The following is a 57671-nucleotide window of genomic DNA, read 5'->3' as shown; positions in this document are numbered from 1 at the left end:
GAAGCAAATGACAGGGAACCGGGCTATTGAACGCTTTAGCATTTAACCACCAGCAGGGCTATGGAAATAGTGTGGTCCGCTCCTCTCGCGATAGCGAGTACGCTGTATTCTCGCGCGTAACCCGAATGCTGCGGCAATCCATCGTCAGCGGCGATGCCAGGGCCCGGATAGAGGCGGTGGATAAGAATAACCAACTATGGACGATACTTGCCGCTGATCTTGCATCTGAAGGCAACGCCTTGCCCGATGAATTGCGTGCCAATCTTTTGTCATTGGCGGATTTTTCGTTGCGTCACGGTCATGCCGTGCTGGCCCGTAAGGCCACAGTAGATGCGCTGATCGACGTCAACATGTCCATCATGAAGGGATTGAGGGGCAAGGTTGGTCAATGAGCGGGCTTATTCTCAAACTTGGACCGAATGAACGTATTCTGATTAACGGTGCCGTTATCCAGAACGGTGATCGCCGGACAAAATTCTCGATCAAGACGCCGAATGCGCATGTGCTGCGCTTGAAGGATGCCATTCACCCTGACATGGCGAATACGCCGGTTTCTCGCACCTGCTATATCGCGCAGCTCATTCTCTCCGGCGACGCTGAACCCAATAAAGGCCGGCATCAACTTCTGGTTGCCATTGAACAACTAAGCCAGGTCTTCGAAGATACTGATAGCCGCAATATCCTGTCGCTGGCCACTGATCACGCGATTGCGGGAAATGCCTATCAGGCCTTGCGTCAACTAAAAAAGCTACTTCCCCGTGAGGCTCGCCTCTTCGCTGCGGGAGAACAAGGATGACACCGATATCAGTTGGACTTGGCGGAATTGCGGGATGGAAAGTCCTGCAGCGCATGGAAGGACGCCAAAAGGAAATCCTGGCCAGAAGTCCAGCCATACAGCGTCAGACCGGCCATTTCCGTGATCGCCTGGAAATCACAGGCACAGCCGAGGAACTTGTAGGTGACTATCGGATGTTAAGCGTCGCCTTGGGCGCCTTCGGTTTGCATGACGACATCGGCAACAAGGCATTTATTAAGAAGGTTTTGGAATCCGATCTGGATGATCGCAAGTCTCTTGCAAATCGCCTTTCCGACAAACGCTATTTCCGGCTTGCCGAAGCTTTTGGTTTCCATGACCGCAAGACGCAAACCGAACATCTGAACCGCGAGCAAAAACAGGCCCCTGAGTCGGATCTTGCTGATCGGATCTCCAATGCCTTTCTGGACAGGGAGTTCGAACGTCGCGTCGGGCTTGGCGATGAATTCTTGCGTCTCGCCTTGAACGCGCAGCGCGAGATAGGATCGTTTGGCTCTCGCGATTCGAGCGATAAGACCCTGTGGTACGAGGTTCTAGGCAGCCCTCCCCTGCGGAAGGTATTTGAAGCGGCCTTTGGTTATGGAGTCCAATTCGGCAAGCTACCCGTCGATCGTCAGGTGACGGAGGTGATGAAAGGAGCAGAACGGCTGTTTGGCAGCAGTTCCTTCAAAACCATTGCTGAACCCGAAAATACCGATAAGCTCATCCGGAACTTCCTGGTCAGGTCCGAGATAGCGACGACCGCAAGCCAAAACCGTTTCAGCGCCGCACTGGCTTTGTTGTCGTAAGAACGCGAGATTGGCCAGACAATCCTGTGTCTGGACGGATCAGACCTTGCGTCCGAGCCACGCATGGATATAACCCCGAGCGATTTGCGCAAATCCATGAAAAGCCCGGAGGCACGACCATGCCAAAAAGAACCGATATCAAATCGATCCTGATCATCGGCGCCGGACCCATCGTCATCGGGCAGGCTTGCGAGTTTGATTATTCTGGCGCACAGGCCTGCAAGGCACTGCGCGAGGAAGGTTACCGGGTCGTTCTGGTCAACTCGAACCCCGCCACGATCATGACCGATCCGGAGATGGCGGACGCAACCTATATCGAACCTATCACTCCGGAGATCGTCGAAAAGATCATCGCCAAAGAACGGCCTGACGCACTCTTGCCGACCATGGGCGGTCAAACCGGGCTGAATACCGCTTTGGCGCTGGCCGACTCGGGAGCGCTGAACCGCTACGGTGTAGAGCTGATCGGCGCGCAACGATCGGCGATCGAGATGGCAGAGGACCGCAAACTGTTCCGCGAGGCGATGGATCGGATCGGGCTGGAAAACCCCCGTGCGACGATCATTGCCGCGCCCAAGCTGGCAAGCGGAAAACACGACATATCCGCAGGTGTTGCGTCGGCGATGGAGGCGTTGGAAGAGATCGGTCTGCCCGCCATCATTCGCCCTGCCTATACCCTGGGCGGGACGGGCGGCGGCGTGGCCTATAACCGCGACGATTATGAGCGGATCGTGCGTTCGGGTCTTGATGCATCGCCCGTCGCGCAGGTTCTGATCGACGAAAGCCTGCTAGGTTGGAAAGAATACGAGATGGAAGTTGTGCGCGACCGCAACGACAACGCCATCATCGTCTGCTCGATCGAGAATGTCGATCCGATGGGCGTCCATACCGGCGATTCCATCACCGTCGCCCCGGCTCTGACCCTGACCGATCGCGAATATCAGCGGATGCGGAATGGCAGTATTGCGGTGCTGCGCGAGATCGGAGTCGAGACCGGCGGCTCGAACGTGCAATGGGCCGTCAATCCAGAGGATGGGCGCATGGTGGTGATCGAGATGAACCCGCGGGTCAGCCGTTCATCCGCGCTGGCTTCCAAGGCCACGGGATTCCCAATCGCCAAGATCGCCGCGAAATTGGCCGTCGGCTACACGCTGGATGAGCTGGACAACGACATCACCAAGGTGACTCCGGCCAGTTTCGAGCCGTCCATCGACTATGTCGTGACGAAGATACCGCGTTTTGCCTTTGAGAAATTCCCCGGCTCCAAGCCAGAACTGACGACCGCGATGAAATCGGTCGGAGAAGTGATGGCGATTGGCCGCAGCTTCCATGAATCGCTTCAAAAGGCGCTGACCTCGATGGAGAACGGCCTGACCGGCCTGGACGAGATCACCATTGAAGGTGCAGCCGAACAGGGCAAACCCGCCATCATTGCGGCTCTGTCTAAACAGACACCTGACCGGTTGCGTGTCATTGCCGAGGCGATGCGTTTTGGCCTGACCGATGACGAGATACAGCGCATCACCCATTTCGATCCCTGGTTCCTGTCGCGTCTGCGCGAGATCGTGGATGCGGAAACGCGCATTCGCGAATTCGGTCTGCCCGAGGAGGCGGAAGATCTTCGCAACCTCAAGATGATGGGCTTCACCGATGCCCGTCTCGCCATCCTGACCGGTCGGGACGAGGCCGATATCCGCCATGCCCGGACATCGCTGGATATTCGCCCGGCCTTCAAACGCATCGATACATGCGCGGCGGAATTCGAGGCGCAGACTCCCTATATGTATTCCAGCTATGAAACTCCTGCGATGGGCGAGGTGGAATGCGAATCCCGACCGACTGACGCAAAGAAGGTGGTCATTCTCGGTGGCGGTCCGAACCGTATCGGCCAAGGGATCGAGTTTGACTATTGCTGCTGTCACGCCTGTTTCGCCCTGACCGGCGCAGGTTACGAGACGATCATGGTCAATTGTAACCCCGAGACGGTCAGCACCGATTACGATACTTCGGACCGGCTCTATTTCGAACCGCTGACGCTGGAGCATGTCCTTGAAATCCTGCGTGTCGAGCAGGAGAACGGCACCCTGCATGGCGTCATCGTCCAGTTCGGCGGTCAAACCCCGCTGAAACTTGCCAATGCGCTGGAGGACGAAGGAATCCCGATCCTTGGTACCACTCCCGACGCGATCGACCTGGCTGAGGACCGGGAACGTTTCCAGCGACTTCTGAACGATCTGAATCTCAAGCAACCCATAAATGGCATCGCTCGCAGTGATGCCGAAGCCATCGCGATTGCCCAAAAGATCGGTTTCCCGCTGGTGATCCGTCCCTCCTATGTTCTCGGAGGCCGCGCGATGGAGATCGTGCGGGACATGGACCACCTGAAGCGCTACATCACCGAAGCCGTCACCGTTTCAGGCAGGAATCCGGTTCTGCTGGACAGCTATCTGACCGGCGCGATCGAGGTCGATGTGGATGCCCTCAGCGATGGCGAGAATGTTCATGTTGCTGGCATCATGGAGCATATCGAGGAGGCTGGCGTGCATTCGGGCGATTCGGCCTGCTCGTTGCCGCCGCACACGCTGGACGCCGCGACGATTGCCGAACTCAAGCGCCAAACTGTCGCCATGGCCCGCGCTCTTCATGTCGTCGGATTGATGAATGTGCAATTCGCACTGAAAGATGGCGAGATCTATGTGCTGGAAGTGAATCCGCGCGCGTCCCGTACCGTCCCCTTCGTGGCGAAGGCAACGGACAGCGCCATTGCCTCCATTGCCGCCCGTCTGATGGCCGGAGAGCCTATATCGAATTTCGCCACCCGCGATCCCTATCCTGAAGGTGTCGGCCCCGAGGACGATTTGCCTTTTGCCGATCCCCTGACATTGGCCGATCCGAACACACCCTGGTTCTCGGTCAAGGAGGCGGTGATGCCGTTCGCACGCTTCCCCGGTGTGGACACATTGCTCGGCCCCGAGATGCGCTCCACGGGCGAGGTGATGGGTTGGGACCGCAACTTCCCGCGCGCGTTTCTCAAGGCGCAACTTGGGGCGGGCACCAACTTGCCGCATGAAGGGCGCGTCTTCATCTCGATCAAGGATGCCGACAAGACCGAAGCGATGGCGGCTGCCGCCCGTGATCTGGTCGAGATGGGCTTTCAAATCGTCGCGACCAGCGGCACAGAGGATTTCCTTGCCGCCAATGGCGTGAAGGCGCAGGGCGTGAACAAGGTTTATGAGGGCCGGCCGAACATTGTGGACAGGCTGAAGAATGGTGAGATCACCATGGTCCTGAATACGACAGAGGGTGCACAAGCCATTGCGGATTCACGCGAAATTCGTGCCGTCGCCCTTTATGACAAGATCCCTTATTTCACGACAGCGGCAGGCAGCATCGCTGCAGTCGCGGCCATCAAGTCGCGCGAAGAGGGGGAGGTCGGGGTTCGGAGCTTGCAGGCCTGAAGTCCCGGGTTTTCCGAACCAAGGGGCGACAAGCATCGCCCCTTCTTCTTTGTCCAAATATCTCGGGGGTCGCTGGTTCGAGAACCAGCCGGCGACGGGGGCAGTGTCCCCGGCCACAGCAGGGACGCGATCAGGCCGCCTCGCTTCAGCTCCGCGCGGTCTCGCGCGAGGCTTGGCGTGGGACGAGAGCACGCATGATGGCGGACATTTCCAGAGAGCCGACCGCCTCGCCATCCCGCACGACCCGATATCGCCGGTCCAATGCGCCCTCGGCCATGGCGATGACGCTTTCGAGATTGTCATTGTGGTCGATCTCTCCCGAGACCTCGCCCTCAGGGGGGCTTTCTTCCATGATGGACCGCACTCGCAGCACGCGCGCGCGGTTAATGTCACTCACGAAATCCTCGATATAGGGATCGGCCGGCTTCAGCAGGATATGCTGCGGCTCGTCCTGCTGGATCACTGCTCCATCCTTGAGAATTACAAGGTGGTCTGCCAGCTTCAGCGCCTCGTCCAGGTCATGGGTGATGAAGACGATGGTCTTGTGCAGTTCCGCCTGTAATTCGATCAGCAGGTCCTGCATATCGGTGCGGATCAGCGGATCGAGTGCCGAGAACGCTTCATCCATCAGCATGATCCCGGAATTCGAGGTTAGCGCGCGCGCGATCCCCACCCGTTGCTGCATCCCGCCCGAAAGCTGATGCGGATAATGTCCGCCATACCCCTCAAGCCCGACACGATCCAGCCAGTGACTGGCGTCGGCCTCGAACTCGCGGCGGGTAATGCCGCGTGTGGCCAGCGCCATGCCCGCATTCTCCAGCACCGTGCGATGCGGCAGCAGGGCGAATTTCTGGAACACCATCGACATGGTCTCGCGCCGCAGCCTGCGCAGCTTGGCTTCATCCCATGTCAGGATATTCTCGCCATCTACCAGAACCTCGCCGGCGGTCGGCTCGATCAACCGGTTGAGGTGGCGGATCAAGGTGGACTTGCCCGAACCTGACAGCCCCATGATGACGGTGATCCTGCCCTCGTGAATATCGACATTGATATCGCTGAGTCCGAGCACATGGTTGTGTTTGTCCAGCAGTTCTGGCTTGCCCATTCCTGCCTGCACATCGATCAGCGCCGCCTGAGGCGAGTCACCGAAGATTTTGTAGAGGTTTCGGATGGAAATCTTGACCTGATCGTTCATATCCGACCCTCCTTACCGTTTTGCCTGGCTGGCATCGATACGGGCCAGTGACGCCTTGGTCACACGGTCCAGCATGATTGCCAGCAGCACGATGCCAAAGCCCGCTACAAGGCCGACGCCCAGTTCGAGGCTGCGGATACCACGCAGAACCAGCACGCCAAGCCCGGGGGCCGAAACGAGTGATGCAATGACCACCATGGCGAGGCTCATCATGATGGTCTGGTTCACGCCCGCCATGATATTGGGCAGCGCCAGCGGGATCTGAACGCCGAACAGCTTTTGATGGTTGGTCATGCCAAAAGCGTCGGCGGCCTCGATCACGTCCTTGTCGACGAGCCGTATTCCCAGGTCGGTCAGCCGGATCACAGGCACGATCGCGTAGAGGATAATCGCAATACCGTAGAGCTTTGGCTCGGTCACAGAGAACAGGAAGATCAGCGGGATCAGGTAGACGAAAGGCGGCAGTGTCTGCAGCATATCGAGGATCGGGATGACGATACGTTGCAACTTGTTGCTGCGCGACATGGCGATGCCGATGGGCACGCCGAAAAGGACGCAGATGAAGGCGCAGACAAAGATGATCGCCAGCGTCTGCATCGCCGCATTATAGTGATCCACAAAGGCCAGCAACGCTAGCGAGATTGCCACGAAGATCACGACACGCCATGACTTGCTGACCAGCCAGGTGACTGCCAGCAACAGCGGAATCATGATCCACCAGGGCGTATTGGTCATCAGGTCAAGGCTTTCCCGCAGCATCCAGCTTAGTGGCTGCGTTACCGGATCGATCACCACCCGCAGCGCGTCACGCATCGACAGGAAGCCTCGCTCCAGCCCCAGAGTCAGGTCGCGCGATTCCGGAATGGCTCCGCAGGCGTTGTGCAGCGCATCGAGCGACGGGAAAGGCAAATCCCAAAGCGAAGCGCTATCACCTCCGCCACCTGATTCTCCTCTGCTACGGGCCAGCAATTCGGCCATCGACATCGGGCCTTCGCCGCTCCCGCCGCCATCGCACCATTCCCGCAGTCCCAGACTGTCGAATACGCCATCATATGTTGCCATGAAACTCCCGGGCCGCCTGCCCGTCCACCTTGACAGATTGCAAAGGACGGCGCCGACCCCCGACGCCGTCCTCCCTTCTCATCGGATGATTCCGATCAGTCTTGTTCAACCAGCGTCGAAAGTTTTTCGCGCGCGGCATCAGACAACCAGTCCTGCCACTCGTCGGGGTTTTCGGTGATGTAATGCACCGCGACTTCCTCGGCAGAGGCCGAGTTCTCGTCCTGCCAGGCCAGCAGACCGCTCATGGTTTCTGTCTTGAAACTCATGTTGCGGAAGAACTCGGTGATTTCCGGGTTGCTTTCCACGAATTCCGTGGTGGCCGAGGTCAGGATCGGCGCGGCCGGGAAATCCGAGACCTGCGGATCGGGCGTATCCGGATTCTGCAGCGGCTCGAACTTCGCTTCGTCATATTCGCCCAACTTCACGCGGGTCATGTCGTATTTGCCCATCGGCACGGTCGGACCCCAGTAATAGCCGAACCATGGCTCGCCATCGGTAGAAGCGGCACCCATCGACGAGGCCAGCGTTTCGCCGGAACCGTGGTTGAACACTTCGATGCCGGACTCTTCCAGATTCAATGCGCGTACGAGATTGTCGCTCACCACCCGGCAGCCCCAGCCATCGGGACAGTTATTAAAGCGCCCGCCGACCAGGTCGGGATTTTCCATGATCCCTTCGATGGTGGTCAGTTCGGGATGTTCCTCGGCCATGGCGGTGGTGACCCACCATCCTTCGATCCCGCCGGGGTCCAGAACGCTGGTCAGGCGCTCCATCTTGCCTTCGTCTTCCAGCTTCGTATAGGCGTCGCCGGCCGAGTTGAGCCACAGGTTGGTGACGACGTCGGGTTCGCCATTCTCCGCGACCGAGGTGATCGCGGGGATGGTATCGGATTTCACCAACGAAACGTTGCAGTCATAGCCCTGTTCCAGCATGAACTTGGCGACTTCCGTGGTCACCTCGGCGGCGGCCCAGTTCATTTGCGCGATGGAAACATCGCCGCACTGGCTATCGCCTTCCTGCGCATTCGCGGGGAGTGAGAAAAAGCATCCGGCCGCGGCAATCGCGGCGATCGAGGTCATTCTGAGCATGATCTATCCTTCAGCTTGTCATGATACTGATGGCCGGACGCAGCGATGTGCCGCTGTCCGGTCGGTGAAAACGGTAGGAGGAGGATACCACAAAACCCGGCGCGGCCGTTTGCCGCGTCAAAGCGCCTTGAAGCACTTGAGAGCTGTTATGATCTCTCTCGGCCATTATTTGCCGATTAGCACGGGGTAGACTGAAAGGCAACCTGACCGAGGCAGGCGACGGCGATCTTTGACCGACATGCGGTAATGCAAGGCATTGAGAGTGCTTCGCAAATTTTAATCCGAAACAGATCCTGACCTCCTCGCAGGGCTATGCTATCGCTCGGGCCAGGAGGGTCCATGATCGAGACAATGCCAAGGGATACCGGGCGGGACGCCCGCGAGGGAATGCTGGCCATGATTGCGGCGATGGGGCTGCTGCCGGTGGGTGACGCCATTGCCAAGCTGCTGACCGGGATTGCCTCGCCCTTCGAGGTGAGCGTCTGGCGCATCGCGATGCAGGCGTTGTTCTTCCTACCCGTCGCGATCCTGTGGCGGCACCGTCTCAGGGGCGCGCTGCTGTCATGGCCGGCGTTGATCTCGGGTGCCCTCTTCGCGGTGACGATGATTTGCCTGGTCAGCGCTTTTCAAAAGATGCCTATAGCGACGGCCATCGCGATCTTCTTCATCGAACCCTTGCTGCTGACCCTGCTAGCGTGGCCATTTCTGGGCGAGCGGCCAGGACCTCGCCGCTTCGTGGCAGTTGGCGTGGGTTTGATCGGTGCGCTGATCGTGATCCGCCCGAATTTTGCGATCTTCGGACCCGTAGCGCTGTTTCCGGTAGGCGCGGCCATCGCCTATGCGTTGAACATGATCCTGCTACGCCATGCAACTCGCGATCATTCGGCTTTGACACTTCAAATTGGGGCGACGTTTTGCGCGGCGATCGGGCTGTGCGTCCTTTATGCGGGCAGCATGATGCTGGGTCAGAAGGCCACATCGTTGACCGAGGCCCCCCGCTGGATATTCCCGGCCCTGATCTGCGCGGGCGGGCTGCTGGCGCTGACCTTCCTTCTGATTACCCATGCCTTCAGCAAGGTCGAGGCCAGCTTGCTGGCACCTTTCCAATATCTCGAGATCGTTGGCGCGACCATCGTGGGGCTGGTCGTCTTCGGCGATTTTCCCGATGCGCTGACATGGTTGGGAACCGCGATCATTCTTGGTTCGGGTATCTATGTCTTTCACCGAGAGCGACAGGCCGGGAGCTAGCCAAGAAACAAGAAACCGGCGCGACTCTGGACTGGTCGCACCGGTTCACTTGGACTTCATATCACGAATGTCACTGGCGACGGGTCGAAACCCGACCGCCCATTCTATTCCGCAGCGGTGTCAGCTTCGGCGAGCTTGTCGTCGATGATCTTCTTCAGCTCGTCCCAAGGCTGGTTCTGCACTTTCTCACCGCCGATGATGAAGGTCGGTGTGGCCTCGATCTCATCGGCAGTGGTGTTCTGCTGGAAGGTCGCGATCAGGCTTTCGGCCTTGGCGCTGTCATCCCAGCAAGCGGTCATCTGCTCTTCGTCCATTCCTGCCTTCAGACCGATCTTGCGCAGGTTCGCGGCAATCTGTTCGCCCGAGTCGCCTTCAAGCCATTTCTTTTGTTCGTCGAACAACATGTCCGAGACGGCATAGTATTTGTCGTCGCCTCCGCAGCGGGCGAGAATCCCGGCCCACAACCCGACAGCATCGAAATAGACATCCCGCTGGATAAAGCGAACCTTGCCCGTATCAACATATTCGGATTTCAGCTTTGGCCAGTTCTGATCGTGAAAATTCGCGCAATGGCCACAGGTGAAGCTGGCATATTCGACGATGGTCAGTGGTGCATCTTCGGCTCCAAGCGCGATATCGGGAACGGTTTGCGCTTCGCTGGCTTCGGTTTCCCCGGTCGCCGTGGCGTCCTGGGCCAGAGCAGGTGAGGCCAGCGATAGCGCCAGCGCGGCAGCAACAGAACGGATGAACATCAAGAGTCCTTTCGGTTTTTTCGGGAAGAGAGGTTCAGTGCCAGCCGGGCCATTGCCTCGGCCAGATGAGGATCCTCAAACTGCGCGGCAACCTTATGGGCCCGGGCTTCTGCCTGCGGGTCCGGGGGTGTTGCGATGCGTGGTGGTGCAGGGGTGAATTGCGCCTGCCCTTCGGCAAAGCCGGTCGCGGCCGTTTGAGTCAGCACGATCTTCTGTATCGCGTTATAGCCGTAGCAGGCGTTGACACGTTCGCGAAGTTGCGGAAGCTGCATTTCGACCATGGGCGCGGCAGGCCCCGAGGTCAACAGGGTCAAGGTGGCACCGAACCCGCCCCGGCTGTGGCTGATCCGGATCGGGCGGGTTGCCCGTGCCAATTGCTCGCCAGCGATCTCTGGCCAATGGGTCAGCAGGCGGGTGACGGCAAAGCCCCGGCCTTCCGCGGCTTTCTGGACGCGCTGCGCCAGCAGGCTAGAGGCCGCTTCAAAGCCTCTTTTGCGACGGTTTGTCCGTTTTTGTTGGCGCTGCGGTGTCTGGGCCATGCCTGCCTGATCGGTTATCACATACACATCCTTAACCAGCAGGAGCCCCAGATGAAAGCGCGCCGAAAGGATGGAGTTCTGAAAATTGCGTGACAGCAAGGTGATCGGACAGCAGATTCTGAAATGGTATGACCGGCATGCGCGGTCCCTGCCATGGCGTATTCCTCCGGGTGGCGATACGGCCGATCCCTACCGCGTCTGGTTGTCCGAGGTGATGCTGCAGCAAACCACGGTCGCTGCCGTGAAATCCTATTTCGAGCGTTTCACCAGCCTTTGGCCTACCGTCGATGACCTGGCCGCGGCAGAGGACGCACATGTGATGGCCGAATGGGCCGGGCTGGGCTATTACGCTCGTGCCCGCAATCTTCTGGCTTGTGCACGCATCGTGTCGGATGCGGGCGGTTTTCCGACGACCCGAGAGGGGTTGCAGGCATTGCCGGGCATCGGCCCTTATACCTCGGCCGCTATCGCTGCGATCGCCTATGATGCAGATGAAACGGTTGTCGACGGCAATGTCGAGCGGGTCGTAGCCCGGCTATTTGCGGTTGAAACGCCGTTGCCCGCAGCAAAGCCCGAGTTGATCGCACTGGCTGAAAGACTGACTCCGCAAGAACGGCCGGGGGATTACGCTCAGGCAATGATGGACCTTGGCGCGACGATTTGTGTTCCACGTAATCCGGTTTGTGGGGTTTGCCCTCTGATCGACGAATGCGAAGCGCGCCGGCGGGGGATCGCGGCAGATCTTCCACGCAAGGCTCCGAAAACCGCTAAACCGAACCGGAGCGGTATCGTGTGGGTGGCCCGGCAAGGGGAAAGCCTGCTGCTGGAAGAGCGTCCGGTCAAAGGTCTGCTGGGCGGCATGCTGGCCTTCCCCTCTGCCGGATGGGATGGACGCGACTTGCCGCCGCCCGGCAAAGCCGATTGGCGAGAGATCGGTGAGGTGCGGCATGTGTTCACGCATTTCAACCTGTCGTTGCGTGTGCTGCTTGGTGATCTGGACGGCCGCCCGGAGCGCGGGCATTTCGTTTCCCTGCGGCAAATTGACCGAAACGGGTTGCCGGGGTTGATGCGCAAGGTCTGGGATGTGGCGCGCGCGGAAATCGTGGCGTAATATCGCGACCATGAGCAGCAAATCACCAAATACCCTGCCCGCAGCGGCTCCATTCTGGATGTCGGTTGTCATGCCGCCCCTGGTCGCGCTGGCTGCCGTGAAGGGTGGGCTGTGGTGGATGCTTCTGCCCGCATATGCGTGGTATCTGACCACGGCGCTGGATGGTGTTCTGGGGCTGAACGAGGATAATCCCGACACGGAAACCGGCCTCGCACAGTTATTCTGGCACCGTGCGGTCACGATCGTCTGGTTCCCGCTGCAATTCGCGACGATTTTCGGTGTGATCTGGTATGTGACGTCCTCTGGGCATCTGTCAGGGCTGGAAACGCTTGGCCTGTTCTTTGGCATCGGGGTGCTGTCGGGTTCGGTCGGCATCGTCTATGCGCATGAGCTCTTGCACCAGAAAACCGTGCTGGAGAGATGGCTGGGCGATCTGCTCTTGGGGTCGGTCCTCTATTCGCATTTCCGGACAGAGCATCTCCTGGTTCATCATTCATGGGTCGCGACGCCCCGTGACGCGGTTTCTGCCCGCTACAACGAAGGCTTCTTTCGCTTCTTCTGGCGGGTGTTGCGCGATGGCCCAAAGAGTGCCTGGCGGGCCGAAACGCGTTTTCTGGCGCGTGGCGGAAAGGGACCGTTTGATCGGCGCAACCCGTTCTGGCGCTATGCGGCAATACAGGCGGCGATGCTGATGCTGGCATTGCTGTTAGGCGGCTGGCAGGGGTTGCTGCTGTTCATGTTCCAGGCCTTCATCGCCGTCTGGCAACTCGAATTGACGAATTATGTGGAACATTATGGGCTGACCCGGCGCTATCTGGGCGATGGCCGGTATGAGCGAATCCTGCCCCGGCACAGTTGGAACGCGTCGCATACGGGCTCGAACTGGCTGCTGATCAACCTGCAGCGCCACTCGGATCATCATTACAAACCGGATCGGCGGTTTCCGCTGTTACAGACATATGGCGAGGATGAGGCACCCCAGCTGCCTCTGGGATACCCGGCGATGACCTTCGTGGCCATGGTTCCGCCTTGGTGGCGGCGGCGGATGAACCCGCGAGTGCGCGCGTGGCGGCGGCAATTCTATCCCGATATCGAGGATTGGGGGCCGTATAACCGGGGCGAGCTTCCGATGCCGCGCAACGCGCTCTGAACCCGGCAGGCGCCCGAGGACTTTTGATGGAATGTGAAACTGACATCTCAGCAAAGCCTGATCCCCGAGTGTTTTGGGCCGGAGTGGATGGGGTGCTGCTGCGTTTTGCCCTGACGCCAGAGTCCGGGGCAATGACGGCCACACAGCTTTTGGCCGCCGATTTGGAGCACCGAACCCCCTCCGGGACAGTCGAGATTGCACCGGGGCTTGTATCCGTGTTGCTGCGTTTCGACCCGGCGAGAACGCAGCGGGATGTCTTGGCCAAGGAGATGTTGGCGCGTGCGCGGCAAATCATGCAGGGACCGCTCGATATTCCTGACTCCGCGCGGCGCTGGACCATTCCGGTGGCATTTGGTGATGCAGACGGTCCGCAGCTTTCCGAGGTGGCGCAGGCGGTGGGTTGCAGCCCCGATGCAGCCATTCGCCAGATTTGCGAGACGGAATTACGGGTTCTGGTAATCGGCTTTGCCCCTGGTCAACCCTATATCGGCCTTTTGCCAGAGGCATGGGATCTACCGCGCCAATCCGAGTTGACGCCGACGGTTCCGGCGGGCGCTGTCGTTGTCGCCGTGCGGCAGATCGTGATGTTCGGCGCGGCCTCCGCGACCGGCTGGCGGCAGGTCGGACGCAGCGCCTTTCGCAGCTTTCGCCCCGAACGCGATACGCCGATGCCGTTGCGGGCGGGCGATGCGATCCGCTTTGCACGCGTTTCCGTGTCCGAGATCGAAGCGCTGGAGCAGAAGGCCGATGGTCTCGGCGGTGCGCAGCTCGAGGTGCTGCGATGACCTCTTTGCTCTTGCGTCGCGCTGACGGGATCTTGACGGTTCAGGACATGGGGCGTTCGGGGCATCTGGCCAAGGGCCTGTCGCGCGGCGGTGCCGTGGACCGGCAGGCGTTGATCGAGGCCGCGGTCCTGCTAGGGGCTGATGAGCCGCTATCGGGAATCGAAATGGCGGGCGCGGGCGGCCTGTTCGAGGTCGAGCAGCCAATGCGTATCGCCTTGACCGGTGCGCCGATGGTGGCGACGTTGGACGGGGTGCCACTGCGCTGGCATGCGTCGCATTCGGTGAAACCGGGACAGATTCTGCATATCGGTGGAGTGCAGGCAGGAAGCTATGGTTACCTGACTCCAGGCGGCGGAATGGCAAGCGATGAATGGCTGGGCAGCCAGGCTGCGCATCTGAGTATCGGTATTTTCTCGCCTCTGGCGCCAGGCGCTCTGCTGACCGGCCCCGATCCCTGCCCGGATGCGCCGCCACGGGTGATCGATCCGGTCGCGAGGTTCAATGGCGGCAAGGTCAGGGTGATCGATGGGCCGCAAACCGGACTGTTCGCCGATGACGTGCTTGGCGCCTTCTTCGAAACCGAATTCACCCGCTCTGATCGTGGAAACCGGCAGGGCGTAAGGTTCGATGCCGATCGCGGATTTGCGTCGGAACATGCCGCGGGTCTTGCCTCGGACTTGATCGGGCCGGGTGATCTGCAGATGACCGGCGACGGTGTACCTTTCGTCTTGCTGGCCGAATGCCAGACCATCGGCGGATATCCTCGTCTCGGTACGATCATTCCCATTGACTTGCCAATCGCGGCACAGGCTGCTCCCGGCACGAAGTTGCGGTTCCAGAGGATAGCGCTGGACGAGGCCGACAGGCTTTGGCAGACCGAGAGGCAGCAAGTGCGGACCGCTGTAGCCCGCTGTCGTCCGCTGGTCCGCGACCCGGCAATGATAACCGACCTGTTGGGTTTTCAACTGATCGGCGGTGTCACTGCGGGGGACGAATTGGAGGAACGATGATGCGCGTCGACCTGAACTCGGATATGGGCGAAAGCTTCGGGCCGTGGAAGATGGGCGAAGATGCCGCCCTGCTGGATATCGTGACTTCGGCCAATATCGCTTGCGGTTTTCATGCCGGAGACCCGGATGTAATGGCCCGGACCATGACCCGTGCCCACGCGAAGGACGTGGGTATCGGAGCGCATCCGGGTTTTGCCGATCTGCAGGGCTTCGGTCGCCGCCGCATTCGGCTTGGCGCTGAGGAGCTCGCCAATATGGTCGCCTATCAACTGGGGGCGGCGCAGGGTATCGCCCGCGCGGCAGGGGCCGAGATTCGGCACCTCAAGCTGCATGGCGCGTTGTCGAACATGGCGACCGATGAGCCCGACATCGCACGGACATGTTACGAGGCGGCATTGAAGGTCGATCCGGACTTGATCCTCGTGGTGTTGGCGGGCACCGGGATGGAGGCCGCTGCGCGCGATCTCGGAGCGGCATATGCGGGCGAAATCTTTGCTGACCGCGCCTATAACGACGATGCTTCACTGGTCGACCGTAGCCAACCCGGTGCGGTGTTGCATGACCCTGCAGATGCAGGGCAGCGCATGGTGCAGATGGTTCGAGAAAGTGCGATCATCACCGGTAGTGGAAAGCGGATCTCCTGCCGCATCGATACGATTTGTGTGCATGGTGATTCGTCCGAAGCCGTGGCGATGGCGGCAGGGGTGCGGCATGCATTGGTTGAAGGTGGAATCGATGTCAGGCGCTTTGGTTGAACCACGGTCTGCGCCCGGCGGACGGGATCATCACGGCTTTTGTTCTTGCACAGTCTGAATACATGGGAAAATCGCCTGACCCTGGCGCAGATCACCAGAATGTTGGGCGTTATTCCGCCGCCCCTCTTGGTATTGCCGCCGAGATCTGCCAAATGCCACCCCGTATAAGAAATGAGTTCATAGCCATGACAACCCAGCCTGCCACTGACACTGAAATCAGCCCGGCCACGCTGACCCATTTGCAGCGTCTCGAAGCTGAAAGTATTCATATTATGCGCGAGGTTGTGGCCAATGCCGACAACCCCGTCATGCTGTATTCCGTTGGAAAAGATTCTGCCTGCATGCTGCATCTGGCGAAGAAGGCCTTTTATCCGGCCCCGCCGCCCTTTCCGCTCCTGCATGTCGATACGACATGGAAGTTCCGCGCCATGTATGATCTGCGCAATCGTGCCGCCGAAGATGCAGGCATGAAGCTGATCGTGCATCACAATCCCGAAGCCGTAGAGAAGGGAATTAACCCGTTCGATCATGGCAGCCTTCACACCGACATGTGGAAGACCGACGGTCTGAAACAGGCACTGACGAAGTATAACTTCGACGTGGCCTTTGGCGGTGCCCGCCGTGACGAAGAGAAATCGCGCGCCAAGGAGCGCATCTTCTCGTTCCGTTCGGCCAATCACCGTTGGGATCCCAAGAACCAGCGCCCTGAATTGTGGCGGCAATATAACACCCGCAAGGCCAAGGGAGAATCGATCCGCGTCTTCCCGCTGTCGAACTGGACCGAACTGGATATCTGGCAATACATTCATCTCGAGAATATCGAGATCGTGCCGCTGTATTTCTCGGAACCTCGCCCGGTGGTGGAGCGTGACGGGCTGTTGATCATGGTCGATGACGACCGCTTCCCGCTGCGCGAGGGCGAAGAACCGCAGATGAAATCGGTGCGTTTCCGCACGCTCGGCTGCTATCCTCTGACGGGCGCGGTCGAGTCCGAGGCAAGCACCCTGCCCGAGGTCATTCAGGAAATGCTGCTGACCACCACTTCGGAACGGCAGGGGCGCGCGATTGATCATGATCAATCCGCCTCGATGGAGAAGAAGAAGCAGGAGGGGTATTTCTGATGACCCTTGATACCAAAGACCCCGTTTATGTCACGGACTCGCTGATTGCCGAGGACATTGACGCCTATCTGTTGAAGCATCAGCACAAGACCATGCTGCGCTTCATCACCTGCGGTTCGGTGGATGACGGCAAATCGACGCTGATCGGGCGGTTGCTCTATGACAGCAAGATGATCTTCGAGGATCAGCTTGCCAGCCTTGAAAGCGATTCCAAGAATGTCGGCACGCAGTCGGGCGAGATCGATTTCGCGCTTCTGGTCGACGGTCTCGCAGCCGAGCGCGAGCAGGGCATTACCATTGATGTCGCCTATCGCTTCTTCGCGACGGACAAGCGGAAATTCATCGTCGCCGACACGCCGGGGCATGAACAGTATACCCGTAACATGGTCACCGGCGCCTCGACCGCCGATCTGGCCGTTATCCTGATCGATGCGCGTCAGGGTGTGCTGACCCAAACTCGGCGGCACAGCTACCTGGTGAACCAGCTTGGCATCCGCAACGTGGTGCTGGCGGTGAACAAGATGGACCTGGTCGATTACTCGGCCGAGCGGTTCTATGAAATCGTCAGCGATTATTCGCATTTCGCCAAGCAGATCGGTATGGAAAGCTTCCAGCCGATCCCGATCTCGGGGCTGAAAGGCGACAATATCGTCAGCAAGAGCCCGAACATGGAATGGTTCCAGGGCCCGACCTTGCTGGGCCATCTGGAAGACGCCCCGATCAGCGAAGCGCGGTTGCAGGATCATCCTTTCCGCATGGCGGTGCAGTGGGTAAATCGTCCGAATCTCGACTTCCGCGGTTTTGCCGGACAGATCGGCGCGGGCGTAGTGCGTCCGGGCGATCCGATCCGGGTTCTGCCTTCGGGCAAGACCACCAAGGTCAAGTCCATCGTGTCCTTCGATGGAAATCTCGACCAGGGGGTTGCCGGACAATCCATCACGCTGACCTTCGAGGACGAGATCGACTGTTCGCGCGGCGATGTGATCGTCAAGTCGGACGAGCCCTGCGAGGTTGCCGACCAGTTCGAAGCCACGCTGGTCTGGATGTCCGAAGAGGAAATGCTGCCGGGCCGTCCCTATATCCTGAAGATCGGCACCCAAAGTGTCACTGCGACGGTCACCGAGCCGAAATACGAGGTGAACGTCAACACGATGGAACAACTGGCCTCCAAGACCCTGGGGCTGAATGCCATCGGCGTGGTCAATATCTCGACCGACCGGGCGATTCCGTTCGAGGCCTATGATCAGAACCCCGATCTGGGCGGCTTCATCCTGATCGACCGGCTGACCAATGCGACGGTCGCGGCGGGCATGATCCGTTTCGCCCTGCGCCGCAGCCAGAACATCCACTGGCAGGCTGTCGATGTGGACCGCGACGCCCACGCCGCCCTCAAGAACCAGAAGGCTGCCGTGGTCTGGTTCACGGGTCTGTCTGGTTCGGGCAAATCAACCATCGCCAATATCGTCGAGAAGAAGCTGCATGCCCTTGGCAAGCACACCTTCCTTCTGGATGGCGACAATGTTCGTCACGGGCTAAACCGCGACCTGGGCTTTACCGATGCCGACCGGGTGGAAAACATCCGCCGCGTCGGCGAGGTGGCGCGCCTGATGACCGATGCCGGGCTGATCGTGCTGACGGCCTTCATCTCGCCCTTCCGGTCCGAGCGTCGGATGGTGCGCGATCTGATGGCCGATGGTGAGTTCCTCGAGGTATATGTCGATACCCCGCTGGAGGTGGCCGAAGAGCGTGACGTCAAGGGGCTGTACAAGAAGGCGCGTTCGGGCGAGTTGAAGAACTTCACCGGCATCGACAGCCCCTATGAAGAGCCCGAAACCGCCGAGTTGATCGTGAACACGGTTGAACTGACTGCCGAAGAGGCTGCCGAGAAGGTGGTCGAACGCATTCTCAGGGCATCGCGCTGATCTGATTGTGAGATCGACGCCGGCCTCGGAAAATCCGGGGCCGGCGTCTTTACTCTCGGCTTAGTCGAGCTCTACCTTGGTCCTGACACCGGACCAGCCGTCCACGAGGCACCGAGCCTCGATCTCGACTGCCGTGACATCTTCCGGAATATCGACACCGCTCAAGGAGCGTGTGAATGGCTGTTCGGCCACATGCGGATGGGCAAGGATTCGCAGGCCAAGCTCGTTTCCATCCATGTCCAGAACCCGCCAGGCATCGGCATAATGCTCCCACCCGGTATCGGGGTGGGATACGGTGACGTTGAAATGCCAGCTATCACCCTGCCTTTCAGCCTGAACGTTTTCGATGATCGGCGCATCGGCAAGGACCGGCAATGGCAAGAGGCAGAATATCAAAGCGGCAACATGTTTCATGCCTGAAACCTACCCGACCCGCAGAATATTCTAAGTCACGTCTATGTGTCTGGTCAGGCTCATGCCCTCGGCATCACGCGAGTTCCAGCTGCGACACAGCACGCCCCACGGCTTGCACAAACAATTGTCGTGCCGTGGTCTCAGTCTGCTCGGCACGAGCCATCAATCCGACCGGTCCCTCGGTTGAACTGGTGGCGACCGGCAGGCGGACCAGCTGCCTCTGCTCTATCTCGCGTGCCACCACTCCGGCAGAGATGAACCAGATCGCGTCGCTACCCGGCAGATAGGCGCGCCCAAATGCGCCCGATACTGTTTCGATCCGCCTTGCGGGCATGGGAATGCCTTCGGCAATCAGCAACCGCTCGACAAGAGGCCGGATCGCTGCCCAGGGTGCGGGATAGATCACCGGCCAATCGACAATCCGGCGCAGATCTGGATCGGAAAGGATCGGGTGACCCGGACGCACCACGATCGCGACCTCTTCGAGATAAAGCTGGGTGAAACTGAGACCACGCATGGTTTCAGGCGCGCCCAGCCTGCCGATCACCAGATCCAGATCGCCGGAACGCAGCAAGCCGGTCAGATGCTCATGCGAGCCATCTGCGATGGTCAGCCGTATTTCCGGCGCCAGTGCGGCAAGCTGTGTCACCGCCTCTGGCATCAGCCGTGCCGCTACCGATGGCAACGCGCCGACCCGCAGCTGCATCGCACCCTCGCGCCCGGCCTCGTCGATTCCCGCCAGCCCCTGTTCCAGCGCCGACAGGCTGCTCTGCGCGAAGCCGTGAAAGAACTCTCCCTGCGGTGTCAGCGCCACGCCACTTCGATTGCGGGTCAGCAATTCGGCGCCGATGATGTCCTCCAGTTCGGACAGTGTCCGGGAAATGGCGGGTTGGGTCAGGAACAATCGTTCTGCCGCGCGTTTCAAACTCCCCTGCCTGACGATCTCGGTCAGGGCCTGCAAATGGCGGATCTTGATGCGGCGGTCCATAATTTCCCAATTTGGTAACTATATCGACAATTATCTCATTTTACTTGGTGATTTCCATATGTGATCCTCTGGTCGACAGGAGGACATCATGCGCACACAGGTTGCCATCATCGGTGGCGGGCCGTCTGGCCTGTTGCTGGGTCAGCTTTTGCATCGCCGAGGGATCGATGCGGTAGTACTGGAGCGCAAGACCCGTGACTATGTGCTGGGCCGGATTCGGGCAGGGGTGCTGGAAACCGGTTTCGTGCGGCTGATGGAAGAAGCGGGGGTCGCTGACCGGCTGCATCGCGAGGGCCATGTCCATGACGGCACCCAAATCGCCGTTGCTGGCGAGATGTTCCATATTGATTTCAAGCGTCTGACGGGCACGCCGGTGATCGTCTACGGCCAGACCGAAGTGACGCATGACCTTTATGACGCACGCGAGGCGGCAGGTGCGAACACGGAGTTCGAGGTGGATCATGTCGCGATCCACGACGCAGAAAGCGACCGGCCATTCGTCACCTATCAGCAGAACGGCCAGGAGCATCGCATCGACTGCGATTTCGTGGCGGGCTGCGATGGCTTCCACGGCATCAGCCGCCAGGCCATCCCGCTGAGGGTGCGGCGGGAATACGAGAAGACCTATCCATTCGGCTGGCTCGGAGTTCTGTCCCGCACGCCACCGGTGCATCACGAACTGATCTATGCCAATTCCGAGCGCGGTTTCGCACTCTGCTCGATGCGCAATGAAAACCTGTCGCGCTATTACGTCCAATGCGCCTTGTCGGATCACCCCGAGGACTGGACCGATGCCGCCTTCTGGCAGGAGCTCAAGCGCCGCATACCCGCAGATGTGGCCGAGCACCTGATCACCGGATCGAGCATCGAGAAATCCATCGCTCCTTTGCGTTCCTTCGTGACCGAACCGATGCGATGGGGCCGGCTTTTCCTGTGCGGGGACGCAGCCCATATCGTACCGCCCACCGGTGCCAAGGGGCTGAACACGGCGGCCAGCGATGTCCACTACCTGTATAACGGTTTGCGCCAGTTCTACGAAGAGGGCGACAGCGAAGGCATCGACCGCTACTCTGAGCGGGCGCTGCTGCGGGTCTGGAAGGCCGAGCGCTTCAGCTGGTGGTTCAGCGGGTTGCTGCACCGATACCCGGATCAAAGCCGCTTCGATCTCAAGATGCAGCAGGCCGATATCGCCTTCCTGCGCGACAACGAGGCGCAGCAACGGGCTTTCGCGGAAAACTATGTGGGGTTGCCTTACTGATGCTGACAGCGAATGTGAACGGAGTGGATCTGCATTACGCCGATCACGGACCCAAGCACGGCCCGGCGCTGGTATTCGCCAACTCGCTCGGAACGGATTTCCGGCTATGGGATGTACTGCTGCCCCATTTGCCGGAAGGATTGCGACTGGTGCGATACGACAAGCGCGGACATGGCCTGTCCGGGGAAACACCCGGCCCCTATAGCATCGACCAACTTGCCGATGACGCGGCCGGGTTGATCCGGCATCTGGGCCTGTCGGATGCGGTGTTCGTCGGCCTCTCCATCGGCGGGCTGATCGGGCAGTCTCTCGCCATGCGTCACGGCGAATTGCTTCGGGCGCTGGTCATATCGAACAGTGCGGCAAAAATCGGCGATAGTGCCATGTGGCAGGATCGTATCGCCGCAATTCGCCAAAATGGCCTGCCAAGCATCGGCCCGGCGACGATGGAACGCTGGTTCTCGCCTGATTTCCGGGCCTCGGGGGCAGCGGCGCCCTGGAAGCGGATGCTCGAACGCCAGCCGGTCGGCGGATATATTGCCTGTTGCGAAGCGATTGCCGCCGCGGATCTGCGCGAGGCGGCGGCGCGTCTCGACCTGCCCACCCACCTTATCGCGGGGGATCTGGACGGCGCGACCCCGCCCGATCTTGTCAAATCCACCGCCAATCTGATTGCCGGGGCGCGGATGGACGTGATTTCGGGCGCGGGCCACCTGCCCTGCGTCGAGGCGCCCGCCACCTATGCCGATATCCTGACCCGTTTTCTCAAGGAGGTCGGCCATGTCTGACCGTTACGCCGAAGGTATGCAGGCCCGCCGCGAAGTGCTGGGGGATGCCCATGTTGACCGCGCCGAGGCGAACAAGACCGAATTCGACCGGCCTTTCCAGGACCTGATCACCAATTCTGCTTGGGGAACGGTCTGGGCAAGCGACGGGATCAGCCGCCGGGAGCGCTCGATGCTGACCCTGGCGCTTCTGGCGGCGACCGGGAATTTCGAGGAGATCCCGATGCATATACGCGCCACCGCCCGCACCGGCGCGTCCCGGCGAGATGTGCTGGAGGCGTTTCAGCATGTCGCCATCTATGCCGGTGTGCCGCGCGCCAACCATGCGCTGAAACTGGCAAAGCAGACCTATGCCGAAATGGACATGCAAGAGGAGGCCAGCCGATGAAGCCAGCCGAATATTACCAGCGCGACCGGACTCTGCATCCCCCTGCGCTGACCCCGGATTACAAGACGACGACAGCGCGCAGCCCGCGTTATTCGCTGATTTCATTGCAGAACTCCGTCAGCGAGATCACCGGTCCGACATTCGGCCATAGCGATATCGACCCGCTCGACAACGATCTGGTCCGCAACTACGCCAAGGATGCCGACCCGGTGGGAGAGCGGATCATCCTGCATGGCCGGGTGCTGGACGAGAATGCCCGCCCGGTCCCCAACACGCTGGTAGAGATCTGGCAGGCCAATGCCTCGGGGCGGTATCGCCACAAGAAGGACAGCTATCTCGGTGCGCTCGATCCGAATTTTGGCGGCTGCGGGCGGGTATTGACCGACGAGAACGGTTATTATTTCTTCCGCACTATCAAGCCGGGCGCCTACCCTTGGCGGAACTGGGTCAATAGCTGGCGGCCTGCGCATATTCATGTTTCGGTTTTCGGTTCGGCATTCGTGCAGCGGCTGATTACCCAGCTTTATTTCGAAGGCGACCCGCTGATTCCGCATTGCCCAATCGTCAAGACCATCCCGGACCCCGACGCGATCGAACAGTTGATCGCCAGATTAGACCTGAACGCCACGATCCCGCTCGACGCTATCGCCTATAAGTTCGATATCGTGCTGAGGGGCCGCCGCTCGACGCTGTTCGAGAACCGGCTGGAGGGGAACTGAACATGCCGCAGAAGCTGGATTACCTGCGCGAGACCGCCTCACAGACCGCTGGCCCCTATGTCCATATTGGCCTTGCACCGGGGGCTGCGGGTTTCGACATCTACGGGCAGGAACTGGGCCGGGACATTGCCGGCCCGAATGCCAGGGGCGAGCGTATCCGGGTCGAGGGGCTGGTGATCGACGGCATGGGCTCGCCGGTCAAGGATGCGCTGGTCGAGGTCTGGCAGGCCAATGCCGACGGGCACTACGCCCATCCCGAAGGCGGCGGCCCGGTCGAGGAGGGCTTTCGCGGTTGGGGTCGCGTGATCACCGATTTCGAGACCGGTGAATGGGGCTTTGACACCGTCAAGCCGGGCGCCGTGATGGGCCGCAACGGTCGCATGATGGCACCGCATATCAACCTGTGGATCGTTTCGCGCGGGATCAATATCGGGCTGAATACGCGAATGTATTTCAGCGATGAGGAACAGTCGAATGCCGTTGATCCGGTGTTCAACCTGATCGAATGGGAACACCGCCGCGCCACCCTGATCGCGCAGCGTTCGGATCGCGACGGCATCCCAGTCTATCGCTTTGACATCCGCCTGCAAGGCGATAACGAAACCGTCTTCTTCGATATCTGAGGCCGATCATGACCAATCCCTGCATCATCTGCGTGGCCATCACCGGCTCGCTTCCGACCAAGGAAAACAACCCGGCGGTTCCGATCACCGTGACCGAACAGATCGAATCCACGCATGAGGCATTCGAGGCCGGCGCGAGCATCGCCCATTGCCATGTCCGCGACGATGACGGCAAACCGACCAGCGATCCCGACCGCTTTGCCGCGCTGAAAGATGGGATCGAGAAACACTGCCCCGGCATGATCGTGCAGTTGTCGACGGGTGGCCGCTCGGGGGCCGGACAGGCGCGTGGGGGAATGCTGCCCCTGCGCCCGGACATGGCCTCGCTTTCCGTCGGGTCGAACAATTTCCCGACGCGGGTCTATGAAAACCCGCCCGATCTGGTGGACTGGCTGGCCTCGGAAATGGTCGCATATGAGGTCAAGCCAGAGATCGAGGCATTCGATCTGTCCCATATCTTTCAGGCCGCAAAGATGCACAAGGATGGCCGGATCAGCGAAACCCCCTATGTGCAATTCGTGATGGGCGTCAAAAATGCCATGCTGGTGGATCGCGAAGTGTTCGATTTCTACGTTCACACGGTCAAACGCCTGTTTGGAGAGGATGCGCCGTGGTGCGCCGCCGGGATCGGCGCCAACCAGATCGTGCTGAACGAATGGGCGATTTCCGCGGGCGGGCATGCGCGCACGGGGCTGGAGGACAATGTGCGGTTGGACCGTGACACCCTTGCCCCTTCGAATGCGGCGCTGGTGCGTCGTGCGGTGGAACTATGTGACAAGTATCGGCGTCCCGTGGCAAGCTGCGCCCAGGCAAGAGAGATTCTGGGATTGCGTGCCGCATGATGCTGACCGACGGGCTGTTTGGCGACGAGGAACTGGGCGGTGTGATGGGCGCCTCTGCCCAGATCGCCGCCATGCTGCTGTCCGAGGCCGCATTGGCGCGGGTGCAGGGGCGGCTCGGCATCATCCCCAAGGACGCCGCACAGGCCATCTCCACGACCGCAGAGGCGCTGCATCCTGCCCCCGCCAGTCTGACAGAACCTACCGCGAGGGCTGGAATCGGCGCGCAGGCGGTTGTCGGGGCGCTGAAAGCGGCCTGTGGGGATGATGCCGGATGGGTCCATTTCGGGGCGACCTCGCAAGACATTCAGGACACCGGCCTGATCCTGCAACTGCGCGAGGCCCTGTCGATCATCGAGGGGCGTATCAAGGCGCTGGACCGGGTGCTTGCCATCAAGGCGACGGATCACGCCACCCTGCCCGTTCCTGCCCGCACGCGCTTTCAAATCGCCGCGCCGACGACCCTTGGCGCGAAGATCTCCGTCTGGCGTGCCCCGCTTATCCGGCATCTGGACCGGCTTGCAGAGTTGCGGCCGCGCCTGCTGAATGTTTCGCTTTACGGTGCGGCAGGAACCGGCGCGGCACTTGCTCCGCGCATGGGGGAAATCCGGGCTGCGATGGCGGCCGAGCTGGAACTGGATGCACCATCGATTCCATGGCATGCCACCCGTGACGCGATTGCGGAACTTGGCGGCTGGCTGGCGCTTGTCACCGGCTCACTCGGCAAGATCGGCGCCGACCTGATCCTGCTGGGTCAATCCGAGATCGCCGAGGTCAGCGCAGGCACCGGCGGCGGCTCTTCCACCATGCCGCAGAAATCCAACCCGGTCGCAGCCGAGGCGCTGGTCAGCCTCGCCCGTCTGAATGCCGGGGCGGTAGGCACGCTGCATCAGGCGATGATCCACGCGCAGGAACGCGACGGCTCTGCCCTGGCGCTGGAATGGCAGACCCTGCCCGATATGATCATCCGCACCGGTGCCGCGTTGCGCCTGGCGTATGATCTTGCCGATACGCTTTCCCCCTGCCCGGCCCGTATTGACGCGACATTTGCCAATGATCGCGGCGCGATGATGGCCGAGGCCGCCGGTTTCCACCTGTCCCGCCATATGCCCCGCGTCGAGGCGTTGAAACTTGTTGCCGCCGCCTTGACCGAGGTCGCCGCCAGCGAGACCGAGACGCTGGTGGGCGCCCTGTCCCGTCTTGCTCCGGACCATGATTGGCACACCCTTCTGGTGCCTGCGGAAAATATTGGCGATGCCGGTTCAGCGATTTGATGCGGCGTTGTGATCACAAATACCGGCATCGGGACAGTTGCAGTGAAATGCGGCCCCTGCTAGGGCAAATGAAAACCTTAGTGAAAGAATCGCGCACCTCGTGACGACGCCACCCCGATTGGAGGTTCAGAACCTGATCCGTGCCTTCGATGGGCAGCGGGTCGTCGATGACGTAGGGTTCTCGGTCGAAGCCGGACAGGTCGCTTGCCTGCTCGGCCCTTCGGGCTGCGGCAAATCCACGACGCTCCGGCTTGTCGCAGGGGTGGACCTGCCCGATAGCGGGCGGATCTTCGTGGATGGCAAGCCGGTTTGCGACGGCAATATCCACATCCCGCCTGAACGCCGGTCTGTTGGGTTGATGTTCCAGGATTTTGCACTCTTTCCGCATCTTCCGGTCAGCGAGAATGTCGCCTTCGGGCTCAAGGGCGGCTATTCCACCAATCGTGCCCATGTTGGCGAGTTGCTCGAACGTGTGCGGATGTCATCCCATATCGACAGCTATCCGCATGAATTGTCGGGCGGAGAACAGCAACGCGTCGCATTGGTCCGTGCCTTGGCACCGCAGCCCCGTGTCTTGTTGATGGATGAACCCTTCAGTGGCCTGGACGAGCGTTTGCGCGATGGGATTCGCGATGAAACGCTAGCCCTGTTGAAAGAGGAAGGTACCGCCGTTCTGCTGGTCACGCATGAGCCGGACGAGGCAATGCGCATGGCCGACCAGATCCTGCTGATGCGGGACGGGCGGATTGTACAGCAGGGTGCGCCCTATAACCTGTATAACGCGCCAGTGGATCGTCAGGCTGCTGCATTTTTCAGTGATATCAATATATTGACTGGTGAGGTGCAGGGGGCCCTGACCGAAACGCCCTTTGGGCAATTCCTGACCCCCGGTGTTCCCGATGGCAGCGAGGTGGAGATCGTAATCCGTCCTCAACACTTGAGAATCGATTTCGACCGCGCCGGTCAGGGCCCGGCCCCGACACCGGAAAACGGCACCGCGGCACTGGCCCGGGTGATACGCGCCCGCTATCTGGGGCGGGAGTCGCTGGTCGAGTTCACGACCGATCAGGGCGGCATTGTGCTGAATGCCATCGTGCCGGGCGTCTTTCTGCCGCCTGCCGATACTCCGATGTGGCTGATGCTGCGTCGCGACCGGGTTTTCGTGTTCCCGAGGGACTGAATGCAATTCCGGTCGATTGATTTTAGAGCAATCCATCCCGAAGCTCGCGCAACGCGCGCAGTCGGTGTACAGGTTGTGTACGCCCTGTGCACATCCTGTGCACGGATGTCACAGCCGAATCCCCAGCATTTGCTGGGTAAATCGCATTCCTGTTGCACGAGATGATAGATGCAGCGCACGCAGGCGTTGCGCGGTAGGCGCGCGCCTATTCGCCTTGCCCCGTAGCACGTCGATAGTCCTTCAGGACTTGTTGCAGATGCATTCGCCGCCCCGCCGGATCTGCAAGTTCTTCGCATAGCTTCCGCGCGGCATCCGACATGGCTTGGCATGTATCCGGATTGCCCCGCGCCCAGTCCAGTTTTTCCTTCAGATCCGCCGCGCCCCATTGCAGGGGAATGTAGTGTTTCCACGGACGGAACAGCCCGGAGTGAAACAGCTCCCAACCATCTTCTTCTTTCAGAACAACGGATTGACTATTCGCTGCGACCAGGAAATCCTCGGTCCCGGCATTGCTGCCAAGCGCGATGACATAGCGATGGGAAAACAGGAACTCGTCGTCCGTCTTAGGCGAGATAAGCGATGCCAATCCTGCCTTACGCAGCGCTTTCTCAGCGCGCTTGTCGGGTCGTAATCCTGCATCGACGTTCAGCGAATCCGCATGGGCCGCGACGAAAGCGACGCGAGAGCTAGCCTGCAGATCACGCATGGCATTGATATACTGTGATGAATCTTCTTGAGCACGTAGGACTGCCTCGATCGCATCACTGACCGGGCGGGTCAGGTCGGGCCCGTCGGGACCGGGCGCATAACCGGACAATCCGCCTCGCCAGATCGCGCGATCCGTCTTCTCTGCGAATGTTACCTCGTGGCGCAAGGGCATTCCCGGCAATCCGTCGCTTCCCAACCTGTGTAGCCACGGCATCGGCCACAGGAACACATTTTCAGCCCCGTTACGGCGGCTAGGGGCGATGATCGGCTGAGCGATACCTTGCTCTTCTGTGCTCCCGGCCAGGCAAACACGTCGCATATCCAGATGGTAGATGCCGTGATCTGCAACCTCGGCAATGTCGTTAACCGTTGAAATCGTTGCGCGAATTCCGGGGTATGCCGGAACTGCGTGATACCGCCCCCCTGCGCCGCGCCGGATCGGCAAGAGCTTCCCGTCACGGTCGCGTATCTCGCCTTTGGCCGCGTCGAAACGAGCCAGCTGCCCCGAGTAGGCCCGAAACCCGACAGGCTCAAGCCGAAGCCGGGCGGGGCAGGCGAAGCGAGCCAATTGTTCTGCGATTGCCTCGCGCCGTTCCTTTGGGACCGCGGCGCCGGGATCGGGTGCAGTCAGCATCGCTTCCAGCTTGGGAAGATAGGATTCGCGTTTCCTTTTAACCTTCTTGCCGGGCAGGGCGGGACAGCGCGGCAGATCGAACCAGGGCGACAGGGCGGTCCGGTAATCCTCTGGGGTGGCCTCGTCGATATCGATCTCGATGAATTCCGGCCGGGCCGCGAAATAGGCGCGGCAACCGGCCAGATGCGCGTCCCATTCCTCTTTCCAGATATCGGCCAGATCCCTGACGGATACACCTAAAATCTGTGCGTAGGCGCGGGCATAGCTGCCGCCCCGATGCATGTATCGACTGATGATCCAGTCCTCGACCCGGCGCGTGTTCAGCAAGAACACCGAGCCGGGAAAGCTTTGATCGAGATAGGCATATTCCTTGAATGCCTCGACCACCGGCATGTTCAGGTAGCGGACCGATTCCATGTCGGTAAAGACGACCGTGTCATCTGCCCATTTCTGCAATGGCGGGCGTCCGATCAGCTTTGAATAGGCGATATCCTCGGCCAGATCGCCTTCCAGCCAGTGAACCGCGGGGATGTTGTTCATGTCGAAAAGCTGCGCGATGAAGGTCGTGCCGCATTTATTGAAACCGATCTGAAAGAACTTGCGGGGCATGACGCACCTTTGGGGGGACCGAGCCGTAAACCTGGCGACAATCGTGATTGAAATGCGAGGGTTCTGGGTCAGGCGGACTGCCTTGTCAACGGAAGGGCCGCCCTGATCAACCGCTTGTCATCCGGATCGGATCTACGACAAAAGGCTTGCTTTGCCGCTGCACTGCAGCTAGCACTCGGATCACGGAATTCGGGAGAACCCGGCGTCAGCCGGTGCCGAAGGAGCAGCCGCCCCGGCGAACTCTCAGGCAAAAGGACCGTTTTCGTGAAGAACTCTGGAGAGTGGCCGTAGTCCGGCCCGCCGAAGGGATAATGATCTCAGGCGCCCTGACAGGGCAAGGACAGAGGGGGCATCGTCACGCGGGCAGGGCGCCCGTTCAACCGATGCCGGACTGCCGGCAAGACAGAAGGAGGCCGCATGGCCGAAGAACTGCGCCGGACCGGGCTTCATGATCTGCATGTGGCGAAAGGTGCCCGCATGGTCCCCTTCGCAGGCTGGGAAATGCCCGTACAATATCCGATGGGCGTGATGGGAGAGCATCTGCACACGCGGAGCCATGCCGGTTTGTTCGATGTCAGCCATATGGGGCAAGTTCTTGTTTTTCCAAAGGATGGCAAACTCGAAACAGCCGCGCTCGCATTGGAAAGCCTTATCCCCGCCAATGTCCTGGGCCTGACCGAGGGACGGCAGCGCTATGGTCTGTTCACCAATGATCGGGGTGGGATTCTCGATGACCTGATGTTCGCCAATCGGGGCGATCACTACTTTCTGGTCGTCAATGCCGCTTGCGCAGAACAAGACATCGCACATCTGCACACGCTTGCCGATGTGGACATTCGCCCGGTTACCGATCGCGGCCTGGTGGCACTTCAGGGGCTCGAAGCTGCTGCGGTGCTGACCCGGCTGGTGCCCGGAGTCGCCGAGATGCGCTTCATGGATAGCCGCAGTTTCGACTGGAATGGGAGTGAGCTGTGGATCTCACGCTCGGGCTATACCGGAGAGGACGGGTTCGAGATCTCGGTGCCGAATGATCGTCTGATCGCTTTCGCCGAAGACCTGCTGACGCATCCCGAGGTTGCGCCTATCGGGCTGGGCGCGCGCGACAGTTTGCGGCTTGAGGCGGGGATGCCGCTTTATGGTCATGACATGGATCAGATGGTGACGCCCGCCGAGGCCGCTTTGGGCTGGTCGATCCAGAAAATCCGCCGCACCGGCGGTGCACGCGCGGGAGGCTTTCCCGGTGCGGAACGGATTCTGACCGAGTTGGCGGATGGTCCTGCCGTCACACGCCGCGGTCTGCGCCCCGAAGGACGCGCGCCGATCCGCGAGGCTGTAACCATCTTTGCCGGGGAAAGCGGAGGCGAGCCGATCGCGCAGGTAACCTCGGGAGGGTTCGGTCCTTCCGTGGGTGGCCCTGTCGCGATGGCAATGATCGATCCTTCCATTCCGGACGGAACCACTCTTTATGCCGAATTGCGTGGTAAACGGCTCCCTGTTACCGTTACCACGCTGCCCTTCATCACGCCGTCTTACAAACGCTGAGGAGCAACCCATGCTGAAATATACCGATGACCACGAATGGCTGCGCGCCGAGGGCGACGAGATCATCGTCGGGATCACCAAACATGCCAGCGAGCAATTGGGCGATGTGGTCTTCATCGAACTGCCAGAAGAGGGCAGGGAGGTCGAAGCCGGCGAAGAGATTGTCGTGATCGAATCCGTCAAGGCCGCCTCCGATATTACCGCTCCGGTCGCGGGTGTGATCACATCCGTGAACCGCGACCTTGCCGACAATCCCGGCAATGTGAATGAGGATCCGATGGTCGCGTGGTTCTTTCGGATCAAGCCCACCGAAGATGGCGTTCTGGATGGGTTCATGGACGAAGCGGCCTATAACGACCTGGTCGGGTAAGAGCGGGGGCCAAGCCGGGGGCGCGGCCCCCGGACCCCCGGGATATTTTTATGAAGAAGAAGCCGGATGATCCTTGGCCAGAATTCAGGGTCAGGGCAGATATTTGGAGCAAAACACACGCATGACCCGTTGGAACCCAACCGACTATAATCCTGACGATTTCGCGAACCGCCGTCATATCGGTCCGTCTCCGGCCGAGATGGCGGAAATGCTGAAGGCGGTGGGGGCCGACAGTCTGGACACGCTGATAGATCAGACCGTGCCAAAGGTGATCCGACAGGCGCAGCCGCTGGACTGGCCCGCCCTGTCCGAAGCTGCATTATTGGCCCGGATGGAAGAAGTCGCGGCGAAGAACAAGGTCATGACCAGCCTGATCGGGCAAGGCTATTACGGGACTGTCACGCCTCCGGCTATCCAGCGGAATATCTTGGAGAATCCCGCCTGGTACACGGCCTATACACCCTATCAGCCCGAGATCGCGCAAGGGCGGCTCGAGGCATTGCTGAATTTTCAGACCATGGTGGCCGATCTGACCGGCCTGCCCATCGCCAATGCCAGCCTGCTGGATGAGGCGACGGCAGCAGCCGAGGCGATGGCGATGGCCAAGCGGCAGTCGAAATCCAAGGCCAATGGGTTCTTTATCAGTGAAAACCTGCATCCGCAGACCATTGCCGTGATCGAAACGCGGGCGGCTCCGCTGGGGATCAAGGTGATCCGGGGCAAACCAGAGGAACTCGATCCCACTCAGGTCTTCGGGGCGATCTTCCAGTATCCGGGGACCTACGGCTCTATTCGCGACCTGTCCGCAGACTGCGCCGCCCTGCATGAAGCGGGCGCGCTGGCCATCCTTGCCACCGATCTGTTGGCGCTATGTCTGCTGAAAGAGCCGGGAGCAATGGGGGCCGATATCGCCGTTGGTTCCGCTCAGCGCTTCGGCGTGCCGATGGGCTATGGCGGTCCGCACGCGGCCTTCATGTCCTGCCGGGACGAGTTGAAACGGGCGATGCCGGGCCGGATCGTAGGCGTCTCCGTCGATGCGTCAGGCAACCAGGCTTACCGGCTGTCGCTGCAGACCCGCGAACAGCATATCCGGCGCGAGAAGGCGACCTCGAATGTCTGTACGGCGCAGGCATTGCTGGCCGTGATGGCGTCCTTCTACGCGGTATTCCACGGACCAGAAGGGCTGCGCGCGATTGCGCAGCGTGTGCATCTGAACGCGGTGACGGTGGCGAATGCGCTGCGTGCCGCCGGGGCCGAGGTTGAGCCCGATGCCTTTTTCGATACGATTACTGTCCGGGTCGGCGTGGGGCAGGCGGGGATCATCGCTGCCGCCGAGCAGCGTGGGATCAACCTGCGCAAGGTTGGCCATGACCGCGTCGGGATCTCGATCGACGAGACCAGTGACGACGGGGTCATCACGCGCCTGCTGGACGCTTTCGGGATCGGGGAGGCCGCAGAACCGGCAACTGCCCCCGCGATCCCTTGGGAATTGCTGCGGGAAAGCGATTACCTGACCCATCCGGTCTTTCACATGAACCGTGCCGAATCCGAGATGATGCGGTATATGCGCCGCCTTTCGGACCGGGACCTGGCGCTGGACCGGGCGATGATTCCGCTTGGTTCCTGCACGATGAAGCTGAACGCAGCGGCCGAGATGATGCCGATCACATGGCCGGAATTCGGAGCCCTGCATCCCTTCGCGCCGCGCCATCAGGCTGCGGGCTATGCCGAGGCCATCGCCGATCTGGACAAGAAGCTCTGCGAAATCACTGGATATGACGCCTTCTCCATGCAGCCCAATAGCGGGGCGCAGGGCGAATATGCCGGGCTGTTGACCATTCAGGCCTATCACCGCGCAAATGACGACGATCAGCGCAATATCTGCCTGATCCCGATGAGCGCGCATGGCACCAACCCGGCCTCGGCTCAGATGGCCGGGATGAAGGTCGTGGTGGTCAAGTCCGCGCCCAATGGCGATATCGACCTTGAGGACTTTGCCGACAAGGCCGCGAAAGCAGGGGACAAACTTGCGGCGATCATGATCACCTATCCTTCAACTCATGGCGTCTTCGAGGATACCGTTCGCGAGGTCTGCAAGATCACCCATGACCATGGCGGGCAGGTCTATATCGACGGCGCGAACATGAATGCGCTGGTTGGCCTGGTGAAGCCCGGAGAGATCGGCGGCGATGTCAGCCATCTGAATTTGCACAAGACTTTCGCCATTCCGCATGGCGGCGGCGGTCCCGGCATGGGTCCCATCGGCGTCAAGGCACATCTGGCGCCACATCTGCCGGGCGACCCGCGCGAAGACGTCTCGGGGGCGGTCAGTGCCGCGCCATTTGGCAGCGCCTCGATCCTGCTGATTTCATGGGCCTATTGCCTGATGATGGGCGGAGAAGGGCTGACGCAGGCGACAAGGGTGGCGATCCTGAACGCGAATTACATCGCCAGCCGACTCTCGGCGGCTTATCCGATCCTGTTCATGGGCAACCGGGGACGGGTTGCGCATGAATGCATTCTGGATACCCGCCCCTTTGCCGAACATGGGGTGACCGTGGACGATATCGCCAAACGATTGATCGATAACGGTTTCCATGCTCCGACAATGAGTTGGCCCGTGTCGGGAACGCTGATGGTCGAGCCGACAGAAAGCGAAACCAAGGCTGAGATTGACCGCTTCATCACGGCCATGCTGGCGATCCGGGACGAGATCACCGAGGTGGCCGAAGGCCGAATCGCCGTTGAATCCAGCCCGCTGCGGCACGCCCCCCACACGGTCGAGGACCTGGTCGCCGAATGGGACCGGCCCTATAGTCGCGAGCAAGGCTGTTTTCCGCCCGGAGCATTCCGCGTGGACAAATACTGGCCTCCGGTCGGGCGGGTGGACAATGTCTTTGGCGACCGGAACCTAGTCTGCACCTGTCCGCCGCTCGAAAGCTACGCGGCGGAATAGAGCCACCGATTCGAAGACGCAAATTCGTGACGCAACGCCAGCGCGCGTTGCGTGCGACACCATGCGCAACAGCTGGGGCGCTTTACCCAGCAAATGCCAGGTTTTTGCCTGTGACATCCGTACACCGAATGTGCACAGCGCGTACACAAGCTGTACACAGGCAACGCGCGCCGGGCGAAGATTCCCTTCACATTCGAGCCAAGTAGCAGCGGTCTTGCAACCAAGCCGGAACCGACGCGCCAAATCCAGTATGAAAAACATACTGGACCGGGTTGCGATGAAAACGGCTCGCTTCTTCTTCATGCAAATATCCCACGGGGGTCCGGGGGTGTGAAACCCCCGGCCGTCGCTGGACGCAATCCTGCGGCCTCCCGGCCAGTCGCGGCTTTACAGTATTATTTCAGCTCGCTGACCATCCGGTCCATATGCCGGGCCAGAAGCCAGGCATCGCCCGCGATGGCAACGAACTCGATCCCGTCGGTTTCGAAATAGCCCCTGGCGGTTTCTTCGCCATAGCCCAGGATACCGGCGGGAAGCCCTGCTTCGTGGATCAGGGTCACGGCCTCGACGATCTTGGCGCGCACCTCGGGGGCGGCACTGTTCCCGGCATGTCCCATCGAGGCGGCAAGATCTCCCGGCCCGATGAAGATCGCATCGACGCCCTCGACCGCGGCAATCCGGGGGATATTGGCGATGGCCTGAGGGGTTTCGACCTGCAGGATGATGCTCATATCCTCGGTATAGGTTTGCAGGTAGTCCTTTTGCCGCGCATAGCGATTGGCCCGCACCGTGGCCGAGATGCCGCGAATACCGTGCGGAGGATAGCGCGTCCAGCTGACCGCCTGCTGCGCGTCCTCGGCGGTCTGGATCATCGGGAACATCAGGTTGCGCGCGCCGATATCGAGCAGCCGCTTGATCATCACCGGTTCGGAAAAGGGCGGGCGGACGACGACCTCGGCCCCGCCGCCGGTCGCGGCGCGCAAATGGTCGCTGATCTGCGACAGGTCGCCCGGCGAATGCTCCATATCCACCAGCAGCCAGTCCGCGCCGGATTGCGAGGCGATCTCGGTCACCGTGGGCGAGCAGAGCGACAGCCAGAAGCCCGGCAATCTGCGGCGTTCCCGCAACGCCGCCTTGAAGGGATTGCGCGTCATGTCAGAAATGTCCTTTCGCCTGTGCGGGCCGATCAGCGCCCGTTTTCTTGCCGCCACTTCTCGAATGCCGCGCGATGTTCGTCCCGCGTGCAGGGATAGAGGCCGATGATGCCTTCGCCGTCGCGCACCCGCTCGATCACGAAATCCTCGTAGGCGCTCATCTCGACCGCCTCGTCGGCGACCTCGCCCGCCAGATGCGCCGGGATCACGATGACGCAATCGGCGTCGCCCACGATGATGTCGCCGGGAAAGACCGGGGCATCGCCGCAGCCGATGGGCACGTTCAGTTCGATGGCTTCGTGCAGGGTGAGGTTGGTCGGGCTCGAGGGCCGCTGGTGATAGACCGGCATGTCCAGCTTGCCGATGGTGTCGGCATCGCGGAAGCCGCCATCGGTGACCGCCCCCGCGCCTCCGCGCTTCATCAGCCGGGTCAACAGGATATCGCCTGCCGAGGCGGCGCGGGCATCCTTGCGGCTGTCCATGACCAGCACATGGCCTTCGGGACAGGTTTCGATGGCGACGCGCTGCGGATGGTCGGGGTTGCGGAACTCGGCCAGTTGATTGCGGTCCTCGCGCGCGGGCATGTAGCGCAGGGTGAAGGCGGGGCCGACCATGTTGGCACCCTTGTGCCCGATGGGGTGCACGCCCTGGATCACCTGGTGACGCAGCCCGCGCTTGAACAGCGCGGTGGCCAGTGTCGCCACCGAGACGCTTTTCAGCTTGTCGCGAATTTCCTGGTCCATTTCCTTGTTCCTTTCTTGCGGTCAGCCTCGTCCGACAAAGGGCATATTGGTTGCCATGACGGTCATGAACTGGACATTCGCCTCGGCGGGCAGGCTGGCCATATGCAGGACCGAGCGGGCGACCTCGGCGGTATCCATCGTGGGCTCGGGCCGGACCGATCCATCGGCCTGCGGCACACCCTGTGTCTGGCTGGCGGTCATTTCGCTCAACGCGTTGCCGATATCGATCTGTCCGCAGGCGATGCCGAAGGGGCGGCCATCCAGAGACAGGCTGCGGGTCATGCCCGTCACCGCGTGTTTCGAGGCGGTATAGGCGATCGATCCCGGACGCGGCGCATGGGCCGAGATCGAGCCGTTATTGATGATCCTGCCGCCCCGCGGATCCTGCCGCCGCATCTGCGCGAAGGCGGCGCGGGCGCAGAGGAACATCCCGGTGATATTCACATCGATGACCCCGCGCCATTTCTCCAGCGTCATCTCGTCGATCAGGACGGATTTCAGCCCGGCCCCGGCATTGTTGAACAGCGCGTCGATCCGTCCCCATTGCGCGGCGGCGGCATGAAAGGCGGCGTTTACCTGATCCTCATCGGTGACGTCGCAGGGCAGGGGGAGCGCGCCGTCGTGATCCCCTGCGGTTTCCTTGAGCGCATCGGAGCGGCGTCCGATCAGTCCGACCTTCCAGCCCTTGTCGAGGAACAGCCGGGCCGTGCTGCGCCCGATGCCGCTTGACGCGCCGGTGACGATGATATGGCGGGGTGTATTCATGTCAGGCCTGCGGTGGCGAGGAATTCGGACATTTTCGCCTGCTGCGCCGTGGTCAGGGGCCAAGCGGAAGGCGGGCGGGTGGGGCCGCAATCATGGCCGGTCGCCTGCAGCGCGGCCTTGACGCCGGTTACATTGGTGCCGTTCAGTTCCTCGGCGCGGATATCCTCGAAGGGTTTCATCCCGGCGATGAGGTTGTTGGCCTGCGCGTAGTCTCCGGCCTCCAGCGCGGCATGGATGGCCAGCGAGCGTTCGGGCCAGATATTGATCAACCCCGAGGTGAAGCCCCGCGCCCCGACCGCATAGAAGGCGGGGGCCCAGATCTCGGCCAGCCCGCCGACCCAAACTATCGAGGGATCGCAGGCCGCCTTGGCCGCCGCCAGTTTCAGCGGATTCGGGGTGGCCCATTTGACGCCCCTGACGCCGGGCAGGGCGCAGAGATCGGCGATGGCCTGCGTGCCAATGGCGTCGTTGCGCAGATAGAGCATGATCGGCAGCCCGTCGCCCGCATCGCTGATCGCCTTGATATAGTCCACCGTCCCACGTGGTGACACGAAGGGATCGGGCGGCTGATGGACCATCAGCGCCGCCGCGCCGGCCTCGGCCGAGGCTTTTGCCAGGGCACAGGCGTCGCGGATGCCGCGGCCCACCCCGGCCAGAAGCGGTGCGCGTCCGGCGATCATCGCTGCGACCTCGCGGACCATGGTGATGGCTTCCCCGGTGGTCAGGGCGTAGAATTCGCCGGTATTGCCATTGACCACCGGGATATGCATCCCCGCCGCAAGTGCCCGGTCGATGATCGGGGGCAGGCGATCCGGCGCGATCTCTCCATCCGCGTCATAGGGGGTCACGAGAATGCCGGAAATGCCGGTGAGGGCCTGGTCGAGTTCCTTGGTCATCCGCTTTCCCTTCAGAAAATATCCGGTTCGCCGGCGGCGTTCCCGAAATCGGCTTCGAGGAAGTCGAAATCGCAGCCCTGATCCGCCTGCGTGACATGGCGTTGGAACATATAGCCATAGCCGCGCTGATAGCGGGGTTCGGGCGGGGTCCATTCGGCGCGGCGGCGGGCAAGCTCATCTTCGTCCACGAGCATGTCCAGCCGGCGCGCGGGCAGATCCAGCCGCACGGTATCGCCGGTTTTCAGCAGTGCCAGAGGGCCGCCGACATAGCTTTCGGGGGCGACATGCAGCACGCAGGCCCCATATGACGTGCCGGACATGCGGGCATCGGAAATCCGCAGCATGTCGCGATGGCCCTGCTTGATCAGCGCCTTGGGGATCGGCAGCATTCCCCATTCCGGGAAGCCCGGTCCGCCCTGTGGCCCCGCATTGCGCAGCACCATCACGTGATCCGGGGTTATCTCGAGGTTTTCGTCATCGACCGCCTTTTTCATCTCGGGATAGCTGTCGAACACCAGTGCCGGGCCTTCATGGACATGGAATTTGGGATCACAGGCGGCGGGCTTGATGATCGCGCCGTCGGGGGACAGGTTTCCGCGCAGTACGGCAAGCGAGCCCTCTTGGTAAACCGGGTTCGACAGGGGGCGGATCACATCGTCATTATAGACCTCGGCCCCTTCCAGGTTGTCGGACAGGCTGCGTCCGGTGACGGTCAGGGCGCTGCCGTCCAGCCGGTCCTCGATCTGCTTCATCAACGCGCGCAACCCGCCCGCATAGAAGAAATCCTCCATCAGGTAATCCTTGCCCGAAGGCCGGACATTGGCGATCAGCGGTGTCACCCGGCCCAAATCGTCCAGATCGTCCAGGTTCAGGTTGATGCCCGCGCGACGGGCCATGGCGATCAGGTGCACGACGGCATTGGTCGAACAGCCGGTGGCCATGGCGACGATGGCGGCGTTGCGCACGGATGCATCGGTGATGATCCGGTCGGGGGTGAGATCCTCCCACACCATCTCGACGATGCGCCGCCCGCAGGCTGCGCCCATGCGCTGATGGCCGCTATCCACTGCCGGGATAGAGGATGCGCCGGGCAGGGTCAGACCCATCGCATCGGTGATCGCCGTCATGGTCGAGGCGGTGCCCATGGTCATGCAGGTGCCCGCAGAGCGTGCGATGCCGCCCTGCACGCCAAGCCATTCCTCGTCGCTGATATTCCCGGCGCGGCGCTCGTCCCAGTATTTCCACGCATCCGACCCCGAGCCGAGGATCTTGCCGGCGTAATGGCCGCGCAGCATCGGACCGGCGGGCAGGTAGATCATCGGCACCCCGGCCGAGATCGCGCCCATCACCAGCCCCGGCGTGGTCTTGTCGCAGCCGCCCATCAGCACCACGCCGTCCAGCGGGTGCGAGCGGATCATTTCCTCGGTCTCCATCGCCAGCATGTTGCGATAGAGCATCGAGGTCGGCTTGGTGAAGCTTTCATCGACCGAGAGCGAGGGCAGTTCGACTGCAAAGCCGCCTGCCTGGAATACGCCGCGTTTCACATCCTGCGCGCGCTCGCGGAAATGGGCATGACAGCTGTTGAGCTCCGACCAGGTATTGAGAATGCCTATGACGGGTTTGTCGCGAAAATCCTCTTCGGCATAGCCAAGCTGCATCAGCCGCGAGCGATGCCCGAAACTGCGCAGATCATCCGGCGCGAACCAACGTGCGGAACGCAGATCGGCTGCGGTTTTGACTCTGTCTCCCATGCTGACGAACCTCCCTCGCCTCAATCAACGCGCCTATGTATGCGTTTTCATAAGGAGAGGGTCAAGGCGGGGTAATTGCGAGTTCGCTCAACATTCATATTACATATGATCTTACTTGGAGGCCTTGGATATGATTTCGGACCATCCTGATGTATACGTTATCATTGGCCTTAGCCGTCCTCTGCCATGCCCGCTTTGACGGGCCGCATCAGCACCGCCAGCACGATCAGCGCGCCGATCGTGATCGCAGCCCAATGCGTGGAGATCAGGAACAATCCGCCCAATGTGAGCAGGATCTTTTCGACCAGCACCAGATCCCGGCGGAACCAGCCGATATAGGCCGCCGATAGCGCCAGGATACCCATCACCCCCGATAGCAATGCGGTGACGAATTCCAGCGGGGTGAAATCGACGAATAGCAGGTTTGGCGCATAGATGAACATGAATGGCACCAGCGCCTTGCCCATCGACAGCCGGAACGCCGTTGTCCCGGTCGTCATCGGCTCGCTTCGCGCCAGGCCGGCCGCCGCATAGGCCGCAAGCGCCACCGGCGGCGTCACATCGGCGAGAACGCCGAAGTAGAACACGAAGAAATGGGTTGCGATGAGGGGCACGCCGAATTCGGTCAGGGCCGGGGCCGCGATCGAGGCAAGGATGATATAGGTCGGCGTGGTGGGAATTCCGGCGCCCATGATGATGCAGGCGAGAGCCACGAAGATCAGGCCGAAGAACAACGCCATTCCGTTCTCGGAAAGCAGGCCGGTGAAGTCGAGCCCGATCACGAAGCCCGCCACGTCATGGGCCAGCTGCACCACTGCGGCAGAGAACTTGAAGCCCAGCCCGGTCAGCGTGGTCATGCCCAGAAGGAAGCCAACACAGGCACAGGCCGCGCCGATCGCCAGCGCGAATTTCGCCCCATCCTCGAAGCCCCGTATCAGGCGCGGCGGCGTCAGGACGGTCGAGGTGTCCATCGTCCGGTTGCCGAGCGCATGCATCAAGAGCGGCACGTACGAGAAGATGATCGTCAGGATGATGCCCCAGAAGGCGGCCAGGAAGGGCGTATATTGCATCAACAGCATCGCCACCATCACCGTTAGCGGGACGAACAGATGCCATGACCTTGCCACGACTGCGCCGAATTGCGGGATCTTGTCCCCGGATAATCCCTTCAGCCCGAGACGCTTGGCCTCGAGATGCACCATCAACAGGATGGCGATATAGTGGAAGGCCGCCGGGACGATCGCGATCAGGATCAGCTCGTTATAGGGCACGCCCAGCATCTCGGTCATGACGAAGGCAGAGGCCCCCATGATCGGCGGGGTCACCTGTCCGCCGCATGACGCCGAGGCTTCGACTGCGCCGGCGAAGCGCCCGGAAAACCCCGATCTTTTCATCAGCGGAATGGTGAAGGCGCCGGTCGTGACCGTGTTGGCGATGGGAGAACCGGAAATCATTCCGAAAAAGCTGGAGGACACGACCGACACCTTGGCCGAGCCGCCCGAGGCGCGACCGGCGATGATCGTGGCAAGGTCGATGAACAACTGCCCTAGACCGCTCATCTGCGCCAAAATGCCGAAGAGCACGAAGTGGAACACATAGGTAGCGACCACGCCAACAGCGACGCCATAGATCCCTTCGGTGCCGACAAAAAGATGGTTCACGATACGGGTGATGCCATAGCCACGATGGGCAAGGATACCGGGAAGATATGGCCCCAACAGCGCGTAGAGCAGGCAGCCGATCCCGATATAGGCGAGCATCGGTCCCATCGTCCGACGGGTCGCCTCGAGCGTCATGACGATAGCGATCAGGCCGATCATGTAGACGGGATCGGGCGGACTTCCGACATTCTCGATGAAGATATGTTGGAAGAAGATTGTCAGATAGGCCGAGAAACCCGCGCCGAACGCGGCAAAGGCCCAGTCACGCAGTGCCACTTTTCCGGGCTCGGCCCCGGGTCGGTTGAAAGGCAGGGTCAGAGCGATCAGAACCAGCATGACGCCGGTGAACACGAATTTGAGCGAGCTCGCGGGCAGTGTCTGGACCAGGCTGTAGAGCAGATAGAGATAGAACCCTGCGAAGATCAGGGATTGCACCCAAATCCGCCCGGTAGGTTGCGCACGCTTTCGTGGAAAGACGAGGAAGATCAGCCCCATGACGAAGGCCAGGTGGATCGTCCGGTGCATGACCTCGTTCAGCAGACCGAAGCCCGCGGTATAGACGTGAAAGAGCGACAGGATGACCGAGGCGACGGTCACGACCATCGCGGTTGGGCCTGCAAGGTTCCTGAAATTCGATTCGGAGTCATATTCCCGAACCAGCGCCTCCACCTCGTCAGCGGTAAGCTCACTTTCGGCCTTGCCCCGGTTCGAGGAGCGATTGTCTTCGTTGGTCAATGCGGTTTCTCCTCGTCGCAGAGGGCAAGGGTCAGCGCCTTGTGGCCCAGATCGGCCAATGGCAGGTCGGACCCGGCAATATGAAGGGTGTTCTCGAACTGCGCCTGAATGCGCAGCGGGATGGGTCCGGTGCGGCGCGACATCTCGAGGATGAACTTGCCTTCTTCCTGCCGCCAGCCGGTCGCATCCATGTCATTGGCGATCGACGGTAAACCGGCGCCATGCGCTTCGAATATCTCGGAGGTCTGCAGGATCTCACCATTCTCGATGTGGTAATTGTCGATCACCGGCGTATCCGAAACGGAGTGGATGAAACTGAGCGAAAAACGGTTATCCGGTCCCAGTGACCGCCGCGCGATTTCTCGGCCTTGCCCGCGAGTCTCTGACAGGCACAACCAGACAGTTCCGCTTGCGGAAGCCGGTAGAGGGGCAAAAGGCGCAAAGGGGATGGCCGCAATAGCCGCCATCCCCATCATCCGCAGTTTCCTGCGCAAAGACATTACTCGGGGATGCCCTTTTCGGTGTAATATTTCTCCGCGCCCGGATGAACCGGGATCGAGACGCTCTCCAGCGCCTTGTCGAGCGAGATCTGCTTGCCCATCGGATGGACCTGTCCCAATGTCTCGGTGTTCTCGTAAAGCGCCTTGGTCACGGCATAGACCAAATCTTCCGGCACATCCTCGTGGGCGGCCCAGATCGCGCGCACGGCCAGCGTTTCCACATCGGCATCCACGCCCTTGTAGCTATCGGCAGGAATCACGGAATTGGCATAGTAAGGCTGGGTTTCCTGCAGCTTCGCAATGGCCGGTCCGGCCAGCGGGACAATGCGGATATCGTGGCCATTGGCAAGATCGGTGACCGAGGATGTCGGCAGTCCGGCGGTGATCAGAGAGGCGTCCAGGTTGCCGTCCTTGATCTTGTCCACCGACTGCGCGAAGGAGGAATAATCCTCGGACACATCCTCCCGGGCCATGCCGTGGGCTTCCAGCAGATCGCCCAGAAGTTGCCACTGACCCGAACCGGGCGAGCCAGAGGAAACGGATTTGCCCTTCAGATCCTCGAATGTCTCGATTCCACTATCCGCCCGGACCACCAGTTGCACGGTCTCCGGATAGAGCGCGCCGATGGCCCGCAGGTTATCCAAGGCGCCATCTTCGAACTGGTTCACGCCGCGGTAGGCAGCATCGAGGATATCGGCGGCCACGAATGCGGATTCGATCTCGCCGCGCCCCAGCAATTGCGCATTTGCGACCGAGGCGTTGCCTGTCTCGGCTGTGGCGGAAACCTTGGTGTCAGGCAATTCCGCTGTATTCGAGATCAACTGCGCCAGCATCCCGCCAAGCGGATAATAGGTGCCGCCTGTCCCGCCGGTCGCGATGCCGAAGAAGACACGGCCCTGCGCAAGGGCGGGTGCGGATGCGATTCCGGCCAGCGTTGCCGCAGCCGTGGTGCCGAGGAATTGGCGCCGGGAAAATGTCATGGGATGTCCTCCTTGCTCAAGGGCATTTCGTTTCTGCGCGAAATAGTCAAAAGAACTTGCCGGGCAGAATATGCGGTAGAGGCGATCTTGACGTTATGTTTTCGCATGTCAATGTCAGTTTTTGAATGCGAAAGGATCTGAATGCCGAAGGAACCCGATTACCGTTCCAACTCCCTATTGCGCGGCCTGAGCATTCTTGAATGTTTCGATCACCGCCGTCCGGAAATGACGTTGAGCGAAATCGCCGAGGCGATCGAAGTGACAAGCTCTGCCGCATATCGTTTCGTGGTGACACTGGAACGCGAAGGCTACCTTACCCGGCAGGACAATCATTACAGGCTTGCGCCACGGGTCATGGATCTGGGCTATCGCTATGTGTGCTCGCTGGATGTCTACGATATCGCGCGCCAACCTGCGGACCAGCTTCGCAACGAGACGGGCTTCACGGTGCATGTATCGGTGCTGGAGGGGACGGAGATCATCTATGTTTACCGGGCATTATCCGATCGCTCGATGGTTTCCAACGTTCCGGTAGGTACGCGCCTGCCCGCGTTTTCCACGACCATGGGCCGGGTGATGTTGAGCGATCTTTCGGAAGAGGAGCTCGACCGCCGCTTCGCGGATTATCTGTTTGCTCCGATGAGCGACAAGGCCCCGGCGAGCTTGGTCGCCCTCAAGGCACTTCTGACAGAGGATCGGACCCGCGGCTATGTGGCGCAAAGCTCGCATCTGGCGACGGGCACGTTTTCCATCGCTGCGCCGCTCGTCTCGCGCCAGGGTAGGTATGTCGCAGCGCTGAACCTTTCAGGTCATGAAATGCAATTGCATCCAGATTCCGCGCTGATCGAACGGGTTCGCGCAACGGCACGGACCATCTCTGAGATGCTTTGACCGAATCCGACCTTGGGAGAATTGGCATCTTTTCCTTTTTGCGTGATTGCCTTGTGATCATCGCCTGTCGAGGGCGCTGAATTTACTTGTCTCAACGCCGCGCGAGACCTGCGAAAGGCTCACATCTTGTCCTTCTTCCCCTTGCCCATTCCCTGCGGCAAAAGATCGACGGGAAGCGGAAACACGATCGTGTTGGTCTTCTCGGTCGCGATGTCATTGAGTGCGTTGAAAAAGCGCAACTGCATCGAATTGGGCTGCGCCGCGAGCAACTTGCCGGCTTCTACCAACTTGGCTGCGGCCTGCTGTTCGCCTTCGGCGTTGATCACCCGCGCCCGCCGCACTCTTTCGGCCTCGGCCTGTTTGGCAATCGCCCGGACCATGCTTTCGTCGATATCGACATGCTTGATCTCGACATTGGCCACCTTGATGCCCCAGGCTTCGGTCTGGCGGTCGAGGATCTCCTGGATGTCCACATTCAGCTTGTCACGCTCGGCGAGCATTTCATCCAGCTCGTGTTTACCCAGGACCGAACGCAGTGTGGTTTGCGCCAACTGGCTGATCGCGGCCGCGAAATCGGCGACATTGATGATGGCGCGTTGCGGATCGACGATCCGGAAATAGATCACCGCGTTGACCTTGACCGAGACATTGTCGCGGCTGATCACGTCCTGGCTTGGCACATCCTCGACAAACATTCGCAGATCGGTTCGCACGACCTGCTGAACGAAGGGGATCAGGAACACGAGGCCCGGCCCGCCGATCCGTGTGAAACGCCCCAATGTAAAGATCACGCCGCGCTCGTATTCGCGAAAGATATATATGGCGTGGTAGAGGACAAGGGCCACCAGCACGATGGCGACGAACTGGAATATCCAGTCAAATATATCGATTTGCATGATTAACCTTTCCTTTCCGGCGCTCCTGCGCCCGGGTCGGCTTCGACGATGAGCGTAAGGCCCGTGACCTTACGCACGCGAACCGTCTGACCGGGTGTCAGACCCGTGGCACCCTCCGCATGCCAGCGTTCACCATCGGCCCAGACGAAACCTTCCCCGCCGGACCATTCCTGGACACTGGCCGGACTGTTGAGCATCCGCATCCGGCCGCTGACCACCGGCACGCCTCTATAAGAGCGCAGGGTGAAGCCCAGAAGCAGTACGAGAACAGCGCCGCTGACCGCGGCCATGGTGCCGATCATCCACCATGAGATCTGATAGGCGGGCTCATCCGTGTCGATCAGCATGGACGCCCCCAGAACGAAGGCGGCCAGCCCGCCAAAACCGAGGATGCCGAAGGTCGGCGTCAGCGCCTCCACCACCATGAAGGCAATGCCTAGCCCGATAAGCGCCAGCCCGGCATAATCGAGCGGCAGTTGATTGAGCGCATAGAGCCCGAGCGTCAGGCTGATTGCCCCGACGACGCCAGGAACCACGGCACCGGGATTCCAGAATTCGAAGATCAGCCCATAGATCCCGATCATCATCAGGATCAGCGCCACGTTTGGATTGGACAGGATGCTCAGGATGCGGGTGATGCTATCCATCTCGATGGTTTCCACGGGCAAATCCGCAATATTCAGAACCTGCGCTGCGCCGGCGACCTCGACCCTTCGCCCATCCGCTGCGGCAAGAAGCTCTTCCACATCTCTTGCCACGAGATCGATCACATCCATTTCAAGCGCTGCGTTTGCCGAAAGGCTGGCGGCTTCCCGCACGGCGCGTTCGGCCCAATCGGCGTTGCGATCATGCATCTCGGCCAGGCTGCGGATCAGGGCCACAGCGTCATTCGTGGCCTTGGCGGTCATGGCGTCCTGCGGTTTCAGGCCGTCGCTCTCTTGTTCTGAAGTCTTTTCTTCGGATGTGCCGTCACCTTTCTGCCCGTCGTCCGGGTCGGTTTCTTCCTCAGGAGAAGAGCCGGGAAAACCTTCCGGCATCCCACCAATCTGCACGGGGGTGGCAGCCCCCAAATTGGTTCCTGGGGCCATTGCGGCCACATGTGTCGCATAGAGAATATAGGTTCCCGCGCTGGCGGCATGCGCGCCGGAAGGCGCGACATAGCCGATCACGGGAACATCCGAAGCGAGAATCTCTGAAATGATCTCGCGCATCGCATCCGCCAGGCCACCGGGCGTATTCAGCCGCAAGACCACAGCCGCCGCCGCCCGTTCCTCGGCGAGGCCGATGACACGGTTGATATGCTTGACCGTCGCCGGTCCGATGGGACCCTCGATCGCAGACATGAGCACTATGGAACGGGCGTCGGTTTCGTCAGTCTCTTGCGCCGCCACGGGGAATGCAGCCATCATCAAGACGGCAATGGCCGCAACGAGGCGACGCAGCCGCTTGAAATGTGGCACTTTCGCCTCCCTGATAACAATATAGGCGGCGCTCGGGCGCTCAACAATGCCCTGGACCAATCAATACGGCCACCGCGGAGACAGCATGTGGGGGGTGGCATGGGCCTTGTGCCGATAATCGATGGCGGCTGGACTATCCCGCCAAGAACGGGAAGGGTGAACATATGAAACTGATCCGCTATGGCGCACCGGGTGCCGAGAAACCCGGACTGATCGATTCGGATGGCAAGCTGCGTGACCTTTCCGCAAGGGTTGCCGATATCGGCGGGGACGCGCTGTCCCCCGGTAATCTCGCGGTGCTCGCATCGACCGATGCGCAGACATTGCCGCTTGTCGAGGGTAACCCGCGCATCGGCCCTTGTATCGCCGGCGTCGGAAAATTCATCTGCATCGGCCTCAACTATGCCGATCATGCCGTGGAAGCCGGGATGGATGTACCGTCCGAGCCTGTCATATTCATGAAGGCAACATCGGCAATTTGCGGGCCCGATGACGATCTGATCATCCCGCGCGGTTCGGAGAAAACCGACTGGGAGGTCGAACTTGGCATCGTCATCGGCAAGACGGCGAAATATGTGAGCGAAGCGGACGCGCTGGACCATGTGGCTGGCTATTGCGTTTGCCACGATGTGTCCGAGCGCGCATTTCAGAACGAGCATCAGGGTCAATGGACCAAGGGTAAATCCGCTGACAGCTTCGGGCCGATCGGTCCATGGCTGGTGACGAAAGACGAGATCGCCGATCCGCAGAACCTGCCATTGTGGCTGAAGGTCAACGGTCAGACCATGCAGGATGGCTCTACCAGGACCATGGTTTACGGTGTGGCGCATCTGGTCTCTTACCTGTCGCGCTTCATGTCGCTACAACCCGGAGACATCATTTCCACCGGCACTCCGCCCGGAGTTGGCATGGGAATGAAGCCGCCGCGCTATCTGAAAGCCGGCGATGTCGTGGAACTTGGCGTCGAGGGGCTGGGCAGTCAGAGACAAAACTGCGTCGCGGACAGGTAGCCGGAACGGACGCTCGGAACACCGCTTCACCGCCAGGCGATATCATCGAAGCCATTCACGAATGATTGACCGCTGAATACAATCGGGACACGATGCCTGCATGGATCGAGGTTCCAAGTCGCAGGGTCTTGCCGAAGTTTTCCGGCGTGTGCCGATACTTTGTGCCGTTGCAATCGTGATTGGAAGCATCGCCTCCCTGGGGGCGCTGCTCTTCGTCGAAGCAGTCGGCTGGATGAATGATGCGCTGCTGATTTCTCCCCGCAGCCGGGTGCAATGGGACGGAAACACGGTATTTCTTGCCGCCGCCACCGTGCTTGTACCCACAATCGGCGGTGCCGTGGTCGGATTGCTTGTCAGGCAATCTGGCGGGCGGCCATTGGGGCCGCCGGATGTCATCGCCGCCGTTCAGCTTGCAAATCCCTTGCCAGCGCCACGCCACGGGTTCGGCTCGACATTGGCCGCCGTCATTTCGTTGGGAAGCGGGGCATCGGTCGGTCAATATGGACCAATGGTCTATCTTGGTGCGCTGATCGGTGGACTGATCCGACGATTTCGGCTGGCAATCCCCGATCTTCCCGAAATAGGCATCGCATGCGGCGTGGCTGCGGCTATCGCGACGGCGTTCAACGCGCCCATCGCCGGAATGGTCTTTGCGCATGAGGTCGTATTGCGCCACTACTCTACCCGCGCCTTTGCACCAGTGACCATTGCGGCAACGACCGGTTTCGTGACCGCCTCACTGATCTTCGAACGCGAGCCGCTGTTCCTCGTTGCCTTCGAAGGCGTGCGGTATTGGCACGAGTTTCTTCTCTTTGCCCTGCTTGGTGTCGTCGGGGCAGTGACCGCGATATGCTTCATGCATTTGATCTTGCGGATGGCCAGATTGGCTGCCGCGTCTTCCTTGCCCGGCTGGTTGCGCCCGGCGGTCGCAGGATTGGGGGTTGGGCTGACTGGACTGTGGTTGCCGGATATTCTGGGCATCGGCAACGAGACATTGCGCTTCGCCACCATTCCGGGCGCTTTCGGCACATCCGAGCTGGCGATGATCATCGCGGCCAAGATTACCCTCAGCGCGCTTTGCATCGGCTTTGGTTTCGCCGGTGGAGTGTTCAGCCCGGCGCTCCTGATCGGGATCCTATTGGGTGCGTTCTTCTGGGCCATCTGGGCGCCATTCATGCCGCAATCCGGGGTTGCGCCTTATGCGCTGGCCGGGATGATGGCCTTGGCCTCGCCGATTATCGGAGCGCCGCTGACCTGCATCCTGATCCTGTTCGAATTGACCCATAATTACGACATCACCATTGCCGCGATGGTGTCGGTCGTAATCTCGAACATGATCGGCCATCGCGCCTTTGGCCGCTCGCTTTTCGACCGGCAGCTCGCTGGCCGCAACATCATCCTGCAACAAGGACGGGATCGCGCCCGCATGGAGGCGCAAACTGTCATAGGATTGCTGCGCAATGATTTCCCGACCTGCCGAATGACCGACGGCGCGACGCAGATATGGGCAATGTTGCAGGGCCGCAATACGGCATTTGTGTTGGATCAGGCGGGTCGGTTGGCCGGCACCGTCTCGCTGGCCGATCTGCGGGATGCGGTGGACACCGCTTCCGTGGCTGAGGTGATGCGCCCCGCGTCACTGGTCTTCGACAAGGCAACCAGCATTTTCGCCGCCATGGCGCGGCTTGGTGATTTCGTCGGCGATGCCGTGGCCGTCATCGACGAGTCGGGGCGTTATCTGGGCGCAGTTCCCGAGGCGGCATTGATCCGGGCCTATCTCGATTTATCCGGGCGCTTGCGCGAGGAAGAGAATGCCGCGCTTTAGTTCGACCCCAATCCTTGCCCTGTTGCTGTCGATGCCGGTCTCGGCAGAGCCGCTGAATGTGGTCAGTTGGGGCGGCGCATATGAGGCGGCGCAGAAAGAGGCGATCTTTGAACCTTACAGCGAGCAAACCGGAGAGGAGCTGGAGATCCATCAATATGCCGGAGAGCCGGATGGGCTGACCACCCGCGCCGCGTCGGAAAACTGGGATGTTGTCGACATGGTCGAGGATCAGGCGATCGCGGCATGTGAAAGAGGAGATATCCTTCCCCTCGATCCAGACGAACTGGGTCTTGATCCGGACGACTTCTCTCCTGCTCCGATCCGGCGTTGCTCTGTGCCTCATACAATCTTTGCGACGGTGATGGCCTATGACGACCGCCGTTTCCCGGGAGTGAAGCCGAACTCGATCGAGGATTTCTTCGATACGGAGCGCTTTCCAGGTGCGCGTGGGCTGGAGAAACGCCCCGATGTCATCCTTGAATGGGCACTGTTGGCCGAAGGCGTACCTGCGATACAGGTTTATGATCTGTTATCCACTGAAAGAGGGCTCGATCTGGCCTTCCGCGCGCTCGACCGGATTCGCGATGATATCATCTGGTGGCAGAATCCGGCTGAGGCCGCCGAAATGCTCGCAGATGGCCGAGCTGTCATGGCGTCAGGATATAATGGCCGCTTTTTCGCGCTGAAACACGAGGAAAAGGCGAATATCGCGATCCTGTGGGACGGCCGTATCATCTCGAACGATGCATGGGCGATTCCGGCCAGTTCGCGCAGGCAAGAGGCGGCCAAATCCTTTATCGCCTTCGCTGCGCGGCCGGAGCCGATGGCAGCGCTGGCATCTCGTATCCCCTACGGCCCGTCTCGTCCCGATGCCTTCGAACGCATCGGCCTGAACCCGCTGGATGCGACCCCGATGCGGCCCCATTTGCCCAATTCCCCCGAACATGGTTCACGCATGCTGGTTCGCGATTCCGAATGGTATGCGCATACGCATGAGCTGCGCATGCGCCGCTTCCGCGGCTGGCTGAAAAATGACAGGTGATGTCGTCATGTGCCTTCGGCAATCGCTTGGGCGCCAAGGGACGGTCTTTTGAACAAGAATTTCCGTGTCGATGCTGGCCACCAAGATTGCGCGGTGCTATCTCCCGCGGGAAATTCGGTCTTTACACTCGCCAACAACCGCCCTGCGATGCGCTTTACAAGGAAATCGTTGTGACTCAGGACATTCCGCCAGAAAAGTCCCGTATTGCAGCGGTTCTTGTCACCTACAATCGGTTGGACCGACTACGCGAGACTTTGCCTCGACTGCTGGACAGTGGCCCTGCGCGGGTCGTGGTGGTCGACAATGCGGCGACCGATGGCACTGCCGAATTCCTGGCAGCGCAGACCGATCCTCGTGTGAAAACTCTGACAATGCCCGAGAATTGCGGCGGGGCAGGTGGTTTCGAGGCAGGGATGGATTGGCTGATCGCCGAGGAAGAGCCCGATTGGGTCCTGCTTCTGGACGATGATGCCTGGCCCGAGAAAGAGGCGCTGACCATATTTGCAGAGACGGTTGCAGCCCTGCCGCCCGATACCGGTGCGGTGGCGGCGGCCGTCTATTCCCCCGATGGGAGCCTGGCCGAGATGAACCGGCCCGGCTATAATCCGTTCTGGCACCCAAGGATGCTCTGGGCGACATTGACACGGGGCAATCGAGCCGGTTTCAAACAACCCGACAAGGCCTATATTCCCGCCTCCGGCCCCGCCGAGAACCGGCTCATCGAAATCGATACGGCTTCGTTCGTCGGCTTTTTCGTTTCTCGCGCAGGGTGGCGAAAGGCCGGTTTGCCTGAGGGTGGGTTGTTCATTTACGGCGACGACATCCTTTACAGCCTGCGACTACGCCGATCGGGGCTGAGGATGTTCTTCGATCCGGCTACCCGCTTCGTGCATGATTGCGGCTCGATGGATCAGAATTTCGTCTATCACCCGTTGTGGAAGATCTACTACCACTGCCGCAATGGCGTCGATATCGCGCGCGCTTCGGCCGGGCCGCTGATCTTTCCACTGGCGCTTGCCTGGTATGTCGTCATATGGGCGCGGCGCGCACGCCATGCCGCCCCGGCAGAGCGCCCCGCCTATCGACGCCTGATGTGGATCGGGATTCGTGATGGGCTTTTGCGGCGTCGCGGGCGGGTCGACGAGGTGCATCGCATGGCTGCGGCGCAGGCTGAAATGGGCCGCAAACCCTAGCGCAATTCGGAAATGCCTAGGCTTTGATGGTGGGGACAAGATCGTCGAGGCGACCGGCAAGTCCGTCACGACCGATCAGGTACGCCAATTTCGTGGGCAGGCTTCGATTCCCCGCCCGGTGCCATTGTTCCTGTCGGACACCCCAGTAAAGTGCCCGGGGCATGCCAAGCGGGCGGCGTTCGCGGGACGAGAGCCGATAGCTGCCGTTCGCGGTAAATTCGTAGGGATGTAGATAGATATGCGGAGCGAACCCGGCCGCTTCGGCGGCGGCGATTGACCGGCGCGCCATCGCGCCGGGAAACAGTTTCAGATAACTGCCTCCAAGCCTGAAATTCTGTCCCATGATCTGCCCGCGATAGATCGGCAGGATCGGGAAATCACCCAGGTCCATGGCGGCACGGAAAGCGGCGACCTCTTCGCGATCTGCGGCTGGAAAGGAACTATCGTAATCGAAATACCGTATGACGGTGCGATATTGTGATGGCTCGGTTCGATCGATCCGGAACTGGGGGGCCCGAAAACCGCGCACCGTTACACCGGAGGCGTCCTCCAGCGCTGCCTTCGCCCGCCCGAGCATGCGATCGACGATGGTAATATCCTGCCCGTCCATGCGATCATGGAAATGGTAGTGACAGGCGATCTCATGTCCGTCGGCGGCGATCCGGGCGATCAGGTCTGGTTCCTGCTCGGCAATTACTCCGGTGCAGAAAAAGGTAGCCTTTTGACCCGTTGCCCCGCCATGCGCCCGGAGGAAAGCGTCGATGTCGTGATAGCTTTGCCAAAGCGCATCGGCACGGATCGGACCGGTTTCCCACAGGCCCAGATCGCGCTTCATGTCATGGGCCATGTCCTCGAAATCGATGCTGAGGATCAGGGACACACCAGATCCTCGCGCGTTAGCACGTGATCGCCAATGACAAGGGCATCAACACCCGATGCGGCAAAGGTCCGCAGTGCATGCTCGGGGGAATATACGATCGGTTCCTGGATATTGAAGGACGTATTCAGAAGGGCTGGCACGCCTGTCAATTCGCCGAAACGGGCGATGAGCGCGTGATAACGTGCATGCGCATCGCGGCTGACGGTATGTACACGCGCCGTGCCGTCAACATGGGTGACTGCGGGGATGGACGTACCGATCACGTCCGCGACGATGTTCATATAGGGGCTGGGCTGGTCCAGCGCAAAAAGGGAAGGGGCGCCATCTTCGGTCACCGAAGGCGCGAAGGGGCGAAAGAGCTCGCGCTTCTTGATCTTGTCATTCAACTTCTCGCGGATCTCGTCGCGGCGTGGATCGGCCAGAAACGAGCGCGCGCCAAGGGCCCGAGGGCCGAATTCGGCGCGGCCCTGGAACCAGGCGATGAGCCTGCCCTCGGTCAGCATCTGCGCGGTGGTTTCTATCAGCTGATGCTCGGGCAGGGGTGGCGGCGGGGTTCTGCAATGTGCGGCAATGGCTGTGGCAATCTCGGCGGCAGAGTAGTCCCGGCCCTGATAGGGGCTGCGTACAGATGGCTTTTCGGCATCCGGCAGCACCGCCAGCGCTGCGCCGACCGCGCAACCCGCATCGTGGGGGGCAGGTGGAATGATGATTTCGTCGAACATACCAGCTTGCAACAATCGGCCATTGGCAGTGACATTCAGCGCCGATCCCCCCGAAATCACCAGCCGCCTGAGATCGGGATGCCGCTTTTTCCCATAGGACAGTACATGGGTCTGGACCGCCTCGAATGCCGCCTGCAGGCTGGTGGCCAGATCAATATGCTCTTCCGTCAAGGGGGCGTCGGGTGCACGCGGCGGACCGAAAAGCTCCTTCAGGCGTGGGTGGAAACGGCCTTGCAAGGCGGCGTGATAGTCGCAAATCGTGGTATTCAGCCGGTAGCGTCCTTCCGGTTCGAGTTGCAGTACCTCGGTAAGGATCGTGTCGCGCCAGCGCGGCTTGCCATAGGGGGCAAGCCCCATCAACTTGTATTCGCCCTCGAGCATCTTGAACCCGAGATAGCCGGTGAAGGTCGCGTAATAATGGCCAAGTGAGTTTGGCCAGCGGTGACAGGTGACGACCTGCCGCCGTCCGTCCCGGACCGCAGTCAGAACGGTGGAATTCCGCTCGCCGCCCCCATCGTAGGAAAGCGATAGGCAACCATTCCAATCGCGCATCGCCTCGCCGTAAAGCTGGTGACTGTGGTGATGATCGATGAAGTGAAGGTGGGCGGAGGTTGGGCCATGATGTTTGGTCAGTATCTTGCGCAGCCGGAACAAGTCCCGCCAGGAACCGGGAGGTGGATCGTTCCGGGCAGGTCCGGTTCCCGCCATGTCTTGCAGCCGCGCCAGGATTGCCGCACGCGCCAGTGGTGCTGTGGCCAGCTTGCGCAATGTTCCTGAAACCCGGGTGTCAAGTTGCCACGGCTTCCAATAAACCGCGATCGTATCAACATTCGAAAGCCGAATACCCGCGATATCAAGAACTTCGGAAATGGCGAGATGCGGAAAACTGCCATCGTTCTTGATGCGACTCAGCCGCTCTTCTTCAATGGCGGCAACCAGCCGGTTGCCCTGAAACAGTGCGGCAGCACTGTTGTCCATCGTGGCGAGCCCCAGAGTATACGACATTTGTCCCGATCTCTCCCAGCCCCGCTACCGGGCTATGCCTTTCGTCCCGACCATACTTTCGCTGGTTTGGTGGATACAAGCGGGCTAGGCAATGAACTGCCCGCACTGGCTCCCCGCCACTTGCGGCTTTCCCTAGGGCCTGCGAAACTTGCATGCTCAAGTTGCACGAAGGCATCATGTCGGACTGAATTTGCTGCTCTTTTGTTGTATATTCTTTACAGAAGGAATAAATGAGCTTGCTTTTGTATCATTGTACCGTTGTTTTGTCACCGCAGTTCCAGACGGAGAAGTGTCTTGTTCACTTCGCCCACTGTCAGTGAGGCTTTAGCACATGCCGCATCAGTTGGCCAACTGGCTTGTTGGCTTAAGCCTTGGCCAAAAACGCCTGATCCAGCTTTGTACGGATGCGGTTCTTATCGCTCTCAGCCTCATTGTTGCGATGCTGCTCTATCACGAACGCTTGGGCTTTCTTGTTGAATGGCCGTTCTGGTGGATGCTGGGGATTGTCATTCCAGTTAGCCTCGCAAGCTTTATCAAGCTTGGCTTTTACCGTGCCGTTGTGCGCTACATCACCTCGCGAGCCTACAAGACGATCATATCAGGCGTTGTGTTCTCCACCCTCGTGCTTGGCTTGGTCAGCAGCATTTCCGAAACGCGCATCTCTCCGTCCGTCCTCGTCATCTACGCGCTTTTGGCTCTCGTCTCGATCGGAGGGCTGCGAATCTTCATGCGCCGCATGTTGGTCGGCGTTCAGCAGCGCCCTAAAACCCGAGTCATCATCTATGGTGCGGGAACAGCGGGACGACAATTGCAATTATCGCTGCAGACCGGGCCCGATTATTTGCCGGTTGCCTTCGTTGATGACGACAAGAGCCTGCAGGGGCGGACGATTAGCGGCTGTCCGGTTCATGCGCCCCAGAACCTGCCCAAGCTTATCGATAATTACGGTGCCAAGAGCCTGCTTCTGGCCATGCCGAGCATCAGCCGAACGGCACGGGCGAAGGTCTTGCGCCGGCTCGACAAGCTGCCGATCCATGTCCAAACGATCCCCGGTATGACCGATATCGTCTCGGGGCGAACGAAAATCAGCGACATCACGGAAGTTTCCGTAGATGACTTGCTCGGCAGAGACCCTGTTCCGCCTCGTCGTGGCCTGATGAACCGCAACGTGCGTGGCAAGGTAGTCATGGTGACCGGGGCTGGAGGAACCATCGGTTCAGAGCTGTGCCGCCAGATCCTCGAATACGGTCCCAAACGGATCGTGTTGTTCGAACTTTCGGAATTCAATCTCTATGCCATCGACCGGGAATTGCAGGCACTGACGCGCGCCAAGTACCCTTCGGTCGAGATCATCCCCGTCATTGGTTCGGTGCAGAATCCCGGCCGTGTCTCTGCCGTTCTGCGAAACCACGGTGTCGAGTCCATCTATCATGCGGCTGCCTACAAGCATGTCCCCCTTGTCGAAAGCAATGTCGTTGAGGGCATTCACAACAACATATTCGGGACAGAGGTTCTCGCCGAGGCTGCCGTGGAGGCCGGGGTTCGCGCCTTTATCCTGGTTTCCACAGACAAGGCGGTTCGACCGGCAAATATCATGGGCGCCTCGAAGCGTCTGGCCGAATTGGTGTGTCAGGCCATCGCTGCGCGTCAGGATACCACTCTTTTCTCTATCGTACGTTTCGGGAATGTGCTGGATTCCTCGGGATCAGTGATCCCACTCTTCCGTCAGCAGATTGCGGCCGGTGGCCCGATCACGGTGACCCACCCCGAGATCACGCGCTATTTCATGACCATTTCGGAAGCTTCTCAGCTGGTTATTCAGGCCGGCGCCATGGCGAAGGGAGGAGATGTCTTTGTGCTGGATATGGGGGCTCCTGTTCGGATCGTGGATCTGGCGATACGAATGGCGCAGCTTTCCGGCCTTTCACCCGTTGTGATCCCGCCGGGAACCAAGCCGTCCCCAAGTCTGGATCAGAGTGATATCGAGATTTGTTTTACTGGCCTGCGTCCCGGTGAGAAGCTGTATGAAGAGCTTTTGATTGGTGATCAACCGACGCAGACAGAGCATCCGCGGATCATGACCGAGACCGATATTTCGCAACCTCCGGAGAATCTCGCGGGCCTTCTCGAACGGCTGAAACGGCTTTGCAAAAGCCATGATGTCCCCGCAATTCGTTCTTTGTTGGCTGACAACCTTCCGATGGATATACGCCCCAGGGAGGTTACCGAGGATACATATACGGTGGCGAAACCTATCGCCGCCCAGAGGGTCCATGCTGGCGCTCTGCCGATCAAGCAAGGGTCCGCATGAACAGATCCGGTATCAACGCAGGCCCTTGAACACGGTCTTCAGCATTAGCACCATGTCGAAGCAGAGATTTCGCCGCTTCTGATAGATCAAGTCCAGCCGTGCCTTGCGTGGCACGCAGACTTGGCAATAGATTTCATCCGTCTCTTCGGTCGAAGACGATCTCGCCAGCAATCGTTCCTCATGCGCATGAAAATAGATACTGGCCAGCCCGGTGATTCCCGGTCGGGATCTCAATACCTCGCGGTAGATTTGTGGAAAACGTTCGACATATTGCCGCAGTGGCGGTCGAGGTCCGACAAAGCTGATATCGCCTTTCAGGACATTCCAGATCTGGGGAATTTCGTCCAATCTGGTCCGGCGCAGGAAATGACCGGTAGGGGTGATCCGCGCTGCCTTGTCTCCGCCCGACACACCGCTATCCTTGGCCACCCCGGTCATCGTGCGGAATTTGACGAGGTTGAAGCCCTCCTCAAAGGTCTTCATGCGCTCTGATATATAGAAGATGGGACGTCCGTCACGCAGAAGCAGGATCGCCGCGATGGCGGCTGCCACCGGCAGCAGGATTATCCCGAGTACCAAGGCAAGCAGGATATCGAGAAGTCGCTTGGTCAAGGTCATTTCGTATCCCTCAACCGGAGCCATTGCCGGATCATTTCCGCCGGGTCGCTATCCGAAACCGAAAAGGGATAAAACTCCGCGAGGCGTTCGCAATCGAGGGTGATATTCTGGTAAGCGCCGATCGGCGCTGGCTTCCATGCCCATGGAATATCGGCAAGGCTGGCAAGAGCCGCCATCGTGACGGGATCGGGCGCTGCTACGTTCAGGGTTTCGGGCAGGGGGGCGGGATGGTGGGCGAGCGTCTCGAGCACCCGGGCAAGTGTTGCTGGCCCGATATAGGACCGTTCCGGGCCCGCGCCATCATCGAACCGGTCGATATGCAGCGATTCTCCTGTCTCCATCCGGCTGCTGTTGGTTAATAGCATATCCGCCCCGCACACATTTCCGATTCTGAGGCAGCAGATCTCCAGACCCCTTGCGCGCCAGGGGGCACAAACGGTTTCCATATCGCATTTAGCCTCCCCATAGGCGTTACGAGGTTCGAGCGGATCCGTTTCGCGAAAGGCATGGCGGCCAGGGGGTGCGCCATAGACGGCCGAGGATGATGA

51 protein-coding genes, 1 pseudogene and 1 riboswitch (1 of these 53 running past the window's edge) are annotated in these 57671 nt (G+C 60.4%); of the genes and pseudogenes, 29 read left to right on the top strand and 23 right to left on the bottom strand.

Annotated features, from left to right (window positions below; genetic code table 11):
• Positions 1–26 precede the first annotated feature (26 nt).
• The 4 genes from flaF (at position 27) to carB (ending at position 5060) form a co-directional block, all read left to right on the top strand.
• Positions 27–392, top strand: a complete 366-nt coding sequence (gene flaF / locus JHX88_RS20755) for a flagellar biosynthesis regulator FlaF (RefSeq protein ID WP_076522177.1) — start codon at positions 27–29, stop codon at positions 390–392.
• Positions 389–796 (top strand): flagellar biosynthesis repressor FlbT, encoded by a 408-nt coding sequence (gene flbT / locus JHX88_RS20750; RefSeq protein WP_076522176.1) that lies wholly within the window; start codon positions 389–391, stop codon positions 794–796. The genes flaF and flbT overlap by 4 nt, the downstream gene beginning before the upstream one ends.
• Positions 793–1602 (top strand): DUF1217 domain-containing protein, encoded by an 810-nt coding sequence (locus JHX88_RS20745; RefSeq protein WP_076522175.1) that lies wholly within the window; start codon positions 793–795, stop codon positions 1600–1602. The genes flbT and JHX88_RS20745 overlap by 4 nt, the downstream gene beginning before the upstream one ends.
• A gap of 119 nt (positions 1603–1721) precedes the next feature.
• Positions 1722–5060, top strand: a complete 3339-nt coding sequence (carB, locus tag JHX88_RS20740) for a carbamoyl-phosphate synthase large subunit (protein ID WP_076522174.1) — start codon at positions 1722–1724, stop codon at positions 5058–5060.
• A 145-nt stretch (positions 5061–5205) separates the two neighbouring features.
• Here the strand turns inward: carB and JHX88_RS20735 are convergent, their stop codons facing one another.
• From JHX88_RS20735 to JHX88_RS20725, 3 genes are all read right to left on the bottom strand, one after another.
• Positions 5206–6255 carry a quaternary amine ABC transporter ATP-binding protein gene (locus JHX88_RS20735; RefSeq protein ID WP_076522173.1) on the bottom strand — a complete coding sequence of 350 codons (1050 nt, stop codon included), beginning with the start codon at positions 6253–6255 and terminating at the stop codon, positions 5206–5208.
• 12 nt (positions 6256–6267) lie between these two features.
• Positions 6268–7317 (bottom strand): ABC transporter permease, encoded by a 1050-nt coding sequence (locus tag JHX88_RS20730; protein ID WP_076522172.1) that lies wholly within the window; start codon positions 7315–7317, stop codon positions 6268–6270.
• Positions 7318–7412: 95 nt separating this feature from the next.
• Positions 7413–8405, bottom strand: coding sequence for an ABC transporter substrate-binding protein (locus JHX88_RS20725; protein WP_076522171.1), 993 nt, complete (start codon positions 8403–8405; stop codon positions 7413–7415).
• 339 nt (positions 8406–8744) lie between these two features.
• Between JHX88_RS20725 and JHX88_RS20720 the strand changes: the two genes are divergently transcribed.
• Positions 8745–9653 (top strand): DMT family transporter, encoded by a 909-nt coding sequence (locus JHX88_RS20720; protein WP_272848133.1) that lies wholly within the window; start codon positions 8745–8747, stop codon positions 9651–9653.
• Positions 9654–9757: 104 nt separating this feature from the next.
• Here JHX88_RS20720 and JHX88_RS20715 read toward each other — a convergent pair whose 3' ends face one another.
• Together JHX88_RS20715 and JHX88_RS20710 are read right to left on the bottom strand one after the other, a co-directional pair.
• The gene (locus tag JHX88_RS20715) at positions 9758–10405 is read right to left on the bottom strand and encodes a DsbA family protein (RefSeq protein WP_076522170.1); all 648 of its coding nucleotides are present in this window, start codon (positions 10403–10405) and stop codon (positions 9758–9760) included.
• Positions 10405–10944 (bottom strand): DUF721 domain-containing protein, encoded by a 540-nt coding sequence (locus JHX88_RS20710; RefSeq protein ID WP_076522794.1) that lies wholly within the window; start codon positions 10942–10944, stop codon positions 10405–10407. Before JHX88_RS20710 ends, JHX88_RS20715 begins: the two co-directional genes overlap by 1 nt.
• A gap of 85 nt (positions 10945–11029) precedes the next feature.
• On the opposite strand from JHX88_RS20710, the gene mutY reads away from it, so the two are divergent.
• The 7 genes from mutY (at position 11030) to cysN (ending at position 18798) form a co-directional block, all read left to right on the top strand.
• The gene (gene mutY, locus JHX88_RS20705) at positions 11030–12055 is read left to right on the top strand and encodes an A/G-specific adenine glycosylase (RefSeq protein ID WP_076522169.1); all 1026 of its coding nucleotides are present in this window, start codon (positions 11030–11032) and stop codon (positions 12053–12055) included.
• A gap of 10 nt (positions 12056–12065) precedes the next feature.
• Complete coding sequence (locus JHX88_RS20700) at positions 12066–13205, top strand: alkane 1-monooxygenase (RefSeq protein ID WP_076522168.1); 1140 nt, start codon at positions 12066–12068, stop codon at positions 13203–13205.
• Between the two features lie 26 nt (positions 13206–13231).
• Positions 13232–13990, top strand: coding sequence for a 5-oxoprolinase subunit B family protein (locus JHX88_RS20695; protein WP_076522167.1), 759 nt, complete (start codon positions 13232–13234; stop codon positions 13988–13990).
• Entirely contained in the window at positions 13987–15000 is a 1014-nt protein-coding gene (locus tag JHX88_RS20690; protein WP_076522166.1) for a 5-oxoprolinase subunit C family protein, read from the top strand. The genes JHX88_RS20695 and JHX88_RS20690 overlap by 4 nt, the downstream gene beginning before the upstream one ends.
• A complete protein-coding gene (locus JHX88_RS20685; RefSeq protein WP_076522165.1) occupies positions 14997–15755 on the top strand; it encodes a LamB/YcsF family protein in 759 nt (252 codons plus the stop codon). The genes JHX88_RS20690 and JHX88_RS20685 overlap by 4 nt, the downstream gene beginning before the upstream one ends.
• A gap of 185 nt (positions 15756–15940) precedes the next feature.
• Positions 15941–16876, top strand: a complete 936-nt coding sequence (gene cysD / locus JHX88_RS20680) for a sulfate adenylyltransferase subunit CysD (RefSeq protein WP_076529199.1) — start codon at positions 15941–15943, stop codon at positions 16874–16876.
• Positions 16876–18798, top strand: a complete 1923-nt coding sequence (cysN, locus tag JHX88_RS20675) for a sulfate adenylyltransferase subunit CysN (RefSeq protein WP_076529201.1) — start codon at positions 16876–16878, stop codon at positions 18796–18798. Before cysD ends, cysN begins: the two co-directional genes overlap by 1 nt.
• 60 nt (positions 18799–18858) lie before the next feature.
• On the opposite strand, the gene JHX88_RS20670 is transcribed toward cysN, so the two are convergent.
• Both JHX88_RS20670 and pcaQ read right to left on the bottom strand, forming a co-directional pair.
• The gene (locus JHX88_RS20670; protein ID WP_076527810.1) at positions 18859–19212 is read right to left on the bottom strand and encodes a hypothetical protein; all 354 of its coding nucleotides are present in this window, start codon (positions 19210–19212) and stop codon (positions 18859–18861) included.
• 73 nt (positions 19213–19285) lie between these two features.
• A complete protein-coding gene (pcaQ, locus tag JHX88_RS20665) occupies positions 19286–20200 on the bottom strand; it encodes a pca operon transcription factor PcaQ (RefSeq protein ID WP_076527808.1) in 915 nt (304 codons plus the stop codon).
• Between the two features lie 88 nt (positions 20201–20288).
• Here pcaQ and pobA point away from each other — a divergent pair, with 88 nt between their 5' ends.
• From pobA to JHX88_RS20625, 8 genes are all read left to right on the top strand, one after another.
• A complete protein-coding gene (pobA, locus tag JHX88_RS20660) occupies positions 20289–21458 on the top strand; it encodes a 4-hydroxybenzoate 3-monooxygenase (protein ID WP_076527807.1) in 1170 nt (389 codons plus the stop codon).
• Positions 21458–22246 carry a 3-oxoadipate enol-lactonase gene (gene pcaD / locus JHX88_RS20655; RefSeq protein ID WP_076527805.1) on the top strand — a complete coding sequence of 263 codons (789 nt, stop codon included), beginning with the start codon at positions 21458–21460 and terminating at the stop codon, positions 22244–22246. Before pobA ends, pcaD begins: the two co-directional genes overlap by 1 nt.
• A complete protein-coding gene (gene pcaC, locus JHX88_RS20650) occupies positions 22239–22631 on the top strand; it encodes a 4-carboxymuconolactone decarboxylase (RefSeq protein ID WP_076527803.1) in 393 nt (130 codons plus the stop codon). Before pcaD ends, pcaC begins: the two co-directional genes overlap by 8 nt.
• On the top strand, positions 22628–23350 hold the full coding sequence (gene pcaH / locus JHX88_RS20645; RefSeq protein WP_076527801.1) for a protocatechuate 3,4-dioxygenase subunit beta: 723 nt from the start codon (positions 22628–22630) through the stop codon (positions 23348–23350). The genes pcaC and pcaH overlap by 4 nt, the downstream gene beginning before the upstream one ends.
• A gap of 2 nt (positions 23351–23352) precedes the next feature.
• Positions 23353–23973 carry a protocatechuate 3,4-dioxygenase subunit alpha gene (pcaG, locus tag JHX88_RS20640; protein WP_076527800.1) on the top strand — a complete coding sequence of 207 codons (621 nt, stop codon included), beginning with the start codon at positions 23353–23355 and terminating at the stop codon, positions 23971–23973.
• Positions 23974–23981: 8 nt separating this feature from the next.
• Entirely contained in the window at positions 23982–24815 is an 834-nt protein-coding gene (locus JHX88_RS20635) for a 3-oxoadipate:acetyl-CoA acetyltransferase (RefSeq protein WP_076527797.1), read from the top strand.
• Positions 24812–26086 (top strand): lyase family protein, encoded by a 1275-nt coding sequence (locus tag JHX88_RS20630; RefSeq protein WP_076527795.1) that lies wholly within the window; start codon positions 24812–24814, stop codon positions 26084–26086. The genes JHX88_RS20635 and JHX88_RS20630 overlap by 4 nt, the downstream gene beginning before the upstream one ends.
• Positions 26087–26186: 100 nt before the next feature.
• Positions 26187–27266 carry an ABC transporter ATP-binding protein gene (locus JHX88_RS20625; protein ID WP_272848132.1) on the top strand — a complete coding sequence of 360 codons (1080 nt, stop codon included), beginning with the start codon at positions 26187–26189 and terminating at the stop codon, positions 27264–27266.
• 205 nt (positions 27267–27471) lie between these two features.
• On the opposite strand, the gene JHX88_RS20620 is transcribed toward JHX88_RS20625, so the two are convergent.
• A complete protein-coding gene (locus JHX88_RS20620) occupies positions 27472–29217 on the bottom strand; it encodes a glycosyl transferase family 90 (protein WP_076527791.1) in 1746 nt (581 codons plus the stop codon).
• Positions 29218–29397: 180 nt separating this feature from the next.
• Positions 29398–29486, top strand: a riboswitch (glycine riboswitch).
• Positions 29487–29634: 148 nt separating this feature from the next.
• Between JHX88_RS20620 and gcvT the strand changes: the two genes are divergently transcribed.
• From gcvT to gcvP, 3 genes are all read left to right on the top strand, one after another.
• Entirely contained in the window at positions 29635–30759 is a 1125-nt protein-coding gene (gcvT, locus tag JHX88_RS20615) for a glycine cleavage system aminomethyltransferase GcvT (RefSeq protein ID WP_076527789.1), read from the top strand.
• A 13-nt stretch (positions 30760–30772) separates the two neighbouring features.
• Positions 30773–31129 carry a glycine cleavage system protein GcvH gene (gene gcvH, locus JHX88_RS20610; RefSeq protein WP_076527825.1) on the top strand — a complete coding sequence of 119 codons (357 nt, stop codon included), beginning with the start codon at positions 30773–30775 and terminating at the stop codon, positions 31127–31129.
• A gap of 121 nt (positions 31130–31250) precedes the next feature.
• Entirely contained in the window at positions 31251–34085 is a 2835-nt protein-coding gene (gene gcvP / locus JHX88_RS20605) for an aminomethyl-transferring glycine dehydrogenase (RefSeq protein ID WP_076527787.1), read from the top strand.
• A gap of 395 nt (positions 34086–34480) precedes the next feature.
• On the opposite strand, the gene JHX88_RS20600 is transcribed toward gcvP, so the two are convergent.
• The 8 genes from JHX88_RS20600 to JHX88_RS20565 all read right to left on the bottom strand — a co-directional run bounded on the left by JHX88_RS20600 (position 34481) and on the right by JHX88_RS20565 (position 43270).
• Positions 34481–35239, bottom strand: a complete 759-nt coding sequence (locus JHX88_RS20600; protein WP_076527785.1) for an HpcH/HpaI aldolase family protein — start codon at positions 35237–35239, stop codon at positions 34481–34483.
• Between the two features lie 32 nt (positions 35240–35271).
• Positions 35272–35982, bottom strand: coding sequence for a ribonuclease activity regulator RraA (locus tag JHX88_RS20595; protein WP_076527783.1), 711 nt, complete (start codon positions 35980–35982; stop codon positions 35272–35274).
• 21 nt (positions 35983–36003) lie between these two features.
• Positions 36004–36747: an SDR family oxidoreductase gene (locus JHX88_RS20590; protein ID WP_076527781.1), complete on the bottom strand. Its 744-nt coding sequence runs from the start codon at positions 36745–36747 to the stop codon at positions 36004–36006.
• Positions 36744–37643: a dihydrodipicolinate synthase family protein gene (locus tag JHX88_RS20585; RefSeq protein WP_076527779.1), complete on the bottom strand. Its 900-nt coding sequence runs from the start codon at positions 37641–37643 to the stop codon at positions 36744–36746. The genes JHX88_RS20590 and JHX88_RS20585 overlap by 4 nt, the downstream gene beginning before the upstream one ends.
• 11 nt (positions 37644–37654) lie before the next feature.
• Positions 37655–39394: an L-arabinonate dehydratase gene (araD, locus tag JHX88_RS20580; protein WP_076527776.1), complete on the bottom strand. Its 1740-nt coding sequence runs from the start codon at positions 39392–39394 to the stop codon at positions 37655–37657.
• A 170-nt stretch (positions 39395–39564) separates the two neighbouring features.
• Entirely contained in the window at positions 39565–41790 is a 2226-nt protein-coding gene (locus tag JHX88_RS20575) for a TRAP transporter permease (protein ID WP_076527773.1), read from the bottom strand.
• Positions 41787–42266: a DUF1850 domain-containing protein gene (locus JHX88_RS20570; RefSeq protein WP_076527771.1), complete on the bottom strand. Its 480-nt coding sequence runs from the start codon at positions 42264–42266 to the stop codon at positions 41787–41789. Before JHX88_RS20570 ends, JHX88_RS20575 begins: the two co-directional genes overlap by 4 nt.
• 23 nt (positions 42267–42289) lie before the next feature.
• Positions 42290–43270, bottom strand: a complete 981-nt coding sequence (locus JHX88_RS20565) for a TAXI family TRAP transporter solute-binding subunit (RefSeq protein WP_076527769.1) — start codon at positions 43268–43270, stop codon at positions 42290–42292.
• Positions 43271–43411: 141 nt separating this feature from the next.
• Between JHX88_RS20565 and JHX88_RS20560 the strand changes: the two genes are divergently transcribed.
• Complete coding sequence (locus tag JHX88_RS20560; protein WP_076527767.1) at positions 43412–44161, top strand: IclR family transcriptional regulator; 750 nt, start codon at positions 43412–43414, stop codon at positions 44159–44161.
• A 119-nt stretch (positions 44162–44280) separates the two neighbouring features.
• On the opposite strand, the gene JHX88_RS20555 is transcribed toward JHX88_RS20560, so the two are convergent.
• A complete protein-coding gene (locus JHX88_RS20555; RefSeq protein ID WP_076527765.1) occupies positions 44281–45057 on the bottom strand; it encodes a slipin family protein in 777 nt (258 codons plus the stop codon).
• Between the two features lie 2 nt (positions 45058–45059).
• Positions 45060–46517, bottom strand: coding sequence for an NfeD family protein (locus JHX88_RS20550; protein ID WP_272848131.1), 1458 nt, complete (start codon positions 46515–46517; stop codon positions 45060–45062).
• A gap of 164 nt (positions 46518–46681) precedes the next feature.
• Between JHX88_RS20550 and JHX88_RS20545 the strand changes: the two genes are divergently transcribed.
• The 4 genes from JHX88_RS20545 (at position 46682) to JHX88_RS20530 (ending at position 51587) form a co-directional block, all read left to right on the top strand.
• Positions 46682–47527, top strand: coding sequence for a fumarylacetoacetate hydrolase family protein (locus tag JHX88_RS20545; RefSeq protein ID WP_076527763.1), 846 nt, complete (start codon positions 46682–46684; stop codon positions 47525–47527).
• A gap of 100 nt (positions 47528–47627) precedes the next feature.
• Positions 47628–49352 (top strand): chloride channel protein, encoded by a 1725-nt coding sequence (locus JHX88_RS20540; protein WP_076527761.1) that lies wholly within the window; start codon positions 47628–47630, stop codon positions 49350–49352.
• Positions 49339–50394, top strand: a complete 1056-nt coding sequence (locus JHX88_RS20535) for an ABC transporter substrate-binding protein (RefSeq protein WP_076527759.1) — start codon at positions 49339–49341, stop codon at positions 50392–50394. The genes JHX88_RS20540 and JHX88_RS20535 overlap by 14 nt, the downstream gene beginning before the upstream one ends.
• Before the next feature lie 170 nt (positions 50395–50564).
• The gene (locus JHX88_RS20530) at positions 50565–51587 is read left to right on the top strand and encodes a glycosyltransferase (RefSeq protein WP_176011485.1); all 1023 of its coding nucleotides are present in this window, start codon (positions 50565–50567) and stop codon (positions 51585–51587) included.
• Between the two features lie 16 nt (positions 51588–51603).
• Here JHX88_RS20530 and JHX88_RS20525 read toward each other — a convergent pair whose 3' ends face one another.
• Both JHX88_RS20525 and JHX88_RS20520 read right to left on the bottom strand, forming a co-directional pair.
• Positions 51604–52467: a polysaccharide deacetylase family protein gene (locus JHX88_RS20525; RefSeq protein ID WP_076527757.1), complete on the bottom strand. Its 864-nt coding sequence runs from the start codon at positions 52465–52467 to the stop codon at positions 51604–51606.
• Positions 52458–54194 carry a carbamoyltransferase family protein gene (locus JHX88_RS20520; protein ID WP_076527755.1) on the bottom strand — a complete coding sequence of 579 codons (1737 nt, stop codon included), beginning with the start codon at positions 54192–54194 and terminating at the stop codon, positions 52458–52460. Before JHX88_RS20520 ends, JHX88_RS20525 begins: the two co-directional genes overlap by 10 nt.
• A 331-nt stretch (positions 54195–54525) precedes the next feature.
• Here JHX88_RS20520 and JHX88_RS20515 point away from each other — a divergent pair, with 331 nt between their 5' ends.
• Positions 54526–56505: a polysaccharide biosynthesis protein gene (locus JHX88_RS20515; protein WP_076527753.1), complete on the top strand. Its 1980-nt coding sequence runs from the start codon at positions 54526–54528 to the stop codon at positions 56503–56505.
• Between the two features lie 12 nt (positions 56506–56517).
• Here the strand turns inward: JHX88_RS20515 and JHX88_RS20510 are convergent, their stop codons facing one another.
• From JHX88_RS20510 to JHX88_RS22415, 3 genes and pseudogenes are all read right to left on the bottom strand, one after another.
• Positions 56518–57123, bottom strand: a complete 606-nt coding sequence (locus tag JHX88_RS20510; protein ID WP_076527751.1) for a sugar transferase — start codon at positions 57121–57123, stop codon at positions 56518–56520.
• A complete protein-coding gene (locus JHX88_RS20505) occupies positions 57120–57464 on the bottom strand; it encodes an NAD-dependent epimerase/dehydratase family protein (RefSeq protein ID WP_272848130.1) in 345 nt (114 codons plus the stop codon). Before JHX88_RS20505 ends, JHX88_RS20510 begins: the two co-directional genes overlap by 4 nt.
• Positions 57465–57548: 84 nt before the next feature.
• Positions 57549–57671: pseudogene (locus JHX88_RS22415) on the bottom strand (NAD-dependent epimerase/dehydratase family protein) (its annotated part continues 252 nt past the right edge of the window); the annotation flags it as partial.

It is taken from the genome of Paracoccus saliphilus (genome assembly GCF_028553805.1).
GTDB classification, from domain to species: domain Bacteria; phylum Pseudomonadota; class Alphaproteobacteria; order Rhodobacterales; family Rhodobacteraceae; genus Paracoccus; species Paracoccus saliphilus.
Note: the sequence above shows the minus strand (reverse complement) of the source record. Positions and strands in the feature narration are given on the sequence as shown.

Excerpts from the sequence above, each read along its gene's own strand:
- JHX88_RS20590 (WP_076527781.1), bottom strand. The coding sequence starts at position 36,747 with ATGAATACACCCCGCCATATCATCGTCACCGGCGCGTCAAGCGGCATC.
- pobA (WP_076527807.1), top strand. The coding sequence starts at position 20,289 with ATGCGCACACAGGTTGCCATCATCGGTGGCGGGCCGTCTGGCCTGTTG.
- JHX88_RS20725 (WP_076522171.1), bottom strand. The coding sequence starts at position 8,405 with ATGCTCAGAATGACCTCGATCGCCGCGATTGCCGCGGCCGGATGCTTT.
- JHX88_RS20570 (WP_076527771.1), bottom strand. The coding sequence starts at position 42,266 with ATGATGGGGATGGCGGCTATTGCGGCCATCCCCTTTGCGCCTTTTGCC.
- JHX88_RS20720 (WP_272848133.1), top strand. The coding sequence starts at position 8,745 with ATGATCGAGACAATGCCAAGGGATACCGGGCGGGACGCCCGCGAGGGA.
- pcaD (WP_076527805.1), top strand. The coding sequence starts at position 21,458 with ATGCTGACAGCGAATGTGAACGGAGTGGATCTGCATTACGCCGATCAC.
- JHX88_RS20730 (WP_076522172.1), bottom strand. The coding sequence starts at position 7,317 with ATGGCAACATATGATGGCGTATTCGACAGTCTGGGACTGCGGGAATGG.
- JHX88_RS20710 (WP_076522794.1), bottom strand. The coding sequence starts at position 10,944 with ATGGCCCAGACACCGCAGCGCCAACAAAAACGGACAAACCGTCGCAAA.
- JHX88_RS20620 (WP_076527791.1), bottom strand. The coding sequence starts at position 29,217 with ATGCCCCGCAAGTTCTTTCAGATCGGTTTCAATAAATGCGGCACGACC.
- JHX88_RS20635 (WP_076527797.1), top strand. The coding sequence starts at position 23,982 with ATGACCAATCCCTGCATCATCTGCGTGGCCATCACCGGCTCGCTTCCG.
- JHX88_RS20595 (WP_076527783.1), bottom strand. The coding sequence starts at position 35,982 with ATGGACCAGGAAATTCGCGACAAGCTGAAAAGCGTCTCGGTGGCGACA.
- JHX88_RS20715 (WP_076522170.1), bottom strand. The coding sequence starts at position 10,405 with ATGTTCATCCGTTCTGTTGCTGCCGCGCTGGCGCTATCGCTGGCCTCA.
- JHX88_RS20700 (WP_076522168.1), top strand. The coding sequence starts at position 12,066 with ATGAGCAGCAAATCACCAAATACCCTGCCCGCAGCGGCTCCATTCTGG.
- araD (WP_076527776.1), bottom strand. The coding sequence starts at position 39,394 with ATGGGAGACAGAGTCAAAACCGCAGCCGATCTGCGTTCCGCACGTTGG.
- JHX88_RS20685 (WP_076522165.1), top strand. The coding sequence starts at position 14,997 with ATGATGCGCGTCGACCTGAACTCGGATATGGGCGAAAGCTTCGGGCCG.
- JHX88_RS20560 (WP_076527767.1), top strand. The coding sequence starts at position 43,412 with ATGCCGAAGGAACCCGATTACCGTTCCAACTCCCTATTGCGCGGCCTG.
- cysN (WP_076529201.1), top strand. The coding sequence starts at position 16,876 with ATGACCCTTGATACCAAAGACCCCGTTTATGTCACGGACTCGCTGATT.
- carB (WP_076522174.1), top strand. The coding sequence starts at position 1,722 with ATGCCAAAAAGAACCGATATCAAATCGATCCTGATCATCGGCGCCGGA.
- JHX88_RS20510 (WP_076527751.1), bottom strand. The coding sequence starts at position 57,123 with ATGACCTTGACCAAGCGACTTCTCGATATCCTGCTTGCCTTGGTACTC.
- JHX88_RS20520 (WP_076527755.1), bottom strand. The coding sequence starts at position 54,194 with ATGTCGTATACTCTGGGGCTCGCCACGATGGACAACAGTGCTGCCGCA.
- JHX88_RS20505 (WP_272848130.1), bottom strand. The coding sequence starts at position 57,464 with ATGGAGACAGGAGAATCGCTGCATATCGACCGGTTCGATGATGGCGCG.
- JHX88_RS20630 (WP_076527795.1), top strand. The coding sequence starts at position 24,812 with ATGATGCTGACCGACGGGCTGTTTGGCGACGAGGAACTGGGCGGTGTG.
- pcaH (WP_076527801.1), top strand. The coding sequence starts at position 22,628 with ATGAAGCCAGCCGAATATTACCAGCGCGACCGGACTCTGCATCCCCCT.
- JHX88_RS20695 (WP_076522167.1), top strand. The coding sequence starts at position 13,232 with ATGGAATGTGAAACTGACATCTCAGCAAAGCCTGATCCCCGAGTGTTT.
- flbT (WP_076522176.1), top strand. The coding sequence starts at position 389 with ATGAGCGGGCTTATTCTCAAACTTGGACCGAATGAACGTATTCTGATT.
- gcvT (WP_076527789.1), top strand. The coding sequence starts at position 29,635 with ATGGCCGAAGAACTGCGCCGGACCGGGCTTCATGATCTGCATGTGGCG.
- JHX88_RS20545 (WP_076527763.1), top strand. The coding sequence starts at position 46,682 with ATGAAACTGATCCGCTATGGCGCACCGGGTGCCGAGAAACCCGGACTG.
- pcaC (WP_076527803.1), top strand. The coding sequence starts at position 22,239 with ATGTCTGACCGTTACGCCGAAGGTATGCAGGCCCGCCGCGAAGTGCTG.
- JHX88_RS20600 (WP_076527785.1), bottom strand. The coding sequence starts at position 35,239 with ATGACGCGCAATCCCTTCAAGGCGGCGTTGCGGGAACGCCGCAGATTG.
- JHX88_RS20585 (WP_076527779.1), bottom strand. The coding sequence starts at position 37,643 with ATGACCAAGGAACTCGACCAGGCCCTCACCGGCATTTCCGGCATTCTC.
- JHX88_RS20535 (WP_076527759.1), top strand. The coding sequence starts at position 49,339 with ATGCCGCGCTTTAGTTCGACCCCAATCCTTGCCCTGTTGCTGTCGATG.
- JHX88_RS20670 (WP_076527810.1), bottom strand. The coding sequence starts at position 19,212 with ATGAAACATGTTGCCGCTTTGATATTCTGCCTCTTGCCATTGCCGGTC.
- cysD (WP_076529199.1), top strand. The coding sequence starts at position 15,941 with ATGACAACCCAGCCTGCCACTGACACTGAAATCAGCCCGGCCACGCTG.
- pcaQ (WP_076527808.1), bottom strand. The coding sequence starts at position 20,200 with ATGGACCGCCGCATCAAGATCCGCCATTTGCAGGCCCTGACCGAGATC.
- JHX88_RS20735 (WP_076522173.1), bottom strand. The coding sequence starts at position 6,255 with ATGAACGATCAGGTCAAGATTTCCATCCGAAACCTCTACAAAATCTTC.
- JHX88_RS20690 (WP_076522166.1), top strand. The coding sequence starts at position 13,987 with ATGACCTCTTTGCTCTTGCGTCGCGCTGACGGGATCTTGACGGTTCAG.
- JHX88_RS20565 (WP_076527769.1), bottom strand. The coding sequence starts at position 43,270 with ATGACATTTTCCCGGCGCCAATTCCTCGGCACCACGGCTGCGGCAACG.
- JHX88_RS20745 (WP_076522175.1), top strand. The coding sequence starts at position 793 with ATGACACCGATATCAGTTGGACTTGGCGGAATTGCGGGATGGAAAGTC.
- JHX88_RS20515 (WP_076527753.1), top strand. The coding sequence starts at position 54,526 with ATGCCGCATCAGTTGGCCAACTGGCTTGTTGGCTTAAGCCTTGGCCAA.
- pcaG (WP_076527800.1), top strand. The coding sequence starts at position 23,353 with ATGCCGCAGAAGCTGGATTACCTGCGCGAGACCGCCTCACAGACCGCT.
- JHX88_RS20555 (WP_076527765.1), bottom strand. The coding sequence starts at position 45,057 with ATGCAAATCGATATATTTGACTGGATATTCCAGTTCGTCGCCATCGTG.
- gcvP (WP_076527787.1), top strand. The coding sequence starts at position 31,251 with ATGACCCGTTGGAACCCAACCGACTATAATCCTGACGATTTCGCGAAC.
- JHX88_RS20540 (WP_076527761.1), top strand. The coding sequence starts at position 47,628 with ATGGATCGAGGTTCCAAGTCGCAGGGTCTTGCCGAAGTTTTCCGGCGT.